Genomic DNA, 57,671 nt, shown 5'->3' with positions numbered 1-57,671 from the left:
ATCTTAAAGTCGTGTGGAATATGATGAGCATTAAAGAACATTGCTAATGCTAAGGTACCAAAGATAGTTAGGAAACCAGTCATTAAAGCAAGCATCCACATTGCTTTAGGGAATTCGTGCTTGGGATTACGCATTTGTACAATATAAGGTGCAGCAAGTTCGGCACCAGACATAGCAAAAATTAACAATCCAGTAGTAGAGAAGTAACGCAAACTGAATGATGGCTTAAAAGCACCCCAATTAAATGGCTTAGTAGCAATATGATGGCCATGCATTACTGCCCAAACTGCAAGTAAAACAAAGAGCATGGACATGATGAACATTGCACCACCACCGATTAGTGAAAGCAATTCAAGTGAATTCTTAATGGCATTTTCAATTAAAATGAAAGCCAAGATGATTACAAAGGTAAGAATTCCGAACCAGAAGGTGGACATATGCTTGTCTAAAGTATTATTTCCTAGGATAATCCAGGAAAAGGACACGATGACTGAGTTAGAAACGTCAACTAAGTATGGAACGGTTTGCACCCAGTACATCCAAGAGGTCCAATAGCCTAGAGTGTCATTGGATGAATGACGTACCCAAGATGCCAGACCACCGGCTTGGTCATTGAAAGTTAATCCCATTTGAGTAGACATTAATGCATAAGGGATAACATAAGCAAATAAAAGGAAAATCCAAGATACAACTACAGATAATCCTTGGTTTTGAAATGGATAAAAGATGTTTTCAAAACTGATGATGGTAACAAAGTCAATTAATGCAATGACCGGCCAGCTCATATAATGTTTTTTGCCGGGCTCAAAATTAATGGTTTCTATTTCCTCTGACATAAAAATATTTTCCTCCAAGTATTTATTCAATTACATTTAAATATCTTTATGTTCAGGGGGCGAACAGGGCAAGTGCACTTGTTTAAAACCTCCAATATTTATATAATATGTACCGTAATTTATGAAGTGATTCAAAAACTACATAATACTGTAAAAAGATTATAAAGAATTATTTAAGTTTTGCAACTTGAATTCGTAATTTGTAATAAAAATGGAAAGGAAAAGCATGGATTTTTTGAAAATAGCGTTTGGAAACGGCGTTAATTTAAACAAAATAAAAAATTGGAAGACAGTTCCAATTGACCAAGTTAAAAATAGTGCAGAGATAGCTGCAATTGTAATTCAAAACAAAGATCCTAATGCGCAAAAGCAAGCACAGGCATTAAGAAATCAATCTGGCTTTTCCATTCCAATAATTGAGGTTGATCAACAAGTTTCAACAACTGATCAAGAAGAAATTGCTGATTTAGCTAAGAATTATGAACAGAAAATGGTACCAGGCTTTTTAACTGATCTAATTAATTTTGCTCAGGCAAAGCCGATCAGTTTTACTACTCCAGGTCATCATAATGGTCAGTATTATGATATGCATCCTGCTGGTGTGGTTTTTAATAAGTTTTTTGGCAAAAATTTTATGTTTGCAGATACCAGTGACACTGTTCCGCAATTGGGTGATACTATGACTCACGCTGGAACACCACTTGATGCCGAAAAATTAGCTGCGAAAACTTATCACGCAGACAAAGTTTATTTCTGTACAAATGGTACGACTAGTGCTAACTCAATTTGTGCTAGTGCACTTTTATCTGAAGGAGACTTAGTTTTATTCGATCGTAATAACCATAAATCTTTATATAATAGTGCATTAGTTATGAGTGGCGCTAAGCCAGTTTATATTCCAACTGATCGTAATGCATTGGGCCTAATTGGAGAGATGGATCCGGACTTTTTGACTGAAGACAAAATTAGAGCTGAAGTAGCTAAGGGCGATCCGGAAAAAGCCAAAGCTAAACGCCCATTTAGATTAGCTATTGTGCAAGCTGAAACATATGATGGCGTATTTTATGATGCAAAGTGGATTGTCGATCGTATCGGCAAGCTTTGTGATTATATTTTATTTGACTGCGCGTGGGGCGGATTTGAAGAATTTGTCCCAATTATGAGACATTTGTCACCGCTCCTTTTAAGCCTAGGACCAGATGATCCAGGAATCTTAGTAACACAATCGCTTCATAAACAGCAAGCTGGTATGGCTCAAGCTTCACAAATTTTGAAAAAAGATTCGCATATTAAAGGACAAAAACGTTATGTGGACCACAAGCATTTTAACCATGCTTATTTGAAGTTTGTTACTTCTTCATATGCTTATCCTCTTTATGCATCCCTCACAGTAAATTCCTATGTTACTGCTGGTGAAGGCAATAAAAAATGGTGGGCAGAAACTTTACGCATGGGAATCGAATGGCGCAAAAAGTTGTTAAAACAGTCTAAGCTATTCAAGCCATTGGTGCCTGACAATTTTGCGGAAATCCCTACTGCTGATTTAATGGATGACGCCAAATACTGGAACATGAGTAAAAATGACGATTGGCACGGCTTTAGAAAAATGGGCAATGGTGAAACTATGATCGATCCATTGAAGATTACGGTGCGTACTCCTGGAATTGATGTTAAAAATGCTAAGTATGAAAAAACAGGGATTCCTGGTGCGGTAGTTGCAGAATTTTTAATGGAAAATCATATTATCAGAGCTAAGAATGATTTGAATTCACTTTTGTTTTTGCTTACCCCTGGTGATTCGCAAGAAGAGCTAGATACTTTGCTTAATGCCTTCTTAAAGTTTGAACAATATTATGATGAAGATGCATTAGTAAAGGATGTTTTGCCAGTTTTATATCAAGAATATCCTGAACGGTATCATGGTTATACATTGAAGCAGCTTTGCCAAGAAATGCATGAGTACTACAAAGAAAATAAGACTTTTGTTCTGCAGCAAAAATTGTTTGCTAAACCGAATATGCAGAACTACCAAATGACCCCAGCTGAAGCTGATCAACTTTTTAAGAAAGATCAAACAGAATTAGTTGATCTTGAAGACGTAGTAGGAAGAACGGCAGCCGAAGGAGCATTGCCATATCCACCAGGCGTCTTTATCGTTGCACCGGGTGAAAAGTGGGGAGAAATCGATCAAAAATATTTTGAAGTTTTGGCTCATGCAATTGAAAAATTCCCAGGATTTGTGCCGGAAATTCAAGGTGTTTACTTAGAGCCACAAAAAGATGGCAGCATAAAAGTACAAGTCGAAGTTATCAAGGATAGATGAAATTAAGGAGTAAAAAATGAGTTTTTCATGGAAAGAAAATTTACCACAAGAATTAAGTGACAAAGTCACTAAAGTAGAAAAAATGATTCAACCTCGCATTGATGAGATTGATGAACAAGTTCTCTACAATCAGCAACGCGTACTCGATTTATTTAGAAAGCATCATGTTGGTGAAGAAGATCTCGTACCTTCAACTGGCTATGGTTATGACGATATTGGTCGTGACAAGATTGAAGATATTTATGCAGACTATTTCAAGACTGATGATGCCTTAGTTAGACCACAATTTGGTTCAGGTACGCATGCAATTACTGTTGGACTCTTTAGCATGCTTCGTCCAGGCGATACCCTTTACTATTTAACAGGTACCCCATATGACACTATTCAAGAAGTAATTGGCCTTGCTGGCAACAAGCCAGGCAACATGAAGGAATGGGGCATCAACTTTAAAACTACCGAATTAAAGAACGGCGAAGTTGACTATGAAAATGCCAAAAAAGATTTACAAGACAAGTCAATTAAAGTAGTAGCCATTCAAAGATCCTTAGGTTATGCCACCCGCAAGACTTTTACGATGGACAAAATCAAGAAGATGCTTAAGTTCATCAAGGAAGTTCGTCCTGATGTTAATATCTTTATTGACAACTGCTATGGTGAATTCTCTGAATGTGAAGAGCCAACTTTCTATGGTGCTGATATGATGGCTGGTTCTTTATATAAAAATGCAGGTGCCGGTTTAGTAAAAGGTGGCGCATTCTTGGTTGGCCGTCAAGACTTAATCGATGGTGCGGGCTCACGTTTAACCGTTCCTGGTGCTGGTAAGGGTGAAGGCGCAACTTGGGGCTATTTACGTGATATTTATCAAGGATTTTTCATGGCACCACATACAACCGGTGAAGCACAAAAGGGAATGGTCTTTACAGCTGCGTTGTTGGAAGAGATGGGGATGCAAGTATCACCTAAATGGAGTGATCCACGTAGTGATATCGTGCAAACCGTAACTTTCGGTAAACCAGATCCAATGGTTAAATTCTGTGCCGCAATTCAACATTACTCACCAATGAACTCATTTGTTGATCCAATTCCTTATCATCAAGATGGTTATGAAGATGAAGTAGTTATGGCATCAGGTTCATTTGTAGAAGGTTCAACTATTGAACTTTCTTCAGACGGTCCACTTCGTGATCCATACATGCTTTATATTCAAGGTGGTTTATCTTATGCACATGATAAGATTGCGATTACACATGCCGTTGAAGAAACATTTTACAAGTAAATGAAGCTTAAGCAAATGAAAAAAGCATTGAGTTAATCTCAATGCTTTTTTTATGATGGTCTATAATTATTTATCTTCTTGCAAAATCTCACCGATCTTTTGAACGGCTTCATTTGAACCGATTAAAGTGATCTGATCTTGTGGATTAATAATATCAGTAGCAAGTGGCACCTGATTTAATTTTCCATTATGAGTGATACCGATAATGTTTACGTCGTAATTTTTGCGGAAATCCAAATCACCTAATGACTTGTTAAAGGAGCGGGGATTTTCAACGCTAACTTCAACTAAAGAAACATTTTTAGAAAGTTTGAAATAGTTGACTACATTTGGATGAAGCTGACGGAAAATTAATTGTCTGGCCATATCTTGCTCAGGTTCAATCACATGATCAGCACCGATCTTTTCTAGAACCAACCGATGATTGTGATTAATTATTAGCTCGCGTAGTGACATCAGGCGCACCAATTTTTTTAGCTAACATAGTAGTGATAATACTGCCTTCCACATTTTCACCCATAGTGACGAAAACATGATCAAAAGAGCCAATATCGAGGTCACGCAGTTCATCTTCGTCAGTAGCGTCAGCAATTACGGCATGAGTAACTAAATGAGCGACATCATTAACAACTTCTTCATTTGAGTCTATTACTAAGAAGACGTCTTGGTCAGCTTGTAATAGTGCCATTGGTAATGCCATGCCAAATTTTCCTAAGCCAAGAACTGCAAAACTTTGTTGTTGATGTGAATTAGCAAATGATAATTTCCTCCTCTGGATAGCGACAACTTTGTTTAGCAGGATGAGATTTAAAAATAGAATACATAAATGTATAAATGCCAACCCGTCCAATAAACATTAATGCAATAATTATAATTTCCCCAAATAAATTAAGATGTGGTGTAAGACCGAGGGTCAAACCAACTGTACCAAATGCAGAAACTGCTTCAAACACAGCTTCGACAATACCATTATGACTTGAAAGTGGCTGCGTCATCGTTAACAATAATGTGGCAAAAATAATTAATAGAATTGCTGAACAAAATAAGGTTAAAGCACGATTAATATTATTGTGAGTAAAGCGACGATGTGAAAATGCTGCTTCTTTTCCAGTAAAAGTACCTATACTCTGCAAAAATAAAATTCCTATTGTTGAAGTTTTGATACCACCAGTAGTAGAACCAGGGGTCCCACCAATGAACATTAAGATAATGGTAATTACAATGCCAGCTGCGCTAATTTTAGTATAAGGAATTGAAGCAAATCCAGCGGTTCTTGGTGTTACTGCTAAAAATAACGTATTAAAGAAACGTTGAACACCATTTAAACTGCCATCGAATTGTTTAAGATTTTGTTCACTAATTAAGAAACCGACTATTGATAATATTAGAATACGCGTGGTGCTAGTTAAATCGTTTTAGTTAATAAAAAAGTCCAATCGGACTAGACTCAAGTTGTAGTATCAAAAAGAAAAGAGTCTGATCTGATTGAACTGCCTTAAGCTTAAGCGTTTTAGCCACCATTTACAAGTTAGTTTTAAAGATTTAGTGATAATTTGTCGGCACTGGTATCGTTTGTATGCACCAGCTGAGTTTACTCATCGGCGAAATATTGATCAAATTAAAACTACGGACAGTCTGATTTTGGCTTTACTTATCTGGCAAGCTAAGACAGGAATTGAATCACAAAGAAGATTCTGTGAATGTTTCAATTGTTTATCACACTCACGTTTTAATCGGCGTTCACGTCAGCTATTGCAATTGATTTATCAGATACGGCAAGAAATGAATAAAAAGGTTGACCTGAATGGACAGTTCTTGATCATTGACAGCTTTCCGGTACCTGTTTGCCAACCAATTCGCAACTATCGTGCTAAAATTTTTCGCGGTTATGCCAACATTGGTTATAAGGCCACCAAGAAAATTTACTTCTATGGTTTCAAAGTTCATGCTATTGTTAGCGATGACGGTTACATTCTTGATTATGTCGTAACAAAAGCATCAGTTCATGATGCCAGGGAGACAGTTGAACTGATGGAAAATACCCATCCATCTAATTACTATCTTCTTGGCGACGAAGGCTATTTAGGCAAAGAACTGCATCAACAGCTAAAACAAATGGGTTATGAACTTTGGACACCATATCGTAAAAATATGACAGGAGCTAAAAAGCACAATGATCATCAATTGATGGCTATTCGCAGAACAATAGAAAGCGACTTTTCGCTTCTGACCTATTACAATGCCGAGAACAATCGAGCACGTAGTCTGATAGGCTTTCAAAGCCGGTTAGAAATTGCAATTTTAGCTTATAATTTGGCTTATTGTCTAGAACGATTTAACTAGCACCACGCGTATTAGAATAATTATGCCAACTGTTAGGGCAAAACGAGTATGCAGGGAGAGTTTGTGATGAATATGGTACGTTAATAAATCTCGCCATACTAAGAAACCAAATGAACCAGCACTAATTAAGAGCATAATAATGGTTAAAAAGTAAGGATTATTAGCAAATTGTTCAAGAGATGGACCAAATAAATCAAATCCTGCATTACAATAAGCTGTTACTGAGTGAAAGATACTATACCAAATACCTTTTCCTATTCCTAAACGTGGTTTTAAAACAATAAAGAGTAGTATTGCTCCCATCAATTGAATAATCAAAGAAAGTCTAATAATCAATTGTACTATTCGCAGCTGAGAGGGGTGATTAAGGTTTAGCGCTTTTCCAGTTAGCATTCTTGCTCCTAGACTCATTCGTTGATGGGCAAAGTTGCTAAGCATAACTGCGAAGGTCATGAATCCCAAGCCACCTATTTCGACTAGAATCATAATAATTAATTGTCCAAAAAATGACCAGTGTGTTGCCGTTGTCACTGTACTTAATCCTGTCACACAAACTGCTGATGTGGCAGTAAAAAGTGCATCGGAATAATTAGTTGCTTGTCCTGCTTTATCCGCAAAAGGTAGTGATAATAAAATGCTTCCGATAATTATCAAAATCAGAAAACCAATGGTTAAAGCCAGTGAGAATGTGATACGTCGATGAAAAGATGTATCAATATTTTTCCTTCTTTCTTACTTGTAATACTTTAATTATAATCCATTAGAAACTTTGCTAAAATAGAGAAAATGTTTCATATTAAGTTAGGAAAATTTATGAATCCAGAAAAAATTTTAAAGCAAACTTTTGGCTATTCTAGTTTTCGTCCAGGTCAAAAGAAAGTAATTGATTTAATTTTAAATAGAAAAAACGTTTTAGCTGTTATGCCAACAGGTGCAGGTAAATCTCTCTGTTATCAGGTTCCGGCTTTAATGAATGAAGGCGTGACGTTAGTCATTTCACCTTTGATCTCGTTAATGAAAGATCAAATTGATTCGCTAAAGCAAAATGGTATTAACGCAGCAGCGTTAAACTCAACCACTCCGCAAGAAGAAGTAAATCCTATTTTACGACAAGCATATGAAGGTAAAATCAAGTTGATCTATATCACGCCTGAGCGTTTAGCAATGGACTATTTTAGATATCAGCTTAATTTTTTAGATGTCGATTTGGTTGCAGTGGACGAAGCACACTGTATTTCGCAGTGGGGACATGATTTTCGTCCAGCGTATAGGCAAATTTTTGAAGGAATTAATTCTCTTAAGAGCAAACCTACCATCTTAGCATTAACGGCAACTGCTACACCGGCAGTTCAAGATGATATTGGGCAGCAATTAAATATTCCACAAGAGAACTTCATTGTTACTTCATTTGCACGCCCAAATATAAGCTTTAAGGTGGTTAACTCTCCGCAAAATACCCAGCTTTATATTGCACAATATATTAAGGCCCATCCAGATGATGCCGGAATTATTTATACGAATACCCGTAAGAAAGTTGAATCTTTAACTGACTATCTTGCTAAAAAAGGTATTTCAGTAGGTGCTTATCATGGAGGAATGGATGCAAAAGAAAGATCACAAATCCAAGAAGCATTCCAATTCGATGAATTTCAAGTGATTGTAGCAACGAACGCTTTTGGCATGGGAATTGATAAAAGCAATGTCCGCTTTGTAGTTCATGCATCGAGTGCTCGTAATATTGAAAGCTATTATCAAGAAGCTGGTCGTGCCGGTCGTGATGGTGAAGAAAGTGAAGCGGTGATGATTTACCATCCAGGAGATCTTCACCAGTATCGCTACTTTATTGAAGAATCGGATGCAGATCAAAAATATAAGGAATTGCAATATCAAAAATTGCAGGCGATTACTGATTATGTAAACACTGGTGAATGCTTGCAGCAATTTATAGTGCGCTATTTTGGTCAGGACTGTCCGCCTTGTGGTAAATGTTCAAATTGTCTTAATCAAGGTGATTTAAAAAATATAACTACTGATGCACAGAAGGTTATCGCGCTGGTCTACGAACTTGATGGCCGCTTTGGTAAAAATATTGTAGCGCAATGTCTAGTGGGTTCGACTAGTCAGCGAATGCAGGAAATACATGCAGACCAATATGAACATTTTAATAGTTTAAAAATCAGCCAGAAGGAAGCCGTAAGCTTGATTGACTATTTAATTGCTTCTGGTTACTTGAAAATTGAAGGGATTAAATATCCTTTAGTTCACGTAACCAATCGGGGATGGGATGTCCTAGATGGAAAAGCAACAGTAAAAAGAAGAATTAGTAAAATTCAAAAGAGAAAGCAAAGTTTTGCCCAAGATGCAGATACTAATTTATTCAAAGCTTTAAGGGAAAAGCGCAAAGAACTGGCTAAGAAGCAAAGAGTTCCTGCCTTTATGATTTTTTCTGATCGTAGTTTGCATGATATGACTAAAATTAAGCCGCAAAATGAAAATGATTTCTTAGAAGTAAGTGGCGTGGGACAAGCTAAATTGAAAAAGTACGGTCAAATCATGCTTAAAGTAATTGAAAAATTTGCAAATTAAACAGATTATTCTTTTTACATTGATGGCTATAATTGGTAAATTATGATTATAAGGTTATTTATATCTAAAAAATGATTATTATGAAGATAATCAAAGGAAGGAATAATTATGGCTAAAAAGACATTAATTTTATATTACTCATGGTCAGGCAATACTAAAAAATTAGCAGAAAAAATTCATGATCAAATTGAAGATAGTGATCTTAAGGCAGTTGAAGTTGCTGATGGCACTTTTGATGATGATCAATATAAGACCAATGATATCGCTTTAGATCAAATTCAAGCTAATAGTTTTCCAGATATCAAATTAGATAATGTTGATTTTAATAAATATGATTTGATCCTAATTGGTAGTCCTGTATGGTCGGGCTATCCAGCAACCCCTATCAAGACTTTATTAGATCAAATGCAAGGCTATAATGGAGAAGTCACTTCTTTCTATACTTCTGCAGGAGCTAATCGTAAGGCATACGTTAACCACTTTAAGGAATGGGTCAATGATTTAAATGTTGTTGATGTTGCTGAAAATGATAGCAAAATTGATGAATGGGTAAAGTGATTTTTGATTGAATGAAATCAAAAAAAACCACTTTATATTCCTCACTTAATCTGCTATTATAATAGCGGAGCGTGTGATGAGCGCTCCGAGGATGAAAAGGCTAGGCAAGATGTCTATTATGGCATTTGCTGATAGGAAAAAATTTGAAGGTGTAGAAAAGCCACTAAGGACATTTTCCTTAGTGACTTTTTTTGTACAAAAAAACCGCTGTTTTCAGCGGTTTTAAAATTAAAAGTTATTTTTAGAAGTTCGAGGAGTAACTCTATCCCAGATAGCATCAATGATGCCAACCCACATTGCTCCAAGAGCAACAGAGCCACAAACGTCTGATGGGAAGTGAGCGTAAAGATATACTCTTGAAATCATGACTAAAATCAACCAAACGATTAATAAAACATTCAACCAGATCTTAGTAGTTCTATTTTTCACTAAAGCTGGGATTAAAATCATCATTAACCAAAAAACAATGATTGCCATTCCTAATGTGTGACCACTAGGGAAACTAAAACCATCATCTACAGCCAAGTGCTGCATAGGACGAGCACGTTGAATGATATGTTTTACTACCCATCCAAAAGCATCTGCTGTAATTAAAGTGATGATGATACTAAGCGAAAGAGGACGCTGCTTTTTAATCCATAAAATAATAGCAATTAAGAGCATCCAAACTAAATCAACTTTAGTATCTGCTAAAAAGGTAATCTTTTTCATAATGCCTTGCAGATTAGGAATGGTGTGAACAATTTGTTCAAAGAAATTGTCGAATCCATTAATCCAGCTGGCATGAATCATGATTGAAATTGCCAAAATTAAAAATACAGGCAATCCAATACAAATAGCTGTAATATTTTTCTTTTGCATTTTTTCCTCTTTAAAATATTATTTTTTAACAACAGTAACGAGTTTATCATATAATTATTATTAATGATCAAAAAATCAAAAAGAATGCGAAAAAATAATTATGGAAGAAAATACTAAAAATATGCTCGCTGGTAAACCATATCGTCCCGATACTGAAGAATCAGGACGCTTTTCTAGTTTGGCACACCGTTTATCACGAGATTATAATTTAACAACTGATGAAGATAAGTTAGAGAGAAAAGCAATTATTGATCGACTTTTTCCTGATCATGGGGAAAGCGTCTATTTGCAGGGCCCAATCGAGGTTGATTATGGTCGTTTTACTAAGTTAGGCAATCATTTTTATGCTAACTTTAATTTAACGATTCTAGATACTTGTCCAATTACGATTGGCGATAATGTGATGTGTGGCCCGAATGTTACTTTTGCAACACCTTTGCATCCACTGCTTCCAGAGCAAAGAAATATTAGAATGCAGGCTGATGGTAAAGTAGCCGATATTGAATATGGTGCTCCAATTAGTGTTGGTAATAATTGCTGGTTAGCTAGCAATGTGACGGTTTGTGCGGGCGTAAAGATTGGCAATAATTGTGTAATTGGTGCGGGCGCTGTAGTCACGCATGATATTCCAGATAACTCTTTAGCAGTAGGAGTTCCAGCAAAAGTTATTCGCAAAATTACTGAGAAAGATCATTTAGATAATTATCCATATTAAATATGAATAATTTTTATCTAATCTGTAACCTCACTGAAAAAAATAAATGCTAATATATTTTTATAAGATCTGATCAATTCTGGAGGGAATTAAAACGAAAAAAATCAATTTCAAAAAGGCATTAATGAAAACAGCCGCGTCACTTACAGTGGCTGCCTCTTTACCAATAGCTGGTGTAGTAAGCTCTAATCAAGTAAAGGCTGCTAGCTATAATCAAACTGAAATGCGTAGTTTTGTTAGAAGCACACTTGCTAATTATTATGCACGTGGTACTACAGTAATTATTAAAGATGGACATCCACAACAAATTAGTTATGGTTATGGCTACTATGGCAAGCACCTTGGTGCTGGGAATAGAAAAGTCGTTTATCCTGTTTGTTCATTGCAAAAGGTAATTACAGCTGCAATGATTACGCAATTAATCTATGCTGGAAAGTTTAATCAAGATACTAAGATTTCAACTTGGTATCCTAATTTAAAGGGTTCGTCAGATATCACCGTTGGTAATTTGATGACTCATACCTCAGGACTTAAGGCTAGTGACACGGAAGTTAACCGTGGTAAAGTGGCTTCTGAAGATAGTGCTATCAATTGGGTGGTTAATAAGTTGAATTCTACTAGTCAAAATAAGCCTGGCAATTTTTCTTATAATAATACCAACTATATTTTGCTAGCGGGAATTATTCGTCAAGTGACAGGCAAATCATATAAAGATAATGTTAAAGAGCGAATTATTAATCCGCTTAATTTAAAGAGAACTTACTTCTTGGAAGATGTTCCAGCTGGCATGACTGATGGTATTTCTTATACCTGGAATAGGAAGAACTATCAATGGGCACAATATGTTAAAAAGCAACAGGCTTCTCAATTAGTTGGTGCTGGTAATTTATTCTCTACACCAATGGATTACTACCGGATTCAAGTTGGACTTACAAATGGAAAGATTTTGAATAAGACTGAATTTGATTACATGACTAATTTGAAGGCTAAATCTCCAAATGGTTATTCAGGTGGTATGTATATCGAGAATAATGGCACCTTGAAGTCAGCCTATGGTAACTTATACAACACTCACTTTGGTAATTGGATTCAAATGACTTCTGATAATCAAAATGGCTTGATCATGTTTTTGAATCAAACTCAAAATGATGAAAACAGAAACAAAGCAATTGGTTACCAAATTTTAAATCACATCAAACCAAATACATTTAACGCACGCTAAATTTTAATGTTTCCTGCTATTAACTATGTTAAGCTAATAGCAGGATTTTTTGATTGGAGTGAAAAAATGATTGATGGAGGAGTATTAATTAGCCAAGATTTATCATGTATGGGGCAAGTTTCATTAAGCGTGGTCTTACCAATCTTGGGTGCATGTGGATTAAAGCCTACTGTATTGCCAACTGCAATTTTATCAACACATACTGGTGGTTTTGGTAATAATACGTATTTAGATCTAAGTCATGAAATGGCACAGATTACCAAGCATTGGCAAGAATTAGATATAGATTTTGAAGCACTTTATTTAGGTTATTTAGGTAAAAATGCATTAGATTTTTGGCTGCAAAATAAGGAACTGGTTAATCAAAAAATAGTTTTAATCGATCCTGCAATGGCTGATCATGGCAAAATGTATCGTGGCTTAGATCAACAGTATGTTGAAGAGATGCGGCAATTGATTAAAAAGGCTACGATTCTAACGCCAAATATGACTGAAGCAGCATTTTTATTAGGAAAAAAGCCCGAAGAAAATTCCATTCAAACAGCTACAAGTTTAGCGCAGGAATTAATGGTTAAATTTAATATACCTAATGTAATTATCACTGGAATTGATTTAACAGATGACCAGATTGGAGAAGTAGGCGTTACTGAAGAAAAAGAGTGGTCATTAACACAGGGAAGATTACCAGGTAGTTTCTTTGGGACCGGTGATATTTTTGCTAGCGTCTTTTTAGCAGCATTTATGCATCACTATAGTTTAAAAGAAAGCTGTTCTATTGCAGCCGACTTCGTTGAACGGGCAATTTTAAATATTCCTAAGCAAGATCCACGTTTAGGACCGAATTATGCGGCAGGACTAAGTGGGTTATTGAAAAAGATGGGGGATAGAAAATAATGAGAACATATAAGAACTCTTTACAAGCATTGATTTTTACAGGATTATTTGCGGCAATTATTTATATTGGTATTTGGGTGTTGCGAATTCCGGTACCTGCTATGGTAGGTCGACCATTTATTCATTTTGGCAATACTTTAACCGCAGTAGCTATTCTTTATTTGGGTTACCGCAATGGAATGATTGCTGGAATTATTGGCTTAGGTGGTTTTGACTTGTTAAATGGTTATGCAGCAACATCATGGCTCACTATGCTTGAAGTTGTCGTGGTGGCAACGGTTTTGAGCTTGATTTTTAAAGGAATGAATTATCAGGATAGTAAGAAAAATATTATTATTTTAGGTATTGTTGCTGGTGTAACTAAAATTTTTACTACTTACTGTGTTTCAATTGTTGAAGCATTAATGGTAGGAACAAGTTTGCAAGTAGCCTATGTAGGAGCATTTGTAAGTTTGCCTGCAACCGTAATTAATTCAATTTCAACCGCAATTTGTACGCCCATATTATATTTTGCATTAAAGGATGCAACGAGAGTTATTATGAAAAAAGCCAAATAAAAACATAAGATTTTACGCATATGTTCTTGGGTGCTATATTTAAATTATTGACTTACTTATAAAAAATAAAGGTAGAATAGCATGAATGAGGATCTAAAAAGAAAAAATAAACGAAATAATCTAATCATATTAATAATTGGTGTTTTAATTGTGATCGGTGTTGTTGGAGGCTTTGGTATTCATAATCATCGAGTTGCTAGTCAAGCTGCAGCGGAAAAATACGCACGCACGCACTTTAACCCTAATGTTAAGATCGATGGTGTGAAGGTGGGGAAGTTAACCGTTGCTAAAGCTACTGCTAAGGTAAATAAAAAAGCTAAAAACCATGTGCAATTAAGAAATGAAAAGTTAGTTTATAGCTATAATACGACTGTACCTGCAATTGATGAAGCAGAAACTAAGGCATTTTTTAAGAAGCAACAAACTAAGACGCCTTCAGATCAGGCATATAATTTTACTACTAAAAATTTAGCTGTTGCTAAGAAAAAGCTAAATGCGTTAAAGAAAGCAGAATTAACTTACAAAATCAATGGTAAGAATTATCAGTTAAAAGCAAAAGATCTTTTGAATGATGTCAGCTATCAAGATAATAAATATCGGTTTGGCGATACATCTAAATTAACTGAAAAATTAACCCAAATTGATAAAGAAGTTTCTACTTTACATAAGAGCTATGAGTTTACAGTACCTGTGGGTAATAAAGTAAAGGGTAAGACGATTACCGTTGAAAATAAGACCTGGGGCTGGGGTGTTTATGTTAAGAAAGCTCGTCGTTTAATCTTGCAAGCTTTTGCAGATGGTAAAACTACCTTTGATGGCACTGATGCTATTTATGGTGTAGGTTATAGTACTTACGCTCACGGTTACGGTAAGAGCAATCATGAGATTGGTAATACCTATGCAGTTGTTTCATTAAAGAAACAAGAAGTTTGGCTTGTTAGAAAAGGTAAATTGGTTGCACATTTGGATGACGTAGTTACTGGTACGATGGAAGGCAGCAAGGGTGACCAAACTCCACGAGGTGTCTGGTACATTCACTATAAAGAATCTCCAAGTACTTTGCGTGGCACTAACGATGACGGCTCAAGTTATGCTTCACCAGTTAAGTATTGGATGCCATTTACTTTAAGTGGTTGTGGTTTCCATGATGCTAGTTGGAGAACTGATTGGAGTAAGAAAGCTTACTTAAGAGGTGGTTCTCATGGTTGTGTCAATGTTAAACCAAGTGAGATCAGAAAAGTTTGGAATAACATTTCTAAGAATGAACCAGTTATTATTTATGAATAATTAGGATAAAGAAAGCCCTGCGGAATTTGATATTCTGCAGGGCTTTTTCTATTTCTTTAACTTATCTTTCAGATCCAGACCCTTTTTAAACATGAAGTAACCGATAATCCAGGTTAGAATATCACTTAATGCTTGTGACCAAACGATACCGTGATAACCTAAAGTACTCTTTAAGATTTCTAACACGATGAAATAAATAATCCCTTGACGAGTAATTGCCATGACGAAGGCGCCCCAGGCGTTACCGATTGATTGGAAAACTGTAGTGTAAACTAAGATAATTCCTACAAATGGGGTAGTAATAATTGTAGCAATTAACATGTAGCTGCCAGCCGAAACGATAGATGGTTGATTCATAAATAGTGCAGTTACTGGTTTGGCTAAAATAATCAGTGCACCACCTACAACAATTGCATAAGAAACCAAGACGATAGTATCAAACGCTGCCAGTTTTTAGCGCCATAGTTGTAGCCAATCAACGGTTGTGCTCCAAAGGCAAAACCGACGATAACTAAAATGACGATGCTATAGATTTTTTGTGTGATTCCCATGGCAGCGACTTTGTTTGCACCATATGCGGCAAGTGACGAATTGAGAAGAGCCATGCCGAAACTTTGAGCAAAGTTGGTGATTGAACCAGGGATACCGATGGCAATGACATCTTTGATATTTTGCCCAGAAATTTTCATGATTTTAGGATTTAGACTGATATAATGAGCATTCTTGATAGTGAAAAAGATTAACAATAAATCAGTTACCAGATAGCCAATGATATTAGCTAATCCAACACCAGTTGCGCCCCACTTTAGTCCAAAAAGAAAAATCGGATCGAGAATAATAGCCCAAATGGTTCCTATCATAGTACTAAGCATGGCTTCAAAAGCTAAGCCTTCAGTTCGAATTAAATTTTGTGGCACTAAAGAGAAGATAATAAAGACAGAACCCAGTGCGATAATCCAATAAAAATCGAAAGCATATGAGTAAGTAGATGTTTTTGCTCCTAGAAGGATTAAAATTGGTTTGGCAAAGACTAAAAGCAAAATGGTCAAAATAATACCAACAATTACAGATCCAAATAGACAAAAACTGCTGATTCTTTTGCTTAAATCATAACGCTTTTCACCAAATAGACGTGAAATCAAACTACTGCCGCCAAGTCCAAAAATATCAGAAACAGCAATTAAAAAAGTAAATAATGGAGCACCAATCGTAACTCCGGCCACCAAGTCAGTATTACCAGTCTTAGCTACAAACATTGTGTCAGCTAAGTTATAAATCATCGTGGTAATCATCCCCAGCACCACAGGGAAAGCTAATTTAAAATAGACTTTTTTTATAGGTGCTTTTGCAAATAATTCATCCATAAATTTTTCCTATTCTCATTCAAATAATTCTTACCAATTTATTATATTCTTTTTTGAATCTGCTTATGACTGAGATTTTTGAAAAATACTTTAATTAATAAAAGCAATCTATTATACTGAATACAATATGAAATTTAAATGAAAAGGTGGCTCAAGATATGAGTTTTTACGATTTAAGTTACGAGCAAGATAAGTTTATTCACTATGCTAAAGAAAATACGCGATCTTTCTTTGAGCATCATGATCACATCCCATCTTCACCTGGTCAAGTTGCGTTAGCAAAAGAATTAGTGCGGGAACTAAAAGATATGGGACTCGACGCATATTACAATGACAAAACTGCCTTTACTATTGGTAAATTAGCTAAAAATACAACTGATGAGGTCACGCCAATTGGCTTTTTTGCGCATGTTGATACTGCGGATTTTAATGCGGAGAATATTAAGCCCCAAGTTCATCCTAATTATGATGGAGGAAAGGTTTATTTAGATAAAGATGAAGCAATCGTTCTTGATCCTGCCGAATTTCCTGATTTATTAAATTTAAAAGGACAAACATTAATTACTTCAGATGGTCATACTTTGCTTGGCGTTGATGATAAAGCAGGTATTGTTGGAGCATTGTCCATGTTGCGCTATTTAGTTGAGCATCCCGAAGTTAAACATGGGGATGTATATGTTGCTTTTGGTCCTGATGAAGAAATTGGCTGCGGAGGTAAGTATTTTGATCCGCATGATTTTCCCGGTGTCCAATTTGCTTATACTTTAGATAATGGTCGCCCTGGCGATTTTTCTTATGATACTTTTAACGCTTCAGAAGCTACTATTCATATTAAAGGGACAGTTGTGCATCCCGGTGAAGCTTATGGTTTAATGGTCAATGCCACTACATTAATGAACGAATTTTTGTCAGCATTGCCGCAAAATGAAGTCCCAGAAAAGTCCCGCAATCATGAGGGCTTTTTCTTGGTGACTGATACTACAGGGACGGTAGACCATGCGGATATTAGTATGATCATTCGTGATTTTGAATGGGATAAATTTATCGCAAAAGAAAATTTGATAAAGGAAATTGTTCATAAGCTGAATGAAAAATATGGCAGCGATCGCTTTACCGTTAAGATTCGCCGTCAATATGAAAATATTTATAATGGATTAAAGGATAAGCCATATATCGTTAACTTAGCTTTAGACGCATATCGCAAATGTGGTCTGACACCGCATGTTCAATCTTTTAGAGGCGGTACCGACGGTAACTTTATTACGCCAAAAGGTATTCCGACTCCGAACTTATTTAATGGTGGTGGCAACTATCATGGCCGGTATGAGTATGTAACCGTAGAACAAATAGACAAATTGGCGGAAGTATTAACGATGATAATTACAGAGCACTTGCGTCAAAGTCGTGAGGGCAGAGATGAACGCCCACTTGAGAAATATTGGTAATTAGAATGCAAGATTATAAATTAGAAATTGATGTAGAAAAACAAACAATCCAAGGAATAACAATTCCTAATCTGAAAATGTTTCAGCAGATTTGTTTTGTAGTGAAAAATAATCACTTAGAGGGTTGGAAGCCGGAAGCTAAAGATGTTAAGCGATTAGTTGAGCAGGCAAATAAGCCAGAGCAAAGTATTATAGATGAAATTAATGAGGCATTTTAATGGCAGAAGATTGGATTACGGCGACCCTTTATCCTAATGGGACGATGAAGAATAAGTTGGGGATTAGGGATGCAGCAAAATTAGCCGACGTGGAATTTCAGATTGCAGCTGAGCGAGAATTATTGCTATTAAAGTAAAAAGTAAAAGTAAGTCAAATTGAAGACTTAAAGAAAGTCCATCAGATAATATTTTCACCTTTATACGAATGGGCAGGACATTATCGCAAGAATGATTTTCGCAAAGGAAATACCGTCTTCTTTCCACGTGAACGCTTTGACTATGCTGAAGAAGATATTAACGAAGTTATTTCTAATTTACTGAAAAAAGGACTATTATCTGCGGAAAATTATGCGAGTTTGATCGATAAGATTAATTTCTTTCATCCATTTAGAGAAGGTAATGGCCGTAGTACGAGAACTTTTTTGCAACTGTTTGCTTTAGAACATGGGCAGGCAATCGATTATCCATTATCAAATGATGCAATGATCGTGGCAGAAAATGAAGCTGATGTTGCCCAAATTGCCTCATTAATTAAAATTGAGGCAGTTGCTGAATAAAAAATTAAAGTCATTTAACAAATTAGCATTTTAGAACTACTATAACAGGTGGCTGGATGAGCATCCTTCCTCCTTTAGAAGTGAAATAAGCAATTAAAAAATTTCTTCATTTCATCATCTTGCTAAAGAGCGACAACTGTGTGCGTTTGCCGCTCTTTTTCTTGTGAAAATGCGTCGATACAGGCAAAAAATGTTATAGTGGACACGGAAGGAAGAATTTTCAGATGATTGAGATATACAATGAGAGTTTAGCAAAATATGCAGATGGAGATCGTCATATCTTTACTGCGAAGTTTCTACGTCCTGACGATCGTAAAGGGATCTTTACTGAGTTAACTGTCGATAATGAAGATAATGTAGTAGTTAAACAAATTGCCCTTCATATGACTAAGGCATTCAAAGACTTAAATCTAGAAGAGGGCGACGTAATTCAATTTGAAGGCATCGTGAAGAAGAATACGCGCGATGAATATACAGTTGAACGTCCTACAAGAGCTGAAAAAATCAGCAGTGCTGATAACAGTGATAGCAAAGTTCACGTTATGGGCAACGATTGGGATTGGTTTGAAAAGTAAAAAAAATATCATATTTTTGATGAGAAGCATGTCAAGTTGGCATGCTTTTTTTGCATCTTGGGGTAATTTTTTGACCACTTGGCAAAATTGAGTTGAAAATTAAAAACAGGGGGGTAAAATTAAAAATAAATAAAAATATGATAGTTTCAATAATATGATGGATGTGAGTATGAATGAATATTAAGGGATTTTACGAGATACATAGGGGACGCTTTATCTTAGTCTTCGCCATGGTAACAATCGGCATGGCAATAGACGCTAGTACACAATATTTAATGACGCCAGCCTACAATAATTTGAAAAATTTGAATTTTAGCGGCTTTTTATTCTTTTTAATTCTTTCACGAGTATTAGATTTGATGCGCTTACTTTTAATCTCTGGTTCAGATTATTTATTTAGTCAACAAACGCAAAACTATTTGCACAAAATTAGAATAAAAATTAGTCGATTCATTTTTAAAAATAATATTACGGAAACAGCTAAAGTTCAAAATGATTTGAATGCTAATCTTGATCAGTTAACTAAAAATTATGCGACACCACTAAAAAATGTCTACATGTATGCTTTGGATGTGATTTTATCCATTATCATTTTATTCTACTTTAATTGGAGTTTAGCTATTTTAACGTTAATTCTGACAATTATCTCATTAGTGTTGCCTAAGCTTTTTGAAAATATGACATCGAAGGCCACTATTCAAGTTACTGAGAAAAACAAATCTCTATTAAATAGTATTGCTAAGTGGATTAATGGACTAGATGAACTTAGAAGATATGCTAGCTTTGATATTTTCAATAGCTCTTTAAATCAATCGACAACAGCATATAAAAAGGCTGCTATTAAACAAGGACAAACTGTAGCTATTGCGGATGTAGTTAGTGCTGGTTTTAATACTTTTGGTCAGGTAATTTTGATGCTCTTGTGTGGTTATCTCTATTTCCAAGGACAAATTGTTTTTGGTGCTGTGATGACGACGATTGCATTTAGCTCAACTGTGATGAACGGGATTACATATTTAGTTTCAGAGTGGAATTTAATCAAATCAACTAAAGAACTTAATCAAAAAATATCAGCGATGGAGAAGCCTGTAAAAATTACAAAAAATCAACACGGTGATCAAAATATTGCTGAATTAAAAATTGAAAATTTGGGTTTGCATTTTCCTAATGGTGAGAAAATTACTTATCCTGACTTAGAAGTGAAAAAGGGAGAGAAAGTTTTATTGCTGGGTGACAGCGGAACTGGAAAGTCAACTTTGTTTAAGCTGATTTTGGGCAAACTGAAGCCAACTCAAGGCAAAATTTCTTTTGTAGATGAACAGGGAGATTTAAATATTAATTCTGATGAAATTGGCTACGTAGCTCAGGATGGAATTTTATTTCCTGGCAGTATTCAAGACAATATCACAATGTTTGATCCAAAGTTGAATAAGTTAGCAGAAAAAGCTGTTCAGTGGGTTGATCTAAATAAAGACATTGAAAAATTCCCTGCAGGAATCAAGACAGCAGTTGACCTTGATCAAGATAATCTATCTGGAGGGCAAAAACAAAAGATTATTTTGGCTCGTGCTCTGGTTCATCAAACGAAGTGGCTTTTTATTGATGAAGGAACTAGCGCAATAGATAGTGAAGCAACTAAGAAAGTTTTGAAGAACTTGCTTAAAACTGATCAGACTATTGTCATGATTGCTCATAACTTTTCAAATGAATTAATAAATGCCTTTGACCGCAAGATTGTATTAAGCAATGGACAGGCAGGTGAAACAGATGAGCTTTAAAGGATTTATTAAGACTAACTATTTTCGTTTTATTTACATTAATGTTCTTTCCATCTTAGCTGGAGTAGGCGCTATTGGCGGTGGTTATGTTCAGATGTATTGGTTGACTTATGTTAAAGATCATAATTGGTCTGGTGTACTTTGGACCGTTTTAGTATTAGGTATCTTTTACATATTTGCACAAGGATTGATTTATTACATTCAATACGAAGTTAGGGTTCAAGAGGAAGAATATAATCAAAAGCTGCGTCAAAAACTTTTTGATCATTACTTCAAAGATGGAAAGTATCATGCAATTGCAGATGTACAAAACAGAATTACTAATGATCTTAACTTGGTAAAAGATAATTATTTTGAGTGGTATATAATTGTTCCTTTTTATGGCACGATGTTTGTTGCAGCCTTAGTTGCTTTAATTACTGTGCATTGGTCATTATTTGTTGCTAGTGTTATTTTAGATATTTTTGCTTACTATGTACCGAAATTAGTCCAGAAAAAGATGGAACGGGCAACCGATAATTTATCTAAACAAAATAAGATGTACTTGAATACCTTGTCGCAGTGGTTTTCTGGACTTGCAGAAATTAGAAGATATTTTGCCGGGATCAAATTATTTAAGGTGCAAGAGCAAGCAGCTGATAAAGTCGAGCAGGCTCACGTTAAGCAAACTGCAGCACAACAAGAGATGATCATTCTTAACGGTGTATGCAATATTGTCATGCAAATAATTTTGATGGCAATGACAGCTTCTTTGATCACTAAGGGATTGATTACCTTCGGTGCAATTATGTCTGTGCAAAATTTTGCAGCTAATATTTCGATTGGTTTACGGCAAATGTTGCAGGCAATCAGTTATATGAAATCTTCACATAATTTGATGAATAATATTAGTGCAGACACTTTTGAAATTAATGTAGAGAAAAAGCATACTACAGCTGCACCCGCAACGATTGCGACACATGATTTAGCCCTCGATTTTCCCAATGGCGAAAGCTTGCGTTTCCCTGATTTAGAAATCAATCAAGGTGAAAAGATCCTGCTAACAGGCGACTCTGGAGCTGGTAAATCCACTTTGTTCAAGCTGATCTTAGGTTCAATTAAGCCAAGCAAGGGTAAGGTCGAATTTAAAGATAAAAAAGGCAACGTGGTCAACCCAGATATGACAAAAATCGGTTATATTCCGCAAGATCCTAATCTTTTCCCTGGGACCATCAAAGACAACATTACGATGTTTAACAATCGTTTGGATCAAAAAGTTACACAGGTCATTGATGAAGTTAATTTTGCAACCGATATTGCTAAGTTCAAAAACGGCGTTAACGAAAAACTTAATTTGGATAATTTGAATATCTCTGGCGGTCAAAGACAAAAGATCGTGCTCGCCAGAGCCAAAATTCACGATGCTGATATTATTTTGATTGACGAAGGAACCAGCGCTATTGATCAAAAGGCTACGATGAATATATTGCAAAAGTTGGTCAAAGAAAAAGCTACGATTGTCTTTATTGCGCATAATTTTAATGAAGGGATGCGGCAGTTGTTTGATCGTGAGATTCACTTAGTTAAGGAGTGATGTAACATGTTTTTTAATAAAAACGATAAAATTGAAAAGGTAGATAAGATCTTAACTAATGAGGCATTTGAGGAACTGCAAGTAGATTTTGCGGATATAAATTTAGCAATTGAATCTGGGGATCATTTTGAGGTTCACTATCATGGCACAGAAGACAAGCAACCAGTAGTAACGCAGAATGAACAACAATTGCGACTTAAGCAACCTGAAACTGATCGTAAAAACGGCAGATTCTGGCAGAAAGGCTTGTTCAAAATAGAAGTAGTGACAAGCAGTGATGTAGGGAAGGTAAAAATTACTATTTCCAAGGATCATCACCTGCGTGAAGCATATATTGGCCTAGCTAGTGGAGATACAAAAATGCGGGATATTAATATAGATGAGCTGGAATTTGGCTCTGCTAGTGGTGACTTGAAGATTGATAAGTTAAATGTAAATAAGCTATCGCTGTCCATTGTTTCGGGGGATGCAAAATTAGATCAAGTGAAAATCGATTCTGGTAATGCGGATCTAACGAGTGGTAATTTCATTTTAAAGAATAGTCAAATTATGAAAATTCTTGCAGTTACAACTGTTTCAGGGGATAATCTAATAGAAAATGTTGAAGTTGACCAATGTGACCTGACAACATTGAGTGGTGATAACACTATTTTTGGAGGGAATGCCACTCATGCACAGATTGGCAAAGAAACTAATGGCAGCCATTTGAAAATGAGCGCAGTGTCGGGTGACAATACGGTCAAATAGTTAGGGGAAAATATGGAAACAACAGCAACTTTTTTGATGATTAAGATCGCGTTAGTCTTTATTGTCGGAATCGAACATATTGGAATTTGTCTATTAGAGATATTTGGTAAACCGGCTCAGCAAGCCAAGGCCTTTGATATGAGTAAGAATTTTGTTAAGCAAAAAGAGGCTCGTATTTCGATGGCTAATCAAGGCATTTATAATGGGATGTTGGGATTATTGTTGATCTTAAGCTACTTTGTTTTTCCATTTAGTACCGTGATTGAAGTTTGGCAATTACTGTTAGGGATGATCATGGTTGTGGCCATCTTTGGTGGTTTTACTGCCACTAAAAAGATTTGGCTGGTGCAGCTACTTCCGGCTTTGATTGCTTTCTTGTTTTTGATTTAACTTAATATTTTTACTAAAAGTCGTATTTGATTTTTTTCGTAAATTGCAATAATAAATTGAACACTTTTAGTTAAGCTGCTTGATAGATTAGATCTAATTCTCTTTCAAAGATTTCATCTGGTGTATGATAGGCCAGTATCTTTCTTGGCAAAGAATTGCACCAGGTTTCAATATTAATGATGTCTTGTAAAGAATAGTTAGCTATTGCTTCTCCTTTAGGAATGAATCTGCGAATAAGACCATTGTGTCTTTCAACTGTTCCCTTATCACAAGAAGTGTAAGGATGGGCATAGTAAACCAGTGTATTGGATGCTTTTTCTAGGTTGGAAAGATCTGCAAACTCTGAGCCATTATCAGTGGTAATGGTTTTAAAAATATCATTCCAATGTTCGCTGTATTGCCTTTGGAGTTCTTTAAAGGCCTGCATGACACTGACAGAAGTCTTGTCAGGAATACGAAGAATTAAAAACTCACGACTCATACGCTCAGATAAGGCTAGCAGCACCTCATCATCTTTGCTCTTATGTCCGAGAACTAAATCGCATTCCCAATGACCGAATTCATTACGTTTATTGATCTCTTTAGGACGTTCTTCAATGCTTCTGCCAAGTTTTTTCTTATTTTTGCGAATACGATAAAGCTTGGTATTGCGTTTAAGCTTCTCTGGCAAGTCGTAATTATGTATATCTAATAGACCTTGGTCGACATAATTGTAAAGAGTCTTAGTACAGACAACATCTCTGCTGCTAAATGCGCCAACAGCAGTGGCACGATTACTGCACACATCAAGCGACCAGCCGTCTTTAAAGAAATGCTTGTGGACATAGCGCATGAATTGAGTTTTCCTGAGAAAGTCTGATTTGCGCCCACAATTTTTACGATGAGCTTGATATGCATCACGCCCTTGAGTAGCCTTATATCTTTTGACTTTGCCATGATACAGTTCTACAGTACCGCGCTTAACCTCATAGCTGATAGTAGAAGGAGAACAGTTTAATTCACGGGCGATGGCACGCAAAGAATAGCCATCTTTCAAACGCAATTGAATAATAACTCTTTCCTCGAATGATAAATGCTTGCCTTTAATGTGCTGATTCATGGTAGAATGTAAAGAGTCCATTTTGACCTCGTTTCTAAATGTTGTGTGGTAACTACATTCTATCAAACAGGTCCGAATGGACTTTTTATTTTTTATCAAGTGTTCAATTTAATTTTACAATCAGCGATTTGATTTTTTCTTCGATTCAAGTACGACTTTTTATTGTTTATTCATCTTATGAGTGTATAATTTTAGAAAAATATAGGGAAGTTGGTGGGAGAAATGGATGAAGATTTAAACAAGAAAGAATATATACAAGCTGCCTTGATAGTGGCGAGTTTAGTTATTCCATTAATCGGTTTTGGCATAGCACTTTGGTTTTGGGTTAAAAATAATCGCGCGTTAGCGAAGAAATATTTTTGGTGTAGTTTGCTAGGAGTAGTAATTACAGGGTTATTGTATTTTGTCAAAAATGGATTTAGTTTGCACAATTCATTGATGAATTTGTCTCTTCATGGTTTTAAATCTGCCTACATTGGTGGAGGATTCATTGTGGCATTTCTGGTTTTTGAATTTGTAGAAGATATTAGCGTTAAGCGAATGGCGATTATCTCATTCATTACTAGTCTGGCGTTTGTTGCAATTAGTGCTTTGCGGAGAATCGCTAACTAATTTCTTGGCCGCTGTGCCTCAGACTGCTGTATTAATTTTGACTTATGTAATTTTACAAAAGAGAATGAAAAAATGGTTGGCTTTTGCATTAGGTCTGATTATAAGTTTCGTTTGGGTATTGATACTATTTTCAATTGTTGGTGTCTTGTTCAATATTTAAGGGGTGAGATGATGTTTTTAACGAGTGTTTTAACCGGTGGACAGTGGTTTTTGCCGGTTATTGTTGTGTTGGTAGCCGCCGCACTTTTAGCTAGCTATGCCAAGAAGAAAAAGTTAGCTAAGTTAGAAAAAGTATTGAATATCTTAGGCTATGTTTTCATGTTTCTATTAATGGTTATCCTTTGGATAATGTATTATAGAAAAGAGATGGCATTCAGTAGTGCCTTTATCTATACCGCAATAGTCATTTATACGATTATGTCTGAAATACTAAAGAAGTATAAAAATACTTTAAAGGGAAAATATCAGCTAGCAAAAATGGCATTAGCCGGTATCTATGCTGTAGCAATTGGTCTGATGATTTTAGTAGGCGGGCAATTTTCTTCAGTTGCATGGCTAATTGCAATTATCTTCGTAGTAGTAATATGGGTAATTGCTTATGCAATTGAAAAGTCATAGTAAAAAAGCATTAAAGGTTAGAAAATTCTAACTTTTGATGCTTTTTAAATTCGTAATTTTTAGTTTGTTGTTATTGGGTGCATCGTATTCTTTTTAGTAGAATATAAACAAGGAGTTATCGATGTATCCTGATAAATTTTACTTAACCAGAGAACAAAATAGATGTTTTGCAAAAAAGAATTTAGTTAGATTAGTTTTTACAAATTGACGTTTTGAAGGCGTAAATACTATATTACCGCAAACGCAAACGATTATTGATGGCGTGAGTCCGGCTGGTGTATCTATTAATAATTTGAACGTAATTGTTCAATTGAAGCGGGGCTGGCAGTATGTTATTAAAGAAAATAAAGAACTATCGTTAAAAATTGAGCAGAATATTAATCTGTTGGTTGCGAGGTATGATTCGTTAAATCCGGGCAGTTTTAGAACAGGCTCAGTTACTGTAGAACTTGGTAATGATAAAGGTAAATGGAAGCCTCAAGAATTAGATTATCAATCTGAAGTGGATTTTTTAATAATTTGATGCAAAAAGATACTTCTATTACAGATAAAGCAATGACGTTAATGTATCATAATATGCGCAATCAACTTTTTGGGGATGGAAATAAAAGAACGGCGATATTAGCAGCGAATAAGTTGATGATAGATCATGGTGCAGATTTGATTAACGTACCATTGGATAAGTGGGATGTTTGGAATGATTTGATCAGTAAATATTATTTGTCTGGCGACATGAAGACACTTAAGGATTGGACTTATGTGAATGGGATCCAAGGTGTGACTTTTGATCATAAGCAAAATTTACCGAAACCTGATATTAATCCTGAAGACTACGAATAAAATGTATAGCAAATATAAAGGTCTCCCAGAAAGACATTAACTTTCTAAGAGACCTTTTATTTGTTAGTATCGTGAAATAGCTAAAGAAATTAAATGATTTGTCCAGCCGTTTATTGGTAAAATAGTTTACTATTTCTTTACCTTAGTAAAATCATACTTTCTATATTTAAGTGCAACATTTTTATCCATAAAAATCGCACCGTTGATGACACTAGGATCAGTCCCATAGCTTAAGAAGAGACAATCATGGTTCTTAAATTGACCAGGTTGATAATCTAAGTTCACCAGATCCAAGAAGCCGCGCACTTTTAACGAATTACCTTGAGTATCAATTAGAACAATATTGCCAGAGTATTTTTTATTTTGTTTTTCAGAGTGACGATTCAATTTTAAATTTGGATCAACTTTTTGATAACTGACATTGCCGTTAACCGTGTGCTCAGTAATCACGAGTTTTCTAGCCTTTTTAGAATAAGGATCGCCGCGATACCAGGTACCACGGTACTGGCTAGGTACAGTTGCAAGTTTAAAGCCCTTATATTTTTTATGAATATTAATGCGAGGAGCTTCACTAGATGATTTAGTCTCATGACGTACAATTTTTGAACTACTTGATGATTGTGAACTTAAATTTGATTTTGCTGTTTGCTTATTGCATCCCGTCAATAGCGCAGCAGCCATTACACTGATTAAAACAATCGCTTTTTTCATATTTATTCTCTTTTCTTAAATTTAATCTCAATTAAAAAATATCTTTGAACAAAATAAAAAGCGGCTTAGTTTGCCGCTTCTTTTGCAAATAGCATGTTGATTCCACCAATGAGGATGAATACTGCGCAAAGAATAATTAAAATCTGATCGCCTGAATGATCGAGCATGATCCCAGCAACTACGGAGCTAATTGGACCACCAATTGAAGTACTAGTGCGGATCGTGGTTAGCACACGTCCTAAATATGCATCTTCCGTAGTAATCTGAATCATTGATTCTGACAGAATATTTTGAAAACTAGTTAGAAAACCAAACAAGGCGATGAGCACACTTAATGCAAGCCAATTAGACAGGAAGAAGATCATCATTAATAAAGGAATGGTACTAAGCATCCAAGTGTAGGGGATCGTTTTAACTGTAGGAGTTAGCTTGCCCGAGATGAGTGCTCCTAAGAGAAAGCCACCGACAAAGCAAAGATAGAATGTACTATAAAGTCCAGCAGAGCCAAGCTTATCGGCTAGTTTAGGTAAGAGAATAATTAACGCTGGTGAAGCGAAGGAATAGCAGATACATGACCAAAAGTAGTATTTAAGAAACCTATTTTGGCGAATATACTTTAAGCCGCTGAACACTTTTGCGCGATAGTTATTAGTTTTATCATCAGTATCGTTTGCTTGAGGTTTAGTCGATGGAATTTTTCTTAACGCAATGTACAGGAAGAAGATACTAATCAGACTTAAGCAGCTACAAACCAGCATCGATTGGCCAGCGATTAAAAGACTCAATAAAACACCTGAAAGGGCAGTACCAGCGATATTCACAACTTGATCAATCATGCTCAACTTTGAAATTAAGCTGTTTAAATCTTTTTTAGAAGGGACGCTTTCTTTAAGGATTGCACGATCGGCCGGACTGAAGAATTCATCGCACATGGACATAATAGTAGAGATTAAAATGGTCAAAACTATGTCGTGACTCAGCCAGAACATCACTGCCGTTAAAAGGAATAACAAGATAGTTTGAACTAATAGGGATGTTTGACTGGTTCTCTTGAAGGAATGCTTATCAATAATTGGACCGTAAAAAATTGATAAGGCAGCGGTAATTGAGAAAATCGCGTTAGTCAAGCCGACTAAAGATGATTTGCCAGTTTGGGTTTGCAGCCACCAGATGATGATCATGCCAAAGAGAGAATTGGATAAAAGCATGGTGGCTCGAGATAATAGGTAAGTTTTCTTTTCTAACATTCACAACAACTCCAATTAGATATATGTATTGAGGTTAGTATACCATAATTTTTATTATATTAAGAAAAAGTTAAAAAAGGTAAAGCTCTTACTCGTAAATGTAAGTGTTGAAACTTTCATTCTTTTTATAATTAAACTTATCAAGTAATTCGCTAGCCGCCCAATCGGTATCGTCGGCTTCAAAAAATGTAGTGGAATATTTTTTGAAGATTTTAATTAACAAACTATCTATAAAAGATGAACAGTTTGCAGGATCAACCGAGCATAAATAAGCGATTTCATTATTTTCTGTAAAAGCAACATTGTTGAGGCGCCCCTGTTTATCCAAACTATAATATCCAGATCTTGTTGGGACTTCAGTAATGAATTCATTCTTACTAGCGGTAAGAGGTGAGACTAATTCATGAGTAGTTTTGTAATATTTATAGAGAAAATCGCAACATTTTGAATAAATAGGATCAGTAGCGATAAAAGGCACAACTTTAAAATTGGTTCTTAAGGGATGCTTTAAGTCAGTAGCACTAACTTCAGCCTCAAAGCAATATCTTTTACATTTGAAACCATTTTTTAGCATAAAATCTACGAGTTTAGTGTGGCTAGATTCAATCATGACTTGTAGTGGTTTTTGTTCTTGCTTCCTAATTTCTGCAAATGGTGAAGTGGTTGGAATTTTAATTAAGTTAAACTTCAAGTATATGCAAGAGTCATGAAAAAGATTGCGGTAAGTGGAGATGGTACCTAAAGATTGATTATTTTCAAATAATTCATATGTTTGAGGATTAACTTTTCTAAGTTTCATTTTTTATTCACCATAAATGTATGAACTACACCGGCACTGAAGTGCCGGGTTTCTGGGAACACTGAGTAGTGTTTAGGATCTTACATTGAACTAGTCAAATACCTAACTCACAGAACTCAGCTTGTTACCATGGCCAGTCCCTGACCACTTAGCTTTTTACTTTCTTTATGCAAGATATTAACTGCCGCATTAATATCTCGGTCATGCTTGGTTTGACACTTAGAACAAGTCCATTCACGAATCTCTAATGGCTTAGCGCCACTGTTATAGCCACATTTTGAACAAATTCTGGAAGTGTTCTTGGGATCAACTGCAATTAGTTTCTTGCCATACCATTCGCATTTGTATTCTAGCATTTGTCTAAACATTCGCCATGAAGCATTGGCAATTGACTTAGCCAAATGATGATTTTTCTGAAGATTCTTGGTTTTCAAATCTTCAATCGCAATTACATCATATTGCTTAACTAAATGCGTAGTTAGTTTATGCAGATAATCTCTGCGCTGATTAGCTACTTTAGCTTGGTATTTGGCTTTTGACTTTTGCGCTTTTTGCCAATTAGCAAAGCTTTCTAAACTTCTAGGACAAAGCACCCTTTTATTCTTATTTTGTAAAACTAGTAATTTAACTAAATGTCTACGTCGAGAATACTTTTTCTGCCAAATTTTAGCTTTCTTTTCAAAATAAGAACTGTCAAAACTAGGATATTTTAGCCCATTAGACAGAATCGCTAAATCAGCTACGCCAACATCAATTCCAACTCGTTTGCCGGTTAAGCTGTACTTCTCTGGTTCAGGTATTTCAGCTTGTAGAGACAAATAATACTTGCCCGTTGGTTCAAGTACGACCGTATAACGCTTAATCTTAGTGTTTTGCAAAACTCCATTCTTGCTGGTTTTGACATAGCCTAATTTAGGAATCTTCAAGTACCTTTTACCTGCAGTTTTTATGATTGACTTGCCTGTATAAGACTTTTTCAGATACTTGCGTGAATGAAAACGAGGCTTGCCAATTTGACCAGTTTTATCTTGAAAGAAGTTCTTCCAAGATTGAGTTAGGAATTCATTAACTACCTGCAAGCTTGAAGAATCGCTGTTTTTCAAAAAAGGATATTCTTTTTTAAGCGGCTTAAGCAGATAATTCAGCTTGAACTTGCCTAAAAAAGGCAAAGCTTTATTATTCTGATAGCGCTCATTCATCATGGCCAGCATTTAATTCCAAACAAAGCGATCATTGCCAAACATCTGCTCAAGCTGGTTTTGTTGTATTCTATTAGGATAGAGTCTTAATTTGATCCCTTTTAGCACATTTGTTCCCTCCTTTCTTTTTAAGATTATATCAAACATATGTTTAAGAAAGAAGGAGGAAACAAGCAAAAAAACTAAAAAAGGCCGGATTCATCACGGGATTAAAATCCCGTGTTTTCTCCGGCAATTAATCAATAAAAGTAAAAAAGGTACACTGCAGCGGCCTTTCATAAAATTATTTCTCCGAAGTTCTAAGTGAACAAATGATGTTGATTATATTGCCTAACAGCCAAACTGCAAAAAGTGTTAAAGAGATAGTCAATGCGGTTTGTAAATTGGCGGAGTTAGAATTTTTTAAGTAGGTAGATATAATCATTGCCACAATACTTATCCCAATAGTCATGTGATCTAAGATTGAAAGGGTTTGATATGCTGCGGCAACTTTTATTTTATGATCTTCTGCCAATTCTGGTTCTTCTTTAACTGGATTTAATACCATCTTCAAATAAGCAATAGAGCCGACAAAGCAGATTAACGCACAGATCAGAGCGATGCACATCACCTTTTGATCACCATTATTAAATGCCATCCATGCTGTGGCTGCACAAAACAGCCCAACCAGCAAAGTTAAAGCTATTAGTAGTAGCTGAACAAGCTTAATTGTTTTTCTCATCTCGATCTCCTCATTTCAACAATTTATTGTGTTGCTTAAAATTATATATGATAGAATTAAAAAAAATCTATTTCTTATAATAAATTAATGAAAGAGGTGCATTTGGTTTTGACAGAAGTCATGATTAGAAAATATAGAACTGAAGACTTTGATGAACTGGCTAAGGTTATGGATAAAGGACGCATGCAGGAACTTAAAACAGCAGGGATGGAACAAGTCTTTGTTTCTTTAAAAGATGCACCATATCTCAAGTATTTTTTGTCCTGTGATATTTACGTTGCTGAGAAAGATGAGCAAGTTGTTGGCTTTGTCGGTTTAGGACGACGCCGTTTAGATTTCTTATATGTTTTGCCAGGGATGCAGGTAAAAGGTGTTGGTTCTGCATTGATGAAGACCGCTTTGGCGAAGCTGCCGCGACCAGTAAGATTAGCAGTGTTTACTGACAATGAACGAGCCAAGAATTTATATCAGAAATTCGGCTTTAAGGTAACCGAAACAAGGACTGAAAAATGGTCTGATGAATTTCCAGTTGTCTTTTCTGAGGACACAATGGAGTTGGAAGAAACTGTCAAATAGTTTGTGTAAATAGATCTTTCTCGTAAATTGATTTTTTAATTTTTTCTTAGTCAAAGTAGGATTCCAATGTATCCTGCACTTGGCCGAAGCCTTTATGGATTCGGTTGAAGTAGCGATCATTGTAGCTTATTGCCTGAATGCCAATGAAAGTATCAAGCGACTGCTCGCTTGGAAACTCTGCTTTGGGCTTTGCCTTGCGTTTAACGACATTGTTAAAGGATTCAATCATGTTGGTGGAATAGATTGAGGGTCTGATCTGTTTGGGATAGTTGTAAAAGACCAATAGATCAGGCTCAATGTCTTTTAGATTCCTAATGACATGATTGTATGCCTTGTTCCATTTGTCATAGAATGCATGAAGAGTTTGTACAGCGGCTGTCTTGTTAGGCTGCCTATGAATCTGCTTGAAATCGTTCATGATTGTCTCACGATCGTCAACACGCACTTTATTGCAAATATTGCGCATGACATGAACCAGGCAGCGCTGAAAATGTGCTTTGGGATAAGTCTTTGCCAGAGCTGTTTTCATGCCGACAACACCGTCAGACAAGAAAAGCTCGACTTGCTTCAAACCCCGCGATCTCATGTTTTGAAGCATTTCAGTCCAAACTTCGACGTTTTCGCTGGGTGCTATGCAGTAGTCGATTACTTCTTTATGGCCATTGGGCCTGATGCCGATGGCAATATAGACGGCTTCACGCTCAAACGTTTCTCGGCACAGCGGAAGATACGTTGCGTCAAGATAAACGCAAAAGAACCTGTCGCTAAGCTTGCGTTTGTGATAGGCTTCAACCTTTGGAATCATTTGCTTTGAAATATTTGATACCTGAGCCGGACTGTAATGGCTGCCGTACATCTTTTCAATCAGATCGGCTATTTCTCTGGTAGTGACGCCTTTGGCATAAAGCTTGATAATCATGCTTTCCAGGACGTCCGAGTGCTGCTTGTAGTCAGGCAGAGTGTGCTGATGAAATTCGCCGTTTCTGTCTCTGGGAACCTGAATTTCGATCTGGCCAAACTGCGTATCAACCTTGCGATAATAGATGCCGTTTCTGGAATTGCCAGAGTTCCATCCGCTTTTTGCATAAGGATCATAGCCTAAAAAGGCAGTCAATTCAGCTTCAAGCAATTGATTAACTGCAGTTTGAATTTCCTTGCGCAAAAAATCATTAACTTTGTCTTGATTGAATAGTGCTTGAGCCATATTTTTGGTAAAATCATTCATGAAGGAGTTCTTCTTTCTGTATGTTGTTTTTTTGTTCAATCCAATCATACGAGAAAGGAACTCCTTTTTCTAATGTTTTCAGAAATTAATTTAAGGAATCATTCATCCTTACACAAACTATTTTACGGTCTCAGTTGGAATGATTAAGATGAATATAATTGTAAAGAATATTTTTAAAGTAGTAGGAATTTGGTGCATTTGCATTATGCTGTATTTTGTTTTTTCATTGTGGACGCATGTGCGATTACATACTATTGAGCTAATTTTTGGTATAATTAATTTTTACAATGGCTAAAGTATTTGCACTAAAAGGAGAAAAATATGAAAGACATTGAAAATAAACTAGCCCCTGACTCTACTTGGCAAAAGATGTTCCAAGCGGCTAAACAAGTACAGGGGGTTCCATGAAATATCTGATCATATGGAAGCCGGTGGTGTGGCCGCTGCAGTATTGTCAAAATCGGGGAAGATTTATACCGGAGTGTGTGTTGACACAGCCTGTACTTTAGGCGTATGCGCTGAAAGAAATGCGCTTTTTAATATGATTACTAATGGTGAAACTAAAATCTCACGTGTATTGGCGCTTATGTCTGATGGTAAAAATGGTGCGCCATGTGGTGCCTGCCGCGAATTCATGGTTCAGATGATGGAAAAAGATTATCAAAATGTTGAAGTGATGATGGACTATGAGAGTAATAAAGTAATGACATTAGGTGAATTAACCCCAGAATGGTGGTTATGATTTGGAGGAATAGAGATGAGTGAAAAACCATTTATTTTAGATTTTGATAATGACCAACATGCAGTGCTTGAGCCAGAAGTTGAGCATTTACCTTTTAAATTTCATTCAAAATTGTTGTATGCGTTTGTTCCAGCTTCTGATATTGAGAATTTCTTAAAATCTGTACCTCATAAGGTATTGGGAAAATATGACACAATATCTTTTCAACCTAATATTTATGAAATAGAAATTAATCATGAAAAGATGACTTTATGTCAAGCTCCTTTAGGGGCGGCAGCTGCTACGATGTTGCTTGATTGGCTAATTGCTTATGGGGTAAAGCAAGTTTTAGCCTTTGGAAATGCAGGTGCTATTAAAGAGTTACCAGAAAATGCTATGTTTTTGCCTGTGAAAGCAATTAGAGGTGAAGGTACCTCCTTTTACTATAAGGAACCAGGACAATTCATCGATATGAGATCTAATTATCTTAATGAAATTGGAAAAGTAATTACGGATATGAATTTGGACTACGATGAAATAACCACTTGGACGACAGATGGTTTCTTCAGAGAAACATCTAAAAAAGTTAAACAATTTCAAAAATTAGGAGCTGTGACGATTGAGATGGAGTGTGCAGCAATAGCGGCGTGTGCACAATTTAGAAAAGTTGAATTTGCACAAATATTATTCACTGCAGATTCACTAGCTAATATTGAAAATTATGATTATCGCAATTGGGGACATGAATCGCATGCTGTAGGATTAGATGTTTGTTCGCAGATTTTGAGTAGGGTGTAACTATGGAAGATAAAGATTTATTAATTGAGTGGGCGAAAAGATTGCAAAGCTTGGCACAGGCTGGGCTAACTTACGGAAATGATGATTTTGATTTAGAACGCTATCAAGAAATTCGCGATATTTCTGCGGAGATGATGACTTATAAGTCAGATTTACCTTTGCAAAAAGTGAAGGATTTATTTTGCAATGAAATTGGTTATCAAACTCCCAAGCTTGGGACACGAGCTGCCATTTTTAAGGATAATAAAATTCTTCTAGTTCAAGAAAATGATGGTAGCTGGTCTCTTCCAGGTGGTTGGTGTGAAGTTAATATGTCTGTTAAAGAAAACTGTATTAAGGAAGCCAAAGAAGAGTCTGGACTCGATATTGAAGTTGAAAGAGTTATCGGAATCTATGATCAAAATAAGCATAGTGAAGCCATTTACCCATACAATGTCGTTCACGTTTTCTTTCTTTGTAAACCGCTCGGTGGTGAATTCAATAAAAATATTGAGACCACTACTCGTAAGTATTTCGCTTATGATCAATTACCAGAAAATTTGAGTACAGATAGAAATTCGCTTGATGAGATTGAGGCTTGTTTTAAGGCATATAAAGATCCTGGTTTTCAAGTTGAGTGTGATTAGAAAATACATTTAATGAAAAAGGTCGGTCATGGCATTAGGTGAGTTAACACCAGAATTGGTGACTATTTACTTGGTCAAATGGCTTCACAATTTAATGCAGATTACGGATATGAGAAAAATCCGAATAAAACTACTGATTATCAAGTTACCGTGATTGATTTTGATGAGAATTTCAGAAAAAGATCGACACAGTATATTTAAGAAGGTGTATAGTATATGTTCTCAAATACTATTTCAATAAAATCGTGGTTAGATTTCCCACAAATTACTAAGAAGTGTGATCTTGCGGAAGTAATAATTAGATTTTGCAAAAAAATGTGCAAATATAAAAGATGGTGATTAATGCTAAGAGAAAATACGTTAATGGTAAAAAGATAGAAGGATAATAAAATGACACAAGTCGAATTAACACGTTTTCGTATCAAAAAAGGTAAAGAAGCGGAAGCTCAAGAATGGATGGATTTTTTGAATAGCCATCATGAAGATACCGTAGCCACGATGTCCGGTGAAAAGATGTATATCGAAACTGTTTTTAAAGATGAAAATGAAGATGGTTATACATATTTTTATTGGTATTCAGTACAGGGTGAAAATGGTAGTGCGGTCGAAGAGTCAGAGAGTTATATCGACAAAAAGCACCTTGAATATTGGGATGAATGTATTGATCCTGACTATAAGCCAGTTGATTTAGTTTTAGAACAAAGTTTAATTGCACCAAACGTGATGGAAATTATTAAAAACAATAAATAACAATGTCAGAAGATAAGTGCAACTCCCTAAAAACGCACTTGCCTTATAATTTCAGCCTTTGATATGATAAATTTTGAATAGGATTTTAAAAACATAACGGAGGTTTATTATGAAAAATTTATCAAAGTCGGTGCAATGGCATTAGCGTTAACTGCTTCAGTAGGGACTGTTGTTCCAGTTGTTGATCAACCGCAGACTGTGCAAGCTGCTTCCAAGACTGTCAAAAGTGGATCACTCACTTTTCATATTAAGAAGAAGCAAGTAAGAAAATCTTCTCTTAAAGGAAAGAAGATTTTAGTGCTGTGGGTAGATGTTACTAACCATGGTAAAAAGACAGTTAAGAGTGACATGCTGATGAACTACAGTGGAGTTAATGCTTACCAGAAGGTTCATGGAAAATGGCAGGAATTAACCACAGGTGCAACTAATTCTTCTTCCTTAATTAAGGGATTAGGTAAGATGGAACATAATTTAAAGCACACAAGACTATTAAAAATGGTGTAATTATGTTCACTTTAGAAAACCGTAGTAAGGTCAAGGTTGAATTTCAAAAAGTCTATAATCAAATAACAGCTAGACGTTACTTTAAAGTTAAATAAATTGAAGAAGCATTTATCGTTTGTTACGACAAATGCTTTTTTAATTGCTACTCATTGTCTAAGTGTATAATTTTTTGCGGTAAGTTGAATAATTAATTAAAAAAGCTCAAATCCTTTGAAATTGGACTTGAGCTCAAACAAAAAGACCAGTAGTCTGATGTTAACGAAAAAAACACATTAGAAGCTGGTCTTTTATGGAATCTATTATAGCTGATATCGTAAAAATTATTAAGTCTGAAAATAATGTTATTGCCCGTGAAAAGGCATTAATGTGCTATTTCTTTGATCTGATTAGAGAATTGATGACAGCAGCACTAGAAGAAGTTGATGCTGGTCTAGTTGAAGAGACTAAAAAGCAAGGCTATCAGATCGAGAAGAAAAATAAGCGTTCAGTTGTGACTGCCTTTGGTGAAATCAGCTATTGGCGCAGAAGATATGCTTGTCCTGGCAAAAAGGCTAAATATCCACTGGATAAGCTGATGGGCTATGACAAATATAAGCGTTACAGTGTTTTGGCAGTGAAGGATATTTTGCATGTTAGCGCCGTGGCAACTTACCGCAATACTGCTTTAGCTGTTAATACTCTCTCCTGTTTCAATATTAGCCATAGTCAAGTTGGCAAGCTGATTGTGCAAGCAGGCAAACAGATTAAAGCACAGCAGCAGTCTGAGGAAAGATACGATGGTATTGCTCAAAAGAAAAAGGTGCCAGTGCTTTATCTTGAAGGCGATGGCGTTGTGATCAAGGGCACCAAGAAGCGACTGGAATTTCATCGCTATCAAGTCTGCGAGGATATTATTAATTTAAGCAAGACACGCAGAAAGAGAGTACAGGCCAAAGAGTTTGTTTCTTTAAGCCGCTTGGATGCTTTGCAAGAAATTAAAGCTTATTTAGCCAATACCTATGACTTAAGCGATACTTTAATCATCAGTAATGCCGATGGCGGTGCTGGCTATGCCAAGAAAGACTTTGATGAAATAGTTGGCTATTGCCGGCAGCACGAACACTTCTTGGATGTCTTTCACTTGAACAAAAAGATTAAAGATCGTCTAAGCTTCATGCCGGCCATGCAAGGCAAATTGATCAGTGCAGTTGAGTTTAAATATGACCGTCACTTGACTGACGTGATTTTAGACACGATTGAAAGCAATCTGATTGATGAGCTGAATACGCCAGAAAATCATGAGAATTTAAGGCGCCTGCGCAGCTATCTTCATCGTCGCTGGGTGGATATTAAGCCGTTTAAGATGCGTCATTTGTCAGTAATTAAGGCAATTGGCTGCTGTGAGAGCAATCACCGCAAGTATACTTATCGCGTCAAAGGGCAAGGAAAATACTGGTCAGAAGATGGTGCCGAAGGAATTCTGCGTGTGCTGACTTGCATTAAAAACAAAGAGCTGGAATACTGGCTTAGCAGTGAATTTGCAGGTGGGCAGCTCGATATTGGTGATCAGGAAGAATTGAAAGGTGCAGTTCGTGCCAGCCTAAGAAAGACGCATGAAGCTCATCTGGGCATTCATCACGGCGCCATTGAAAGCTTAACAGCAGGACATAGCTATTTAAACGATTTTAGCAGAAAAATAAATCAAATAAATATTTAAGAAATTAAGGTCAGACTAATGGCTAATAGCCTACCGCAAAAATATTGACACTTACACTCATTGTCTAATATTTGCAAAAAGCTAGAATTTCCTTTATTTTTGATGTAACGGTTAAAATTTTAAATATAGTATTTAAACATCTTCAAAAGTAATAGGAGAGAGTATCATGCGTCAATGGTTAATCATTTTAGTAGCTCTAATCGGAGCCGGATTTATTGTTTATTACTTTGATAAATATCGCAATCGTCGTTATCCAGAATCTAGACCGCAAAATCAAGGTGGAAATTGGGATGCTTTCTGGGCATTTTTGTTCCCATTCATTGTTTTTATCATGGCTATTTATTTCGCAATTGCTAAGCGCAATAAGTTCCGTGCGAAGACCTGTGTGATGTGGGCACTAGGTGGTATGGTTTTTAATGCAATTTGGTATTTATTGTTTAGATAAAAAGGGTTGATCAACTCTTGATGTGAAGTGAGACCTAAAAGTGAGACACTTTTAGGTCTTTTACTATGTCTAAATTTAATAAAGAACAAAAAATATAAATTTATCATAAATGGAAAGATGAGAAAATCTCAATCAGTCAGTTGTCAAAAGCATATAAAATGAACTTAGCTAATCTGGATTACATGCTTAGATTGATTGATATGCATGGAACAAATATTTTGAATACTAGAAAGCGGGTTTATTCTAAGAAGTTTAAAGAACAAACAATTGAACAAGCTATCTTTGGTACTAAGTCAGATGTTCAATTATCGCTAGAATTAGGTTTCAAAAGCATTGGCAGGCTTAACAATTGGCTTAGAGAATACAAAGAAAACGGGTATAATTTCATTATCAAACAGAAAGGACGTCCTGCCCGTGGTCAAAGAGAGTCCAAAATCGCGCAAGGAACTGGAGAAAGAGATCCAAAAGCTGAAAGAAGAAAACTTGCGATTGCGTATTGTGAACGAATACGTAAAAAAACTGAAGGCCTTGGATCAGGAAAAAGATCAGAAGAGATAACTAAGGCAATTACTGATCTAAGGCATGAATTTAAGGTCAGCTTGGACTATGTGCTAGAAGCAATTATGAGCATCCAGAACTGCCCATAATTGCCAGAAGCTCTTACTATAAGATCATTAAAAGAAAACCTAAAAAGCCTAAGCGCCCTAAGCTTATTGCCAAGATCAAAGAAATCTTTAATCACCATCAAGGCCGTTATGGCTATCGCCGAGCAGCGCTGCAGCTAATTAAAGAAGGCTGGAACATTACTGAAAAAACAGTTCGCTACTGGATGCATAAACTAGGCCTTAAGGGCATTAGACGCAATAAGCGCAAATACTCGAGCTATAAAGGTACTATTGGCAAAATAGCACCTAATTTGATTCATCGTGATTTCTTTGCGCCAATGCCTAATATGAAATGGCATACTGACATCACTGAATTTCACCTTAATGGTGAAAAGCTATATTTATCGCCTATTTTGGATGGTTGTGGAGGCGATATAGTTGCTTACTCTATTTCAAAACATCCAGATATGGATTTAGTAATGACGATGCTTGATAAAGCTTTCGTTAAAGAAACAGCTCTTAACAACTGCACTTTTCATACTGACCAAGGCTGTCAATATCAGAATCCCCAATACCAACGTGCCTTAAAACTTCAGGGCATTACTCAAAGCATGTCTAGAAAAGGCAATTCCATGGATGATGTTTAATGGAGAACTTCTTTGGTCTGCTTAAAACAGAGATGTTTTACGATCAAGAGTACAAATACCATAGCCTTCAAGAATTAACTCAAGCTATTAAAGAATATATTGAATACTATAACGAAGAAAGGATAAAGAGCAGATTAAAAGGCTTAACTCCGAAAGAATATCGGAATCAAGCCTCTATTAATCCTGTATTTTAAACTGTCTAATTTTTAGGCCTCAGTTCAAATTGCTACAAAGGTAATGTTTTTTTAATGTTGTTAACAGAAAAATAATAGAGTTATTCTAGCTAGTGTTATTCATCAGATATAACTTTAGCATATTTAGGGTTAGATCAAGAAACTCGTTAACACATTCTAGATACAATTGATTTTGGATAATAATACAACATGAAACTTATCTTTCAGTTTATAAAATTTTTAGCTTGTATAAAGTGACGTAATTAAGTACAATATTAAGTACAAAGAAGGTGAAGGAAATGACAGTAGCATTAACTCAAAGCGACTTTAGAGCGCACATTAAAAAATATTTAGATCAAGTAAACGATGATGATGAGACAGTTTATGTTGCCAGATCAAATAGTCGTAGTGTTGCAGTAATTTCTCAGGAAAAGATGTATTGGATGGAGAAAGCTATACAAGCAAAAGAAGATTCATTAGATTACGCTGTTGCTCGTGATCAATTAATTCGTAGAAATGTTTTGCCTGATGACCCAATTGTTGAATCCAATGATGATTATTGGGAGAAATTTAAATAATGTCAAAATTAGTATTTAGACCCGTGCAACATTTAATGCTGATATGAGACGTCTTGGAAAACTTGATCCAACAATAATTGATGACGTCAGAGCAGCTATCGAAGAATTACTCGAAACTGGTACGTTATCTGAAGAATATCGTGACCATCCTTTAAAAAGGCGACTAGCTGGTTATCGCGAATTTCATGTTAGAGATACCCCTAAAGGTGAGCAGCCTAACGATATAAATGATGTATTAGTCATTTGGTATATTGAACACAATAACTTAGTGGTAGTTGGTGTACGAGTAAGCTCTCACCAACGACTGTTTCCAGGTTTAAATAAGTCTAGAAAGTTTCGTAAATAGTGTAATTTAAAGCTTATTTATATAAATATGTCTTGTTTTCGCTAAATAGTTCTTTATGGCTCTAGTTCTGATTATTTGATTGACGGTACTCTTAAAGTCCCCAGAAATGAAGGGCTTGGCTACTTCGAGACGGCACGGAAGACGGCTTTAGCCGTCTGAAGCGTCGAGAATAGACTTGCCCGAAATAGATGGGGACTTTTTAATTTACCACTAAACAGTCATGGAGTACTTAGACTATTTAGTGTAGTAGTGCTAGCATTATTTTATCTTATTATTCTGTGAATATTTAAGCTTCTATTAGGCACGAGCCAATAATTTAAGTCATCAATCTTAGATAATATAAAATAGAGATAACGCACTATCATAGATATAGAGGTATGCAATGAAAGCACACGAAAAAGAATTTTTAGACAAAACGAAAGACTTAAAAAATAAATTCAATGAGATCAAAAATGATCCTTCCTTTATTTATAATCCTAAAAAGCCAGACGGGGCACATTTAATAAATGTTCGCTCAGTTGGAGAGGGCATGGTAGAGCATACTGAAATTATGAATGCAATTATTGTTCCTGAGTGGGCATTTAACGCTGAGTTTTTAGATGAAAAACATGAAACTGCTAAAATTCAGTTCGAAAATTATTATGCTGATAAAAATGAAAGTCTACCTCAAAATATGTGGCAGACTCCTGTAAAATTTGTATATGATTATTGCAGTTATGACTATACAATTGGTAGTTTTTCTGAAAAATTAGATAATTATTCAGAAGATTTTATTTCTTACGATGAAGCATTGGAAAAATTCCAAGCCTACCAAGAAGACATGATAAAATTAAATGAGCTGATTGCAGAAGCCGAAAAAGCTGATTGCAGAAGCCGAAAATAAGAGAAAAAATCTTAATTCCAATTAATTACGGATAAAAAATGACAAATCTGAATATAATGAAGTGAGACCTAAAAGTGAGACACTTTTAGGTCTCACTTCACTTTTAATATGGCAATGTATTCTTTTCTTATTTCATAAACGAATTTGCCCGTTTGAATAGAGTGAACTGGCAAATATTCATCATTAATATCGAGATCAATGACCTTACCGATGATTTTTTGATCATGAGAGATAAAAATTTGAGCTTGGAATTTATCATTATGAAAGTCCGTTTGGTAATAAAAATAGTTAGACTTCTTAACAAAACCATATTTCGTTAGCAGCTGAAAATTAGGTTGATATTTATTAAAGATAGTTTGTTCTAGTTCTATAATCTTTCTCCGTCTTTTTCTTTCATTATATAACTGTCCCGCGGCGTCATAGATAGCTTAAAAGTTAAGATAATAAATTTTACCGAAAATTAGAATATTCGCTTAACTGTAACCTTAGGTGATACCTTATTTTTAACTAAAAATAAGAGGAGAAAAAATGTTTAACGTTAAGGAAAGACGTATTCTAAAAAAGCATATTAAAAACCTAAAGTCTGCTAGTTTATATAAAACTTATCGCAAAATCCATAATGAATTGGAAACCGATCCTTTAATTAGAACTCATCATTTTGAGCTCTTAGCCAAAAGAGGCGTTAAGCCAGCTGTATATTCAAAAAGGATTAGCCAGGATAATCGAATTGTGTACTCAGTTGATCTAAAAAGCAAAGAGGTAATTATTTTTAGTGCCTGCTGGCATTATTCGAGTGGCAATCAAAGCTTGATTCATAACAAAATTTAATTATAAATAAAAAATAGAGGTGTTAAAGCATGCCAACGAAAAAATTATTGTCGATTTCTGAATTTGCTAAAATTGCTCAAACTACTAGACGGACTTTAATTTTTTATGATCAAAAAGATATCTTTAAACCAGCTAAAATCGCTGAAAATGGCTATCGCTATTACAGTTATGGGCAGCTTTATCAGATCGAATTTATTTTGGGTTTGCGTGATCTAGGATTATCAGTAGAAGAAATCAAAGATTATCTTAGTGATGATAGTTCTGATGCTTTGAATAAGAAGCTAATCCCATTAAGACAAAAGATCGAACAACGAATTCAAAATCTCCAGCAAATTTTGCCTATTTTGCGACAAAAAGAATCACACAATACACAGTTAAGAAATACTGATTTTTATGTGGCTAAAAAATGCTTTTTACCAAAGAGAGAATTCTGGTGTTCAGATTTTAAGGCAGATTGTTCTGAAGAAGAAATTGCTCGTGCGTATAGTGAATTCTATCAAGAAGTTGGTGCAGGCTTAATGACTAACAAGATGCTGTCTGGCTTTTTAACCGCTTTGCCGCAAGCACATGCCAACCAATATGCAGATTTCGGTTTTAGAATCATTAAGGAAAAGTCTTACGATGATGAAGTCAAAATCCCTATCATTACTCAAAACGATGGTTAGTATATAGTTGCTAAAGTCGAAAGTACAGGAATTGGCATTGAAAAAGGTCTGGCTGTAATTAGAAAATATGCCGAAGCTAATGACCTTGAATTAGGTGATGATTTATGGCAATTCAATATAGGTATTAATATTGAACGTCTGGGTTTAACTAAAGACAGTATATTAGCGTATGCTATAACTGATAATGAGTTATAGTTAATAGTCACGCATATTCTGAAATGGCAGAGGGCGATTAGATGAATATTCAAATTAAGCAAATAACAAATTTAGAAGATATTAACATAAAGAATGAACCTTTTACTATCTGGGGCAAGATGATTCCCAGTCTAAAAAATGGACATTGGAATTATCAAATAGAGAAGTTTAAGCAGTCCAGTATGACTTGTTTTCCTGACGAAGATTATCAATATGATAAAAATGCGATCTATCTAGCTGCCTACGATAAAAATAAGTGCATAGGATTAGCAATTTTACTAAAAGGCATGTTCAAATATCTGTATTTAGATGATTTAAAAGTTAGTTCTGCCTATCGTGGACAAGGAATAGGCAGTAAGCTAATTGCGGAATGTATGAAAAATGCTAAAGGTGAGGGGATGCAAGGAATATACACGATTGCTCAAGATAATAATTTATCAGCTTGTTTATTCTATCTAAAAAATGGTTTTGAAATTGGTGGCTTTAATAATCGCGACTATCGTGGAACTGCTCAAGAAGAAAAAGCAGATATTTATTTTTATAAAGACTGTTAATTAAGAAGGGATATTATGGCATTACCAAAGCAAATGGAAGTTAGAGGAGCAAAAGTTCACAACTTAAAAAATATTGACGTCAATATTCTGCTGCATAAGTTTGTAGCTATTTCAGGATTGTCTGGATCGGGGAAATCATCCCTAGCTATGGGAATTCTTTATGAAGAAGGATCGCGCCGGTATCTTGATGCACTTTCTACATATATGAGAAGACGAATTAAGCAGGGGGCACAAGCTGATGTTACTTCGGTTAAGCATATTCCGTCAACATTGGCTCTGCGTCAGCGTCCCAGTGTTCCTAATGAAAGAGCAAATGTTGGTACAACAACTGAAACTTTTAATGTCTTGCGCTTGATTTTTTCACGACTTGGTTCACCTATCTGTCCTAATGGTCACCGAGTTGCACCAAGTCTGGCAATAGCTGAAGCAATGTCAAAATCCGGCGAAGAAATGGGACGAATCACTTGTCCAACTTGTGGCGTAAAGTTTTATGTCCCAAGCGCTGAAGAATTTGCATTTAATTCAGACGGTGCATGTACTGAATGTGGCGGTACAGGCAAGGTGCGTCAACTTGATGAAAATAAATTGATCGCTGATGAAAACTTATCAATTGAAGACGGCGCAGTTGCTTCGTGGTCCTTACCAGGGCGTAATTTTATGCCTAGTGTGGCAGAGCATGCAGGAGTTCGTATCAATGTTCCATTTAAAGATTTAACTGATAAAGAAAAAGACTTTGTCTTAAATGGTCCAGAAAAGAAATATAAGATGGACTTTTTATCAGGCACTGGCCGCGTGTTCCATGACTTTAATGCTCTTTATGAAAATGCTCACCAGGCAGTTCTTCGTTCAGCCAAGAGTAGCAAGAGTGAACGTGCACAAAAGAGAATCGCCGAATTCTTCACTTATTCAACTTGTCCTGTTTGTCATGGTACACGGCTTCGTCCTGAATTACTCAAGCAATTAGTTAATGGCAAGAATATTGATGAAGTTGAACATATGCAACTAGGTGATTTGCCTGCTTGGAGTAAAGAAGTTTTAGCCAAATTACCGGAAGAGATGCACCAGATGGCATCTTCCTTGATCAAGGAATTTATCAATAATTTGCAGCCATTGCTTGATTTGGGCTTAGATTATTTGACTATGGCTCGAGCAGGAAATACACTTTCAACCGGTGAATTGCAACGAATCCAATTGGCCAGAACTTTAAGAACAGAAACTACAGGCGTTCTTTATGTATTAGATGAACCATCAATTGGGCTCCATCCCGCTAACGTCGATGGTTTGATTAAGGTTTTGCGCAAATTAGTTGATCAAGGCAATTCTTTGGTCGTGGTTGATCATAATGTCGATATTATTAAGGCAGCCGATGAAATCATCGAAATCGGACCAGGATCTGGTGAACAAGGTGGTCAAATTCTAGCTCAAGGTACGCCTCGAGAATTAGAAGATAATAAAAAATCTTTGATTGCACCATATTTAAATGGTAAAGCTGATTTGATGGCAAGAAAAACGACTGATAAGATTAATAGCGATCAAATAAAATTTGAAATAGAGCATTATTTCAACTTACATGATATTAAAGCTGGTATTCCAGTTAATCAAATTACTGCAGTGACAGGCTTTTCTGGAGCAGGTAAGACCAGTTTGATTTTGGATTCCTTAGTTCCGGCTATTGAGGCACAGGCAAAGGGCGAGAAGTTACCTAAACAAATTAAGAAATTCTCTTCACCGGTTCATAATGTAGTTAGTGTTGATGCGACTCCGATTGGTAAGAGTACCCGTTCAACTGTAGCAACCTATACTTCAATCATGGATAATCTGCGTAAGCTTTTTGCTCGGCAGCCACTAGCAAAAGAAAAGCATTACACGCCAAGCTACTTCTCTTATAACAATAAAGAAGGAGCTTGCCCAACTTGTGGTGGAACGGGAATTGTGACGTTAGATATTCAATTTTTGCCAGATATGCAGCAGACTTGTCCTACTTGCCATGGTGAACGTTATAATCCAGCAATTCAACAAGTAAAGTGGCACGGAATGTCAATTGTTGATGTGCTTAATTTAGATATTAATGAAGCACTACCTGTGTTCAAAAAGGCACCGAAGATTGAACGAGAATTGAAATTGTTAAAAGAAGTCGGTTTGGATTACTTGCATTTAGGTGAAAGTACACCAACTTTATCTGGTGGTGAAGCACAAAGATTGAAGCTGGTTACTCATTTGAGTCATAAGCAAGATGATACTTTGTTTGTCTTCGATGAACCAACGATCGGTTTGCATCCCTTAGATGTGAAGGTTTTGGTAACCGTAATGCAAAAATTGCTTGATCAAGGTGCAACCATTATTACGATCACACATGATTTGAATTTAATTGTTAATAGCGATTATATTTTGGATCTAGGACCACGCGGCGGTAAAGCTGGTGGTAGAATCGTGGCTGAAGGGATGCCACGAGAATTAGTCAAGCATCCAGATAGTTTAACTACACGGTATTTGGCTGATTATTGGAAGCAATTTGAATAGATAAGAAAAATGAGTCTTTTTTGGACTCTTTTTTGTGTATGACTAGTGATAATATATATACAAAATTGAGGGAGGACAAATAGAAATGAAAGCTTTAAAAATTAGTAGTGTAATTTGGCTTATTTTATTCATACTTTTGGCAATTTTCATTATGATGCGACACGTGGACGGTGCCGGCGTAGTTCAAACGATGCCAATTAAGTTGATAAATTTAGCAGTGCTGGCTGTATTTGCATTAATTGTTTTAGTTGGACATCTTATTTGGCTTTTGATTGTGCGGAAAAGACAAAATATTTAGTATAAAATTACTCATCAAAATGGACATAGAATTTTTAAAATTCTACGTCTGTTTTTCAATTGGTCTAGATAAAAATAAACGCTTAGTATTTAAAACTTCACAAGCAACATATGAGTAATATAAATAAAGTACGTTAATAAGCCAATATCGATAATAAAGGCCAGTAACACAGCCCATTATTCTTGACTCTACTTCACAAAGATTAGACAATGAAACTGTATCTTGATACCGGATACATAAAATTGGTATAAAACAAACAGAGCTTTTAAATGAAAGTGGAGAAAAAGAAAATGGATAAATTATTATATACAACTTACGATCAAGATAAAGTAAACGATTTACAAGAAATTTTAGGTGAATTAAATCTAGATATTGAAGTCATCGGATTATCTTCAATAGATTATGCGCCGCAAAAGTCGTATTCTGAGGAAACATTTTTGAATAATGCGAGAAATACGGCTCATCGCTTGGCTGAGTATACCAAGTTGCCAACATTATCTGAAAGTTCTGGACTAAGTGTTGATTATTTGTTCAATTCGTTAGAGATTTTACCTTATCATCATAATGGTCAAGATGATAAGGCAAGACTGCTTGGCTATTTAGGTGGAGTACCTAGTGAAAAAAGAACGGCCAGTTATTACACGACTTTTGCTTTCAGTTGGCCTGGTCAAGAAGATAATGATATTGTTAGCTCTGGTCGAATTAGCGGCGTGATTGCAAAATATCCTTTTGGCAATAGTACTTATGGTTATGATTCTTCATTCGTTGTTCCGAAGCTAGGTAAGACATTTGGCGAGATGAATATTGATGAAAGAAATCAAGTGTCACAGCGTAGAGCTGCATTAGATAGATTGCTCGCAGGTTTACCAAGTTGGTGGCAAGCACAAAAGCAGGTAACTACTAGATAAAAATAAAGGATTAGATATTGAAAGGTGAGATGAAAATCTCGCTTTTTTTGTTTATAAATAACCATTTACCGCCCTAGAACTACCACTTACCTGAAATGACTGGTATTAACGTCAAAAGAGCATATACTGGTAACAAAGTCAGGAGGGGATGCAAATGAAGGTTAAGTTCAATATTGATGAAAGTCTTCAGGAGGAAAAGGCAGAGTTTTGGTTAAAGAAAATGACTGATAAGATTAGTCGAATTACAAAAGAGTTGAATTCAAAACAGGATTTTCTTTGGTGCTTTAAAAATGGGGATGCTTTTCCAGTCAATTTTTCAAAAATTGCTTTAATTCAAGTCGAGGAGGAAAAAACTAAAATTTACACTGCAGACAATATTTACTTGTATAAGGTTCGTTTGTATCAGGTTAAAAATTTATTGCCGCATGAATTCATCGCCGTCTCGCGAGGTGCGATTATTAATTATCATCAATTAGATCACTTGCAAATATTGAACAATGGCAATATTGATGCAATTTTGACAAATAAGATAAGGGTACAAGTTTCTCGGCGTAGAATCAAAGATTTGAAAGAGAGGTTAGGGCTATGAAAACTTTTAAAAATATGGTTATAAGTGCGTTGGTAGGAATCGGAATTGGCATGATTTGGATGGCGGTTGATTTGGTGCTTTCGGTTAATGGGCAAAGTGTTGAAAATGCAAAGATGTTTGTATCAAGTTTTCTTTTTTGGCTGGTAGCTTCATTTTTGATTGGCGTATTTTTCTATCTTGCTAGTTGGATTTTTGATAAAGATCAATGGTCATTGAGAAAGCAGGTAGTGGTTAATTTCTTCGTTTGTTTTGCGGCGTGGTTGCTTTTAAATCTTTATCTTAATAATTGGCAGTTTTCTTGGACGTTGGTATTTAGTGCATTTGCTAGTTTTGTAATTATGTATGTTATTGCCTATGGGTTATATTTCTGGCATTTGTGGAAAGATGTTAAGAAAATCAATCAGAGATTGGAGAACAGTAAATAATGATAGTCTTTTATGTTGAGACAGCTAGTTATTTTCACTAAATGTATAGTCATAAATTATTAGTTTAATTATTTCATAAGCAATCACTTGATATGATTGCTTATTTTTAAGTCTTGCTTTAATGACTTTATGAGTATATATGATATAATATTAGTGAAGGAGATGATCTTTTGAAAGCTGGAAAAGTGATGGATTTGCTTCAAATCAGTCGTTCAACTCTGAAACGCTATCGTGAAAAAGAAATCCTTGAGGCTAAAAAATTGCCAACCGGTCAATATGATTTTGATGATGATTCCGTTTTTTTGCTTAAGAATAAACATTCCAAACGCTTGACCGTTTTATATGGCCGAGTTTCAACCTATAAGCAGAAAGCTGATTTGGCTAATCAAATGCAGGAGCTGTCTGATTTTGCCCAAAGCAAAGGCTTTCAGGCAAACGATAGCTTTCAAGATATTGCCAGTGGCATTTCTTTCAAGAACCGAAAGCAGTTTTTCAAGATGCTTGACTTAATCTTAGCAGGCAAGGTCAAGCGGGTTATTATCACTCACAAAGATCGCTTAAGTCGGGTGGGCTTTGAACTGTTTGAATATTTATTTCAAAACTACGGTACTGAAATTGACGTGATTTCAGATGAGATGAACCCCAAAACTGATGAGCAGGAATTGTTTGAAGAAATCATTAGCCTGCTTCACTGCTTTTCAATGAGAGAATATTCCCATAGCAGAGCTGAAAGAAAGCTTTTTGAAGCCACTTTGAATCAAAAGGAAAAGACTAAGTAGACTAATCATATTTTAAAGGATGCGAAACTATGCGTAAGAAAATCGTGCCTAGAAACAAGGCTAAATATGAACATCTAGCCAGCGAATACCTGGTTGCTGGAAACAGCAAGCTGGATCAGTGCAGTCATGCCAGTCATGATCTTTATAACCGTGCCCTTTATGATCTACGTCAGGGCTTCTTTAAAAGAAATTACGTCAAAGGCTATTGCGATTTAGACCAAAGATTCAAAAAGCGCTATAGCGCTCGTGAATCTATGCTTTACCACTCATTATTCTATGTTCAAAGCGCCCAACAGACTCTAAAAGAAGTCAATACTATCTGGTCGGCTTGGCTTAAGGCACTCAAAGCATATCAAGCCAACCCCGGCAAATTTACCGGTCGGCCAAGAATGCCTAAGTACTTAGCCAAAGGTCAAAGACATGTCTTCTTTGTCACTAATCAAAACGCCAAAGTAAAGGATGACTATTTAATCATACCTAAGCTTGGCTTCAAACTGAAATTAACACCTCAGGTCAAGGCTATTCAAAGAGTAGCTTTTAAGCCGGTCTATGGCGGTTATAAGGCCATCGTGCAATACAAAACAAATCGAGATATTGACTATTTGCCTGATAACGGTCGCTACATGGGTATTGATCCGGGAGTAGACAATGCCTTTGCTTGCGTGGCTAATATCCAAAAAGCGCCTTTGCTTGTTAATGGTCGGGCCATCAAATCGGTTAATCAGTACTACAACAAGGAGCGTTCAAGGCTAAAAGCTTTGCAGGCTCGGTATCATCAGCTTGAAAGCATAGTTGATACCCAGCAGGGAAAGAAGCCAGTTTATCGGGAGACCAAAGCCATGCGCAGAATTACGGCATGGCGCAATCGCAAGATCCGGCAGTTTGCCCACAAAGCATCCAAGCGCATCGTTGATTATGCGCTAAGCTGTGGTGCAAATACGATCGTGATCGGCAATAACAAGTCTTGGAAGCGCAGTTCCGATATGGGCAGAAAGAACAATCAAAACTTTATCGGCATTCCGCACAAGGTCATGATCGACATGATTCAATATAAAGCCAACCTAGCCGGCATTAGCGTCATTAGAACTAATGAAAGCTACACTAGTCAGACAAGTGCTTTGGATCATGAAAAGCCTTGCTGGGAAAACGGCAACCAGAGCCGTAAAAGACAAGGCAAAACCCCGATTAACAGACGCATTCACCGTGGGCTGTTCCAGTCGAATAACGGCAGACTGGTTAATGCGGATATTAACGGAGCCTTGCAGATAATCAGAAAAGTATTCCCTAAATTTTCATTAGATGAAGGGATAGAGGATGCAGTGTTGCATCCAGTCAAATGGTCGCCTCTCATTTGAGCGTCCACTTGACAAACGAAAATAGCTTGGCGACTGGCTTTAGCTGGGTTGACGCTGTTGTAAAGTTGTCCTTATAGCTTCGGTTATTATCATAGATAAACGGAGTGTTTTAAAAAGGTTAACGGCAGATATTGGCTAAAACAAGTTGCATTCTTAGGAAAATAGGGTCATTTGAAGCAAAATGACTGTATTGACCTAATATTTTCTAACATCATAATAACATTTTAGAGTATAAGCTTGTAATTTATAAAGTGTCGTGATATTATTGCTTCATCAATTGAAATTCATTTTATAGAAAGAAGGGTCGCCGTTGCGTCTTTAATCTTGCAAATTTAAGCATAGTTGAATAATTATTCCAGATTATGACGGAGAGACTATGCACTTTTGACAAGATTAGCAACAGGCGATATCTTCTTTTTCTATGCGCAAATAATGAGGGAGAGTCTGCACTTGTCAAAAGTGTGGGCTCTTTTTTGCGAGGCGATTTTATGAGCAACATTAGAATTTCAAATTTGTCTTTTAGATATGATGACAGCAGTGAGAATATTTTTAACAATTTAAACCTGAATCTAGATAGTACTTGGAAACTGGGGTTAGTTGGCAGAAACGGTCGCGGTAAGACTACATTTTTAAACTTGCTGCGTGGAAAACTACATGGTCTGGGCGACATTCAAACCCGGTTGAATTTTTCATATTATCCGATTAAAATTGCTGATCCCGCTAACATCACTTTATATGAGTTACAAAAGCAAACTAATTTTGAAGAGTGGGAGCTAGACCGTGAATTAAATTTGATGAACGTTAATCCAGACTTGTTATGGCAACCGTTTAACACTTTAAGTGGCGGCGAGCAGACTAAGGTTTTACTAGCGTTGTCTTTTACAAATAAGGATTCTTTTGCCTTGATTGACGAACCTACAAATCATCTTGATGAAGATAGCAGACAAGAGATTAGCAATTATCTAGGTAAGCATGAGAAGGGCTATATCGTGGTTAGTCACGATCGTGATTTTTTGAATCAGGTGACCGACCATATTTTGGCGATTGAAAATACGGAGATTCATTTGTATCAGGGGAACTTTGCGACATATGAAGATACAAAGCAGAAGAGGGATGAGTTTAACCGAGAGAGAAATCAAAAGCTGAAGGGTGAGATTAACGAATTACATCAGCAAAAGGAGCAATTTTATCATTGGGCCCAGAAAGTAGAGGCTAGAAAAAATATTGGTCGAAAATATCAGCATGTTCTTAATCGGCGAACTAGATTAAATAAAGGAGCCATTGGTCATGCGGCTGCCAAAATGATGAAGAAGTCGATTAACGCTCGAGATAGAATGGATCATAAGATTCAAGCTAAGCAGGGCCTAATGACTAACATTGAAGATATTCCTGAATTAAGCATGAATTTCAAGGCTAACTATCATTCCACTTTGCTTGAAATCCAACATCTTGATCTTCAAATAGATGGTAAAAGTTTATTTAAAGATTTAAATTTAGTGGTCAAAAATCATGGAGTTGTTTCTCTTGAAGGACGAAATGGTTCAGGTAAATCGACTTTTTTGAAAATGCTGCTAGATAAAGCACCAACAGTTAAATACCAAGGTAAGTATGAATTAGCTGATGGTTTATCAATTTCTTATTTGCCACAGGACTTTACAGAGTATAAGGGAACTTTACATAATTTTGCATATGAACATAAAATTTCTTATGAAGAATTGCTGAATAATTTGAAAAAGCTGGGCTTTCCCCGAGCCAGTTTTGCAACGCTGATTGAAGAAATGAGTATGGGACAACAGAAGCGAGTAGCATTGGCTAAGTCGCTAGTTGAACCGTCCGACTTGTATTTGTGGGATGAACCGGCTAATTATTTTGATGTTTTTAATCAAGATCAACTGATTGAATTATTGAAAAAGGTCAAACCTGCTATGCTGCTTATTGAACACGATGAGTATTTCATTGAGCAGGTGGCGGATCAAAGAGTGAGATTGGATATAGCAGAATAGAAAGAAGCACGTTACTGGTTGGTTAGTAACGTGCTTTTGCTTAAATCTTTTTGGTTAACGATTTTAATATTGTTTTCTTTTTTGAGCTGTATTTTTGTCGAGACTGTAAAATAGTTTGTGTAAGGATGAATGATTCCTTAATTTAATTTCCTAAAACATTAGAAAAAGGAGTTCCTTTCTCGTATGATTGGTTTGAACAAAATAAACCATTGTTAGACTTACTATATAAATTAAACTCATTGCAAAAAATTCATCTTAGTATACCTGCTGATTTGGCCAATGGGACAGCAGGTTTACTAATAGGATTTAATTTATTGGTTAAAACCTCAGATTATCCTTCATTTTCTTATATTAGAAAGAGATTAATTCATAGTCTGATTAAATACCATGAAACAGATGAAAATGGAATAGAATATGGAAAACTTGGTATTTTAAATTGCGTTTACTTTTTAAATAAACGAAATAATTTATTTAAAAAAATTTATAAGCAAGAATTTTTTGATGATTTGAAATATGAAGTCGAAAAATTAATAAGAAGAAATATCCAAAACAAGACTTTTCTAGGAATACCTGAATATCAAGATAAAAATATCATATATCCTAATTTAATGACAGGCGGAGCGGGAGCAATACTATATTGTTTATTCTGCAACGATCTAGGTATAAGTCAATCTACACTTCTAAAACAGTATGATGTGCCCTTTATGGTAAATAACGGTATATCTTATGGAATTGCAGGTTTTATTTTACCCCTTCTATTAGGATTAAAATAGGCCGATTGTAAAATTAAGTTGAACACTTTGTAAAAAATAAAAGTCCATCTGGACCTGTTTGATAGAATGTTAATAACCACAAAAACATCTATTGGAGGTCACAAATGGACTCTTTACATTCTACCATGAATCAGCACGTTAAAGGCAAGCACTTGTCATTTGAAGAACGGGTTATTATCCAAACTCGCTTAAAAGATGGCTGCTCTATTAGAGCAATTGCTCGCGAACTGGGCTGCTCTCCTTCTACGATCAGCTATATGAAGTCAGACGGGGCACTGTTTCTCTCTATCACGGCAAGCAGAAGCGCTACAAGGCTGATCAGGGCCAAAGCGTTTATCAAATAAATCAGCGCCACTGTGGCCGCAAATCAGCTTTCTTGAAGAAGGCTGGCTTTATCAATTATGTCATTAAGCATTTCTTTGAAGACGGCTGGTCGCTTGACGTTTGTGCCAACCGTAGTTTAGCTACCGGGGAATTCTCGCATTATCAAACAGTCTGCACCAGAACTCTGTACAACTACGTTGATCAAGGACTGATGACCATCAAAAACTATAACTTGCCCGAAAAGCTCAAGCGCAATACCAAGCTTCATCATGTTCGCCAAAACAGGAAGAAGCTGGGACGAAGCATCGAAGAGCGGCCTAAAGAGATTGAGCAGCGCAGCGAATTTGGTCATTGGGAATGCGATCTTGTCTTGGGTCATAAGACCAAGGACGATCAGGTTCTGTTAACTCTTTCCGAGCGCATGAGCCGCGAATTCCTGATTATTCGTATACCTGACAAGACCTCTGCCAGCGTCATGCAGGCTTTTCAAATGCTTCAAAAACAGTACAGCGAGCATTGGAACGATATCTTTAAGACAATTACTACTGATAATGGTTCAGAGTTTGCGGATCTAGCTAATCTGGAACAAGTCTCTAAAACGCTTATTTATTATGCTCATCCTTATACTTCTTGTGATAAAGGAACTGTTGAAAGACATAATGGCCTGATCCGCAGATTCATTCCTAAAGGAGACTGCATCAATAACTATTCTCTCCAACAAATCATTGATATTGAAACCTGGTGCAACTCTTTGCCCAGAAAGATCCTGGCATATCACACGCCAGATGAAATCTTTGAGAGAGAATTAGATCAAATCTATCAAGCAGCTTAAGCGTTCAATTTATTATTGCAATTTACGAAAACAATATTTTTTTCTTTAATATCAAGATCAAATTTAATACAATTATTAAAAGAGGACATAGAAACACACCTTTATTTATAAAATGTTTAGTAGGATAGATTTTTTATTACAGGGGACTATGTCCTCCTTTTTTATGCAATAAAAAACCTGTTAACAGCTCATCATATTGATAAGTCATCAACAGGAAAAATTATAGAGCCTTAATTGAACTCGCACTTTTTAATACATATTTACTTTACAGAACCTGGACGCTTCTTCTTTTCAACTTTTTTACCCATAGTCATGTTGTCATTGTAACCCCAAACCCAGGTAGCGATGAAGGCTACAATAATTGATACAGCACTAGAGATTAAGAAAGTGTAGAAACTGTTGAGTTGAGTAGGGTGAACTGGGTTAAAGAAACTTGAGAAGCCGATCAAACCACCAGTAAAACCATACATAGTTCCGTGCATCAATCCAGTAACTAAACCACCAAAGGCGGAACCGATACAACCTGAAGCGAAGACTTTCTTAAATCTTAAGTTAATACCATAAAGAGCTGGTTCAGTAACACCGCAGAAGGCTGAAATAGCTGCGGCAATACCTAATTCCTTCATGTCAGCTTTCTTAGACTTGATAGCAACTGCTAAAACTGCAGCACCTTGAGCAACCATAGTTGAACATACAATTGCGTTCAATGCACTTTGACCAGTTCCGGCAATTTGTTGAGCGATAAGTGGAACCACACCCCAGTGTAATCCAAAGATAACGAGCAATTGGTAGAAGGCACCAATGATTAAGCCGCCAACCCAGCCAGATGCGGAAACCAACCAGTTGATGAAGACAGCGATACCATTAGCGGCACCTTGAATAACTGGACCAGTAACTACTAAGGTGATAGTAGATACAGCCAAAATGGTAATTAATGGAATAAAGATCATTTGTAAGTAGCTTGGTAGAACTTTCTTAAGCCATTGCTCACATTTTGCAGCTAGCCATGCAGCTAAAATCATTGGGAAAATGGAGTAACTGTAGTTCAAGAATTGGAAGTTCCAACTACCTAGATTGAACATCATTTTTCCTGCTGTACCCCAAGAAATCATTTGAGGGTAGGTGATAAAACCACCGATTACAGCAGCGATAATTGGATCACTGTTTAATCTCTTAGCTGCGGCAAAACCAACCATAATAGGAAGGAAGAAGAAGGCAGAATCTGCCATTGCACTGACAGTAATGTAAACGGGACTTTTTACATTTAATAAAGCACCGAGTTGTGGCAGGGTCAAAAGTGCGAGCAAACCCTTGATAATACCTGATGCAGCAATTACACCAATTACTGGGCTCATTGAACCAGTAATAAATCCGATTAAATTACCAAATGCTCTTGAAACATGATTTTTGCCATCGTCTTGGTTAGTTGGTTCAGGAGCAGGATTGTTGCCTAATCCAGGAAGCTGCTTCATTACAGCATCGAAGACATTAGTAACTTCGTTACCGATTACTACTTGGTATTGACCACCAGCGTGCATAATGTCCAAAATTCCGCGTTGATTCTTTAACTTGTCGTCATTAGCTTTTGATTCATCCTTTAAGTTAAAACGTAAACGCGTAATACAATGAACCAAGCTGTTGATGTTATCCTTGCCACCAACATTTTTAATGATAAAAGTTGCAAGTTCATCATAAGAGAGTTTCTTGTCTGAAGTATCTTCTTCATCTTCTTTTAGATAAGCATGAGCAACCACATCGCCAGTTTTGGCAGGCCCTTCTTCGACATCGAGTCCATCAATCTTCATACTAGAATTGGTAATCAAAATCATAATGGTAGTATCAAGACCTTTATTTTTAATAAAATCGAGATCCATAGTGGCGATATCTTGTCCTTCTTCAACAGTATCGCCATTTTTAATTAAAACTTCAAAAGGTTCGCCGTTAAGGCCTACAGTGTCAACGCCCATGTGGACTAAAACTTCTAGTCCATCATCAGTGGTAATACCAATTGCATGCTTAGTTTCAGCAATCATTGTCACTTTGCCGCTGACTGGTGCGACAACTTCACCATCAGATGGAGTAAGACCGAAGCCTTGACC

53 protein-coding genes and 8 pseudogenes (2 of these 61 cut by a window edge) are annotated in these 57,671 nt (G+C 36.0%); 47 read left to right on the top strand and 14 right to left on the bottom strand.

Annotation, left to right across the window (positions count from 1 at the left end):
* A protein-coding gene (locus tag AADV52_RS03560) for an APC family permease (protein WP_014918877.1) crosses the window boundary here: on the bottom strand, positions 1-836 show its 5' portion. Its footprint begins 637 nt before the window's first position; 836 of the gene's 1,473 nt are visible here — the first part of the coding sequence; it begins with the start codon at positions 834-836; its stop codon lies off the left edge, out of view.
* Between the two features lie 226 nt (positions 837-1,062).
* Here AADV52_RS03560 and AADV52_RS03555 point away from each other — a divergent pair, with 226 nt between their 5' ends.
* Both AADV52_RS03555 and AADV52_RS03550 read left to right on the top strand, forming a co-directional pair.
* Positions 1,063-3,159, top strand: coding sequence for a putative ornithine decarboxylase (locus AADV52_RS03555; protein WP_014918876.1), 2,097 nt, complete (start codon positions 1,063-1,065; stop codon positions 3,157-3,159).
* A gap of 16 nt (positions 3,160-3,175) precedes the next feature.
* Positions 3,176-4,435, top strand: a complete 1,260-nt coding sequence (locus AADV52_RS03550) for an aminotransferase class I/II-fold pyridoxal phosphate-dependent enzyme (protein WP_014918875.1) — start codon at positions 3,176-3,178, stop codon at positions 4,433-4,435.
* Positions 4,436-4,501: 66 nt separating this feature from the next.
* Here AADV52_RS03550 and AADV52_RS03545 read toward each other — a convergent pair.
* Both AADV52_RS03545 and AADV52_RS03540 read right to left on the bottom strand, forming a co-directional pair.
* A pseudogene (locus AADV52_RS03545) lies at positions 4,502-5,135 on the bottom strand (potassium channel family protein).
* A 49-nt stretch (positions 5,136-5,184) separates the two neighbouring features.
* A complete protein-coding gene (locus AADV52_RS03540; RefSeq protein WP_227028483.1) occupies positions 5,185-5,796 on the bottom strand; it encodes a potassium transporter TrkG in 612 nt (203 codons plus the stop codon).
* 124 nt (positions 5,797-5,920) lie between these two features.
* On the opposite strand from AADV52_RS03540, the gene AADV52_RS03535 reads away from it, so the two are divergent.
* On the top strand, positions 5,921-6,778 hold the full coding sequence (locus AADV52_RS03535; protein ID WP_035164034.1) for an IS982 family transposase: 858 nt from the start codon (positions 5,921-5,923) through the stop codon (positions 6,776-6,778).
* Here AADV52_RS03535 and AADV52_RS03530 read toward each other — a convergent pair.
* Complete coding sequence (locus tag AADV52_RS03530) at positions 6,761-7,432, bottom strand: potassium transporter TrkG (RefSeq protein ID WP_227028423.1); 672 nt, start codon at positions 7,430-7,432, stop codon at positions 6,761-6,763. The two genes, AADV52_RS03535 and AADV52_RS03530, sit on opposite strands and share 18 nt — an antisense overlap.
* Positions 7,433-7,591: 159 nt before the next feature.
* Between AADV52_RS03530 and recQ the strand changes: the two genes are divergently transcribed.
* Positions 7,592-9,364 (top strand): DNA helicase RecQ, encoded by a 1,773-nt coding sequence (gene recQ, locus AADV52_RS03525; protein WP_014918871.1) that lies wholly within the window; start codon positions 7,592-7,594, stop codon positions 9,362-9,364.
* Positions 9,365-9,472: 108 nt separating this feature from the next.
* Positions 9,473-9,922, top strand: coding sequence for a flavodoxin family protein (locus tag AADV52_RS03520; RefSeq protein ID WP_014918870.1), 450 nt, complete (start codon positions 9,473-9,475; stop codon positions 9,920-9,922).
* A gap of 228 nt (positions 9,923-10,150) precedes the next feature.
* On the opposite strand, the gene AADV52_RS03515 is transcribed toward AADV52_RS03520, so the two are convergent.
* Positions 10,151-10,783: a phosphatase PAP2 family protein gene (locus tag AADV52_RS03515; RefSeq protein ID WP_014918868.1), complete on the bottom strand. Its 633-nt coding sequence runs from the start codon at positions 10,781-10,783 to the stop codon at positions 10,151-10,153.
* Between the two features lie 100 nt (positions 10,784-10,883).
* Between AADV52_RS03515 and AADV52_RS03510 the strand changes: the two genes are divergently transcribed.
* From AADV52_RS03510 to AADV52_RS03490, 5 genes are all read left to right on the top strand, one after another.
* A complete protein-coding gene (locus AADV52_RS03510; RefSeq protein WP_014918867.1) occupies positions 10,884-11,498 on the top strand; it encodes a sugar O-acetyltransferase in 615 nt (204 codons plus the stop codon).
* 124 nt (positions 11,499-11,622) lie between these two features.
* Complete coding sequence (locus AADV52_RS03505) at positions 11,623-12,720, top strand: serine hydrolase domain-containing protein (RefSeq protein ID WP_014918866.1); 1,098 nt, start codon at positions 11,623-11,625, stop codon at positions 12,718-12,720.
* A gap of 66 nt (positions 12,721-12,786) precedes the next feature.
* Entirely contained in the window at positions 12,787-13,614 is an 828-nt protein-coding gene (locus AADV52_RS03500) for a pyridoxamine kinase (RefSeq protein WP_041808731.1), read from the top strand.
* The gene (locus tag AADV52_RS03495) at positions 13,614-14,171 is read left to right on the top strand and encodes an ECF transporter S component (RefSeq protein WP_014918864.1); all 558 of its coding nucleotides are present in this window, start codon (positions 13,614-13,616) and stop codon (positions 14,169-14,171) included. Before AADV52_RS03500 ends, AADV52_RS03495 begins: the two co-directional genes overlap by 1 nt.
* A gap of 81 nt (positions 14,172-14,252) precedes the next feature.
* Positions 14,253-15,458: a L,D-transpeptidase family protein gene (locus AADV52_RS03490; RefSeq protein WP_014918863.1), complete on the top strand. Its 1,206-nt coding sequence runs from the start codon at positions 14,253-14,255 to the stop codon at positions 15,456-15,458.
* 48 nt (positions 15,459-15,506) lie between these two features.
* Here the strand turns inward: AADV52_RS03490 and AADV52_RS03485 are convergent.
* Positions 15,507-16,822 (bottom strand): annotated as a pseudogene (locus AADV52_RS03485) (MATE family efflux transporter).
* Between the two features lie 158 nt (positions 16,823-16,980).
* Between AADV52_RS03485 and pepT the strand changes: the two are divergent.
* The 9 genes from pepT (at position 16,981) to AADV52_RS03440 (ending at position 24,105) form a co-directional block, all read left to right on the top strand.
* The gene (gene pepT, locus AADV52_RS03480; protein WP_014918862.1) at positions 16,981-18,267 is read left to right on the top strand and encodes a peptidase T; all 1,287 of its coding nucleotides are present in this window, start codon (positions 16,981-16,983) and stop codon (positions 18,265-18,267) included.
* A gap of 5 nt (positions 18,268-18,272) precedes the next feature.
* A complete protein-coding gene (locus tag AADV52_RS03475; protein WP_041809027.1) occupies positions 18,273-18,485 on the top strand; it encodes a hypothetical protein in 213 nt (70 codons plus the stop codon).
* Complete coding sequence (locus AADV52_RS03470; protein WP_014918860.1) at positions 18,485-18,622, top strand: hypothetical protein; 138 nt, start codon at positions 18,485-18,487, stop codon at positions 18,620-18,622. The genes AADV52_RS03475 and AADV52_RS03470 overlap by 1 nt, the downstream gene beginning before the upstream one ends.
* Before the next feature lie 18 nt (positions 18,623-18,640).
* Positions 18,641-19,042, top strand: coding sequence for a Fic family protein (locus tag AADV52_RS03465; protein WP_227028482.1), 402 nt, complete (start codon positions 18,641-18,643; stop codon positions 19,040-19,042).
* 224 nt (positions 19,043-19,266) lie between these two features.
* The gene (locus AADV52_RS03460; RefSeq protein ID WP_014918858.1) at positions 19,267-19,617 is read left to right on the top strand and encodes a hypothetical protein; all 351 of its coding nucleotides are present in this window, start codon (positions 19,267-19,269) and stop codon (positions 19,615-19,617) included.
* A gap of 173 nt (positions 19,618-19,790) precedes the next feature.
* Positions 19,791-21,395 (top strand): ABC transporter ATP-binding protein, encoded by a 1,605-nt coding sequence (locus AADV52_RS03455; RefSeq protein WP_041808729.1) that lies wholly within the window; start codon positions 19,791-19,793, stop codon positions 21,393-21,395.
* Positions 21,385-22,968 (top strand): ATP-binding cassette domain-containing protein, encoded by a 1,584-nt coding sequence (locus AADV52_RS03450; RefSeq protein ID WP_014918856.1) that lies wholly within the window; start codon positions 21,385-21,387, stop codon positions 22,966-22,968. Before AADV52_RS03455 ends, AADV52_RS03450 begins: the two co-directional genes overlap by 11 nt.
* A gap of 6 nt (positions 22,969-22,974) precedes the next feature.
* Positions 22,975-23,715, top strand: coding sequence for a DUF4097 family beta strand repeat-containing protein (locus tag AADV52_RS03445; RefSeq protein ID WP_014918855.1), 741 nt, complete (start codon positions 22,975-22,977; stop codon positions 23,713-23,715).
* A 12-nt stretch (positions 23,716-23,727) separates the two neighbouring features.
* Positions 23,728-24,105 (top strand): DUF1304 domain-containing protein, encoded by a 378-nt coding sequence (locus AADV52_RS03440; protein WP_012211854.1) that lies wholly within the window; start codon positions 23,728-23,730, stop codon positions 24,103-24,105.
* Positions 24,106-24,175: 70 nt separating this feature from the next.
* Here the strand turns inward: AADV52_RS03440 and AADV52_RS03435 are convergent, their stop codons facing one another.
* Positions 24,176-25,225 (bottom strand): IS30 family transposase, encoded by a 1,050-nt coding sequence (locus tag AADV52_RS03435; RefSeq protein ID WP_126096186.1) that lies wholly within the window; start codon positions 25,223-25,225, stop codon positions 24,176-24,178.
* Between the two features lie 201 nt (positions 25,226-25,426).
* Here AADV52_RS03435 and AADV52_RS03430 point away from each other — a divergent pair, with 201 nt between their 5' ends.
* The 3 genes and pseudogenes from AADV52_RS03430 (at position 25,427) to AADV52_RS03420 (ending at position 27,274) form a co-directional block, all read left to right on the top strand.
* Positions 25,427-25,816, top strand: coding sequence for a hypothetical protein (locus AADV52_RS03430; RefSeq protein WP_014918853.1), 390 nt, complete (start codon positions 25,427-25,429; stop codon positions 25,814-25,816).
* Between the two features lie 168 nt (positions 25,817-25,984).
* Complete coding sequence (locus AADV52_RS03425) at positions 25,985-26,434, top strand: hypothetical protein (RefSeq protein ID WP_023060944.1); 450 nt, start codon at positions 25,985-25,987, stop codon at positions 26,432-26,434.
* A 121-nt stretch (positions 26,435-26,555) separates the two neighbouring features.
* Positions 26,556-27,274: pseudogene (locus tag AADV52_RS03420) on the top strand (Fic family protein).
* Between the two features lie 129 nt (positions 27,275-27,403).
* Here the strand turns inward: AADV52_RS03420 and AADV52_RS03415 are convergent.
* The 5 genes and pseudogenes from AADV52_RS03415 to AADV52_RS03395 all read right to left on the bottom strand — a co-directional run bounded on the left by AADV52_RS03415 (position 27,404) and on the right by AADV52_RS03395 (position 31,951).
* Positions 27,404-27,985 carry a hypothetical protein gene (locus AADV52_RS03415; protein ID WP_014918852.1) on the bottom strand — a complete coding sequence of 194 codons (582 nt, stop codon included), beginning with the start codon at positions 27,983-27,985 and terminating at the stop codon, positions 27,404-27,406.
* A gap of 65 nt (positions 27,986-28,050) precedes the next feature.
* Positions 28,051-29,232: an MFS transporter gene (locus tag AADV52_RS03410; protein ID WP_003626488.1), complete on the bottom strand. Its 1,182-nt coding sequence runs from the start codon at positions 29,230-29,232 to the stop codon at positions 28,051-28,053.
* An 88-nt stretch (positions 29,233-29,320) separates the two neighbouring features.
* Positions 29,321-30,031, bottom strand: coding sequence for a hypothetical protein (locus AADV52_RS03405; protein WP_014918851.1), 711 nt, complete (start codon positions 30,029-30,031; stop codon positions 29,321-29,323).
* Between the two features lie 116 nt (positions 30,032-30,147).
* A pseudogene (locus AADV52_RS03400) lies at positions 30,148-31,377 on the bottom strand (RNA-guided endonuclease TnpB family protein).
* Between the two features lie 136 nt (positions 31,378-31,513).
* Positions 31,514-31,951 (bottom strand): hypothetical protein, encoded by a 438-nt coding sequence (locus AADV52_RS03395; RefSeq protein WP_014918848.1) that lies wholly within the window; start codon positions 31,949-31,951, stop codon positions 31,514-31,516.
* A gap of 87 nt (positions 31,952-32,038) precedes the next feature.
* Here AADV52_RS03395 and AADV52_RS03390 point away from each other — a divergent pair, with 87 nt between their 5' ends.
* Positions 32,039-32,527 carry a GNAT family N-acetyltransferase gene (locus AADV52_RS03390; protein WP_041808723.1) on the top strand — a complete coding sequence of 163 codons (489 nt, stop codon included), beginning with the start codon at positions 32,039-32,041 and terminating at the stop codon, positions 32,525-32,527.
* 46 nt (positions 32,528-32,573) lie between these two features.
* Here the strand turns inward: AADV52_RS03390 and AADV52_RS03385 are convergent, their stop codons facing one another.
* On the bottom strand, positions 32,574-33,752 hold the full coding sequence (locus tag AADV52_RS03385; RefSeq protein ID WP_040457022.1) for an IS256 family transposase: 1,179 nt from the start codon (positions 33,750-33,752) through the stop codon (positions 32,574-32,576).
* Between the two features lie 321 nt (positions 33,753-34,073).
* Here AADV52_RS03385 and AADV52_RS03380 point away from each other — a divergent pair.
* From AADV52_RS03380 to AADV52_RS03265, 24 genes and pseudogenes are all read left to right on the top strand, one after another.
* Positions 34,074-34,494: pseudogene (locus AADV52_RS03380) on the top strand (cytidine deaminase family protein).
* 15 nt (positions 34,495-34,509) lie between these two features.
* On the top strand, positions 34,510-35,271 hold the full coding sequence (locus AADV52_RS03375) for a nucleoside phosphorylase (RefSeq protein WP_014918844.1): 762 nt from the start codon (positions 34,510-34,512) through the stop codon (positions 35,269-35,271).
* Positions 35,272-35,273: 2 nt separating this feature from the next.
* A complete protein-coding gene (locus AADV52_RS03370) occupies positions 35,274-35,897 on the top strand; it encodes an NUDIX hydrolase N-terminal domain-containing protein (RefSeq protein ID WP_003626474.1) in 624 nt (207 codons plus the stop codon).
* A 390-nt stretch (positions 35,898-36,287) separates the two neighbouring features.
* Complete coding sequence (locus AADV52_RS03365; protein ID WP_014563645.1) at positions 36,288-36,647, top strand: DUF6176 family protein; 360 nt, start codon at positions 36,288-36,290, stop codon at positions 36,645-36,647.
* 135 nt (positions 36,648-36,782) lie between these two features.
* The gene (locus AADV52_RS03360; protein ID WP_014918843.1) at positions 36,783-37,151 is read left to right on the top strand and encodes a DUF5067 domain-containing protein; all 369 of its coding nucleotides are present in this window, start codon (positions 36,783-36,785) and stop codon (positions 37,149-37,151) included.
* A gap of 289 nt (positions 37,152-37,440) precedes the next feature.
* Positions 37,441-38,847 (top strand): ISLre2 family transposase, encoded by a 1,407-nt coding sequence (locus AADV52_RS03355; RefSeq protein WP_126096185.1) that lies wholly within the window; start codon positions 37,441-37,443, stop codon positions 38,845-38,847.
* A 166-nt stretch (positions 38,848-39,013) separates the two neighbouring features.
* On the top strand, positions 39,014-39,292 hold the full coding sequence (locus tag AADV52_RS03350) for a hypothetical protein (protein WP_014918842.1): 279 nt from the start codon (positions 39,014-39,016) through the stop codon (positions 39,290-39,292).
* 98 nt (positions 39,293-39,390) lie between these two features.
* Positions 39,391-40,738: pseudogene (locus tag AADV52_RS03345) on the top strand (IS3 family transposase).
* A 278-nt stretch (positions 40,739-41,016) separates the two neighbouring features.
* Positions 41,017-41,295: a type II toxin-antitoxin system Phd/YefM family antitoxin gene (locus AADV52_RS03340; RefSeq protein WP_003628521.1), complete on the top strand. Its 279-nt coding sequence runs from the start codon at positions 41,017-41,019 to the stop codon at positions 41,293-41,295.
* Positions 41,295-41,641: pseudogene (locus AADV52_RS03335) on the top strand (type II toxin-antitoxin system YafQ family toxin). The gene AADV52_RS03340 and the pseudogene AADV52_RS03335 overlap by 1 nt, the downstream one beginning before the upstream one ends.
* Before the next feature lie 382 nt (positions 41,642-42,023).
* On the top strand, positions 42,024-42,524 hold the full coding sequence (locus AADV52_RS03330) for a hypothetical protein (protein WP_014918840.1): 501 nt from the start codon (positions 42,024-42,026) through the stop codon (positions 42,522-42,524).
* 528 nt (positions 42,525-43,052) lie between these two features.
* Positions 43,053-43,352 carry a type II toxin-antitoxin system YoeB family toxin gene (locus AADV52_RS03325; RefSeq protein ID WP_014918839.1) on the top strand — a complete coding sequence of 100 codons (300 nt, stop codon included), beginning with the start codon at positions 43,053-43,055 and terminating at the stop codon, positions 43,350-43,352.
* 29 nt (positions 43,353-43,381) lie between these two features.
* Positions 43,382-44,017 carry a MerR family transcriptional regulator gene (locus AADV52_RS03320; RefSeq protein WP_014918838.1) on the top strand — a complete coding sequence of 212 codons (636 nt, stop codon included), beginning with the start codon at positions 43,382-43,384 and terminating at the stop codon, positions 44,015-44,017.
* Positions 44,018-44,253: 236 nt separating this feature from the next.
* On the top strand, positions 44,254-44,766 hold the full coding sequence (locus AADV52_RS03315) for a GNAT family N-acetyltransferase (protein ID WP_014918837.1): 513 nt from the start codon (positions 44,254-44,256) through the stop codon (positions 44,764-44,766).
* Positions 44,767-44,781: 15 nt separating this feature from the next.
* A complete protein-coding gene (locus AADV52_RS03310) occupies positions 44,782-47,286 on the top strand; it encodes an ATP-binding cassette domain-containing protein (RefSeq protein WP_014918836.1) in 2,505 nt (834 codons plus the stop codon).
* Positions 47,287-47,371: 85 nt separating this feature from the next.
* The gene (locus tag AADV52_RS03305) at positions 47,372-47,584 is read left to right on the top strand and encodes a DUF3923 family protein (RefSeq protein ID WP_014918835.1); all 213 of its coding nucleotides are present in this window, start codon (positions 47,372-47,374) and stop codon (positions 47,582-47,584) included.
* A gap of 290 nt (positions 47,585-47,874) precedes the next feature.
* Positions 47,875-48,492, top strand: a complete 618-nt coding sequence (locus AADV52_RS03300; RefSeq protein ID WP_014918834.1) for a non-canonical purine NTP pyrophosphatase — start codon at positions 47,875-47,877, stop codon at positions 48,490-48,492.
* A gap of 154 nt (positions 48,493-48,646) precedes the next feature.
* Positions 48,647-49,081 carry a LytTR family DNA-binding domain-containing protein gene (locus AADV52_RS03295; RefSeq protein WP_014918833.1) on the top strand — a complete coding sequence of 145 codons (435 nt, stop codon included), beginning with the start codon at positions 48,647-48,649 and terminating at the stop codon, positions 49,079-49,081.
* Positions 49,078-49,506, top strand: coding sequence for a DUF3021 domain-containing protein (locus AADV52_RS03290; RefSeq protein ID WP_014918832.1), 429 nt, complete (start codon positions 49,078-49,080; stop codon positions 49,504-49,506). The genes AADV52_RS03295 and AADV52_RS03290 overlap by 4 nt, the downstream gene beginning before the upstream one ends.
* A gap of 170 nt (positions 49,507-49,676) precedes the next feature.
* Positions 49,677-50,285, top strand: a complete 609-nt coding sequence (locus AADV52_RS03285) for an IS607 family transposase (RefSeq protein ID WP_014918831.1) — start codon at positions 49,677-49,679, stop codon at positions 50,283-50,285.
* 29 nt (positions 50,286-50,314) lie between these two features.
* Positions 50,315-51,640 (top strand): RNA-guided endonuclease InsQ/TnpB family protein, encoded by a 1,326-nt coding sequence (locus tag AADV52_RS03280; protein WP_014918830.1) that lies wholly within the window; start codon positions 50,315-50,317, stop codon positions 51,638-51,640.
* A gap of 488 nt (positions 51,641-52,128) precedes the next feature.
* Positions 52,129-53,643: a ribosomal protection-like ABC-F family protein gene (gene abc-f / locus AADV52_RS03275; RefSeq protein WP_014918829.1), complete on the top strand. Its 1,515-nt coding sequence runs from the start codon at positions 52,129-52,131 to the stop codon at positions 53,641-53,643.
* A gap of 239 nt (positions 53,644-53,882) precedes the next feature.
* Complete coding sequence (locus AADV52_RS03270; protein WP_107775373.1) at positions 53,883-54,416, top strand: hypothetical protein; 534 nt, start codon at positions 53,883-53,885, stop codon at positions 54,414-54,416.
* 104 nt (positions 54,417-54,520) lie between these two features.
* Positions 54,521-55,572: pseudogene (locus AADV52_RS03265) on the top strand (IS30 family transposase).
* 260 nt (positions 55,573-55,832) lie between these two features.
* On the opposite strand, the gene AADV52_RS03260 reads toward AADV52_RS03265, so the two are convergent.
* Positions 55,833-57,671 carry the 3' portion of a glucose PTS transporter subunit IIA gene (locus AADV52_RS03260; RefSeq protein WP_003626438.1) on the bottom strand. It continues 96 nt past the right edge of the window, so 1,839 of the gene's 1,935 nt are visible here — the last part of the coding sequence; the start codon falls outside the window, past its right edge; its stop codon occupies positions 55,833-55,835.

This window comes from Lactobacillus helveticus (genome assembly GCF_046109915.1).
Taxonomy (GTDB): Bacteria; Bacillota; Bacilli; order Lactobacillales; family Lactobacillaceae; genus Lactobacillus; species Lactobacillus helveticus.
Note: the sequence above shows the minus strand (reverse complement) of the source record. Positions and strands in the feature narration are given on the sequence as shown.

Coding starts and splice junctions, on each gene's coding strand:
- AADV52_RS03555 (WP_014918876.1), top strand. CDS start 1,063: ATGGATTTTTTGAAAATAGCGTTTGGAAACGGCGTTAATTTAAACAAA.
- AADV52_RS03550 (WP_014918875.1), top strand. CDS start 3,176: ATGAGTTTTTCATGGAAAGAAAATTTACCACAAGAATTAAGTGACAAA.
- recQ (WP_014918871.1), top strand. CDS start 7,592: ATGAATCCAGAAAAAATTTTAAAGCAAACTTTTGGCTATTCTAGTTTT.
- AADV52_RS03520 (WP_014918870.1), top strand. CDS start 9,473: ATGGCTAAAAAGACATTAATTTTATATTACTCATGGTCAGGCAATACT.
- AADV52_RS03515 (WP_014918868.1), bottom strand. CDS start 10,783: ATGCAAAAGAAAAATATTACAGCTATTTGTATTGGATTGCCTGTATTT.
- AADV52_RS03510 (WP_014918867.1), top strand. CDS start 10,884: ATGGAAGAAAATACTAAAAATATGCTCGCTGGTAAACCATATCGTCCC.
- AADV52_RS03505 (WP_014918866.1), top strand. CDS start 11,623: ATGAAAACAGCCGCGTCACTTACAGTGGCTGCCTCTTTACCAATAGCT.
- AADV52_RS03500 (WP_041808731.1), top strand. CDS start 12,787: ATGATTGATGGAGGAGTATTAATTAGCCAAGATTTATCATGTATGGGG.
- AADV52_RS03495 (WP_014918864.1), top strand. CDS start 13,614: ATGAGAACATATAAGAACTCTTTACAAGCATTGATTTTTACAGGATTA.
- AADV52_RS03490 (WP_014918863.1), top strand. CDS start 14,253: ATGAATGAGGATCTAAAAAGAAAAAATAAACGAAATAATCTAATCATA.
- pepT (WP_014918862.1), top strand. CDS start 16,981: ATGAGTTTTTACGATTTAAGTTACGAGCAAGATAAGTTTATTCACTAT.
- AADV52_RS03475 (WP_041809027.1), top strand. CDS start 18,273: ATGCAAGATTATAAATTAGAAATTGATGTAGAAAAACAAACAATCCAA.
- AADV52_RS03470 (WP_014918860.1), top strand. CDS start 18,485: ATGGCAGAAGATTGGATTACGGCGACCCTTTATCCTAATGGGACGATG.
- AADV52_RS03460 (WP_014918858.1), top strand. CDS start 19,267: ATGATTGAGATATACAATGAGAGTTTAGCAAAATATGCAGATGGAGAT.
- AADV52_RS03455 (WP_041808729.1), top strand. CDS start 19,791: ATGAATATTAAGGGATTTTACGAGATACATAGGGGACGCTTTATCTTA.
- AADV52_RS03450 (WP_014918856.1), top strand. CDS start 21,385: ATGAGCTTTAAAGGATTTATTAAGACTAACTATTTTCGTTTTATTTAC.
- AADV52_RS03445 (WP_014918855.1), top strand. CDS start 22,975: ATGTTTTTTAATAAAAACGATAAAATTGAAAAGGTAGATAAGATCTTA.
- AADV52_RS03440 (WP_012211854.1), top strand. CDS start 23,728: ATGGAAACAACAGCAACTTTTTTGATGATTAAGATCGCGTTAGTCTTT.
- AADV52_RS03435 (WP_126096186.1), bottom strand. CDS start 25,225: ATGGACTCTTTACATTCTACCATGAATCAGCACATTAAAGGCAAGCAT.
- AADV52_RS03430 (WP_014918853.1), top strand. CDS start 25,427: ATGGATGAAGATTTAAACAAGAAAGAATATATACAAGCTGCCTTGATA.
- AADV52_RS03425 (WP_023060944.1), top strand. CDS start 25,985: ATGATGTTTTTAACGAGTGTTTTAACCGGTGGACAGTGGTTTTTGCCG.
- AADV52_RS03415 (WP_014918852.1), bottom strand. CDS start 27,985: ATGAAAAAAGCGATTGTTTTAATCAGTGTAATGGCTGCTGCGCTATTG.
- AADV52_RS03410 (WP_003626488.1), bottom strand. CDS start 29,232: ATGTTAGAAAAGAAAACTTACCTATTATCTCGAGCCACCATGCTTTTA.
- AADV52_RS03405 (WP_014918851.1), bottom strand. CDS start 30,031: ATGAAACTTAGAAAAGTTAATCCTCAAACATATGAATTATTTGAAAAT.
- AADV52_RS03395 (WP_014918848.1), bottom strand. CDS start 31,951: ATGAGAAAAACAATTAAGCTTGTTCAGCTACTACTAATAGCTTTAACT.
- AADV52_RS03390 (WP_041808723.1), top strand. CDS start 32,039: ATGAAAGAGGTGCATTTGGTTTTGACAGAAGTCATGATTAGAAAATAT.
- AADV52_RS03385 (WP_040457022.1), bottom strand. CDS start 33,752: ATGAATGATTTTACCAAAAATATGGCTCAAGCACTATTCAATCAAGAC.
- AADV52_RS03375 (WP_014918844.1), top strand. CDS start 34,510: ATGAGTGAAAAACCATTTATTTTAGATTTTGATAATGACCAACATGCA.
- AADV52_RS03370 (WP_003626474.1), top strand. CDS start 35,274: ATGGAAGATAAAGATTTATTAATTGAGTGGGCGAAAAGATTGCAAAGC.
- AADV52_RS03365 (WP_014563645.1), top strand. CDS start 36,288: ATGACACAAGTCGAATTAACACGTTTTCGTATCAAAAAAGGTAAAGAA.
- AADV52_RS03360 (WP_014918843.1), top strand. CDS start 36,783: ATGGCATTAGCGTTAACTGCTTCAGTAGGGACTGTTGTTCCAGTTGTT.
- AADV52_RS03355 (WP_126096185.1), top strand. CDS start 37,441: ATGGAATCTATTATAGCTGATATCGTAAAAATTATTAAGTCTGAAAAT.
- AADV52_RS03350 (WP_014918842.1), top strand. CDS start 39,014: ATGCGTCAATGGTTAATCATTTTAGTAGCTCTAATCGGAGCCGGATTT.
- AADV52_RS03340 (WP_003628521.1), top strand. CDS start 41,017: ATGACAGTAGCATTAACTCAAAGCGACTTTAGAGCGCACATTAAAAAA.
- AADV52_RS03330 (WP_014918840.1), top strand. CDS start 42,024: ATGAAAGCACACGAAAAAGAATTTTTAGACAAAACGAAAGACTTAAAA.
- AADV52_RS03325 (WP_014918839.1), top strand. CDS start 43,053: ATGTTTAACGTTAAGGAAAGACGTATTCTAAAAAAGCATATTAAAAAC.
- AADV52_RS03320 (WP_014918838.1), top strand. CDS start 43,382: ATGCCAACGAAAAAATTATTGTCGATTTCTGAATTTGCTAAAATTGCT.
- AADV52_RS03315 (WP_014918837.1), top strand. CDS start 44,254: ATGAATATTCAAATTAAGCAAATAACAAATTTAGAAGATATTAACATA.
- AADV52_RS03310 (WP_014918836.1), top strand. CDS start 44,782: ATGGCATTACCAAAGCAAATGGAAGTTAGAGGAGCAAAAGTTCACAAC.
- AADV52_RS03305 (WP_014918835.1), top strand. CDS start 47,372: ATGAAAGCTTTAAAAATTAGTAGTGTAATTTGGCTTATTTTATTCATA.
- AADV52_RS03300 (WP_014918834.1), top strand. CDS start 47,875: ATGGATAAATTATTATATACAACTTACGATCAAGATAAAGTAAACGAT.
- AADV52_RS03295 (WP_014918833.1), top strand. CDS start 48,647: ATGAAGGTTAAGTTCAATATTGATGAAAGTCTTCAGGAGGAAAAGGCA.
- AADV52_RS03290 (WP_014918832.1), top strand. CDS start 49,078: ATGAAAACTTTTAAAAATATGGTTATAAGTGCGTTGGTAGGAATCGGA.
- AADV52_RS03280 (WP_014918830.1), top strand. CDS start 50,315: ATGCGTAAGAAAATCGTGCCTAGAAACAAGGCTAAATATGAACATCTA.
- abc-f (WP_014918829.1), top strand. CDS start 52,129: ATGAGCAACATTAGAATTTCAAATTTGTCTTTTAGATATGATGACAGC.